Annotated in this window: 42 protein-coding genes and 1 riboswitch (1 of these 43 only partly in view); of the genes, 4 read left to right on the top strand and 38 right to left on the bottom strand. The window is 56.1% G+C overall.

Annotation, left to right across the window (positions count from 1 at the left end; translation table 11 throughout):
* Positions 1-668: 668 nt before the first annotated feature.
* The 15 genes from glnA to ACE6ED_RS21560 form a co-directional block, all read right to left on the bottom strand.
* Positions 669-2093, bottom strand: coding sequence for a type I glutamate--ammonia ligase (glnA, locus tag ACE6ED_RS21630; RefSeq protein WP_410829495.1), 1425 nt, complete (start codon positions 2091-2093; stop codon positions 669-671).
* A gap of 279 nt (positions 2094-2372) precedes the next feature.
* The gene (aroF, locus tag ACE6ED_RS21625) at positions 2373-3416 is read right to left on the bottom strand and encodes a 3-deoxy-7-phosphoheptulonate synthase (protein WP_410829494.1); all 1044 of its coding nucleotides are present in this window, start codon (positions 3414-3416) and stop codon (positions 2373-2375) included.
* Between the two features lie 269 nt (positions 3417-3685).
* Positions 3686-4642, bottom strand: a complete 957-nt coding sequence (locus tag ACE6ED_RS21620; protein ID WP_410829493.1) for a 4-hydroxy-3-methylbut-2-enyl diphosphate reductase — start codon at positions 4640-4642, stop codon at positions 3686-3688.
* 59 nt (positions 4643-4701) lie between these two features.
* Positions 4702-6156 carry a sensor histidine kinase gene (locus ACE6ED_RS21615; protein ID WP_410829492.1) on the bottom strand — a complete coding sequence of 485 codons (1455 nt, stop codon included), beginning with the start codon at positions 6154-6156 and terminating at the stop codon, positions 4702-4704.
* 1 nt (position 6157) lies between these two features.
* Entirely contained in the window at positions 6158-6847 is a 690-nt protein-coding gene (locus ACE6ED_RS21610) for a response regulator transcription factor (RefSeq protein ID WP_410829491.1), read from the bottom strand.
* 124 nt (positions 6848-6971) lie between these two features.
* On the bottom strand, positions 6972-8585 hold the full coding sequence (locus ACE6ED_RS21605) for a S1C family serine protease (protein ID WP_410829490.1): 1614 nt from the start codon (positions 8583-8585) through the stop codon (positions 6972-6974).
* A 426-nt stretch (positions 8586-9011) separates the two neighbouring features.
* Positions 9012-9632, bottom strand: coding sequence for a LuxR C-terminal-related transcriptional regulator (locus tag ACE6ED_RS21600; RefSeq protein ID WP_410829497.1), 621 nt, complete (start codon positions 9630-9632; stop codon positions 9012-9014).
* Positions 9633-9673: 41 nt separating this feature from the next.
* Positions 9674-10744 (bottom strand): sensor histidine kinase, encoded by a 1071-nt coding sequence (locus ACE6ED_RS21595; protein WP_410829489.1) that lies wholly within the window; start codon positions 10742-10744, stop codon positions 9674-9676.
* 5 nt (positions 10745-10749) lie between these two features.
* Positions 10750-11856 carry a cell wall-active antibiotics response protein LiaF gene (gene liaF, locus ACE6ED_RS21590; protein WP_410829488.1) on the bottom strand — a complete coding sequence of 369 codons (1107 nt, stop codon included), beginning with the start codon at positions 11854-11856 and terminating at the stop codon, positions 10750-10752.
* 220 nt (positions 11857-12076) lie between these two features.
* Entirely contained in the window at positions 12077-12226 is a 150-nt protein-coding gene (locus ACE6ED_RS21585; protein WP_410829487.1) for a hypothetical protein, read from the bottom strand.
* Between the two features lie 118 nt (positions 12227-12344).
* Entirely contained in the window at positions 12345-13148 is an 804-nt protein-coding gene (locus tag ACE6ED_RS21580) for a 3D domain-containing protein (protein WP_410829486.1), read from the bottom strand.
* 95 nt (positions 13149-13243) lie between these two features.
* Positions 13244-13717 (bottom strand): Cys-tRNA(Pro) deacylase, encoded by a 474-nt coding sequence (ybaK, locus tag ACE6ED_RS21575; RefSeq protein WP_410829485.1) that lies wholly within the window; start codon positions 13715-13717, stop codon positions 13244-13246.
* 165 nt (positions 13718-13882) lie between these two features.
* The gene (thrS, locus tag ACE6ED_RS21570; protein ID WP_410829484.1) at positions 13883-15823 is read right to left on the bottom strand and encodes a threonine--tRNA ligase; all 1941 of its coding nucleotides are present in this window, start codon (positions 15821-15823) and stop codon (positions 13883-13885) included.
* A 441-nt stretch (positions 15824-16264) separates the two neighbouring features.
* Positions 16265-16441 carry a type II toxin-antitoxin system antitoxin gene (locus ACE6ED_RS21565; protein WP_410829483.1) on the bottom strand — a complete coding sequence of 59 codons (177 nt, stop codon included), beginning with the start codon at positions 16439-16441 and terminating at the stop codon, positions 16265-16267.
* A 19-nt stretch (positions 16442-16460) separates the two neighbouring features.
* Positions 16461-17306: an SPFH domain-containing protein gene (locus ACE6ED_RS21560; RefSeq protein WP_410829482.1), complete on the bottom strand. Its 846-nt coding sequence runs from the start codon at positions 17304-17306 to the stop codon at positions 16461-16463.
* A 189-nt stretch (positions 17307-17495) separates the two neighbouring features.
* Between ACE6ED_RS21560 and ACE6ED_RS21555 the strand changes: the two genes are divergently transcribed.
* Together ACE6ED_RS21555 and ACE6ED_RS21550 are read left to right on the top strand one after the other, a co-directional pair.
* On the top strand, positions 17496-17828 hold the full coding sequence (locus ACE6ED_RS21555) for a PadR family transcriptional regulator (RefSeq protein WP_410829481.1): 333 nt from the start codon (positions 17496-17498) through the stop codon (positions 17826-17828).
* A 1-nt stretch (position 17829) separates the two neighbouring features.
* Positions 17830-18465, top strand: a complete 636-nt coding sequence (locus tag ACE6ED_RS21550) for a DUF2812 domain-containing protein (RefSeq protein ID WP_410829480.1) — start codon at positions 17830-17832, stop codon at positions 18463-18465.
* 115 nt (positions 18466-18580) lie between these two features.
* On the opposite strand, the gene mqnC is transcribed toward ACE6ED_RS21550, so the two are convergent.
* From mqnC to metA, 3 genes are all read right to left on the bottom strand, one after another.
* Positions 18581-19717 carry a cyclic dehypoxanthinyl futalosine synthase gene (gene mqnC, locus ACE6ED_RS21545; RefSeq protein ID WP_410829479.1) on the bottom strand — a complete coding sequence of 379 codons (1137 nt, stop codon included), beginning with the start codon at positions 19715-19717 and terminating at the stop codon, positions 18581-18583.
* 407 nt (positions 19718-20124) lie between these two features.
* Positions 20125-21303, bottom strand: coding sequence for a PLP-dependent transferase (locus ACE6ED_RS21540; RefSeq protein ID WP_410829478.1), 1179 nt, complete (start codon positions 21301-21303; stop codon positions 20125-20127).
* A gap of 29 nt (positions 21304-21332) precedes the next feature.
* Positions 21333-22250, bottom strand: a complete 918-nt coding sequence (gene metA / locus ACE6ED_RS21535) for a homoserine O-acetyltransferase MetA (protein WP_410829477.1) — start codon at positions 22248-22250, stop codon at positions 21333-21335.
* Positions 22251-22350: 100 nt separating this feature from the next.
* A riboswitch (SAM riboswitch) is annotated at positions 22351-22477 on the bottom strand.
* A gap of 389 nt (positions 22478-22866) precedes the next feature.
* Between metA and corA the strand changes: the two genes are divergently transcribed.
* Positions 22867-23802, top strand: a complete 936-nt coding sequence (gene corA, locus ACE6ED_RS21530; protein WP_410829476.1) for a magnesium/cobalt transporter CorA — start codon at positions 22867-22869, stop codon at positions 23800-23802.
* A 446-nt stretch (positions 23803-24248) separates the two neighbouring features.
* Here corA and ACE6ED_RS21525 read toward each other — a convergent pair whose 3' ends face one another.
* From ACE6ED_RS21525 to ACE6ED_RS21440, 18 genes are all read right to left on the bottom strand, one after another.
* Complete coding sequence (locus ACE6ED_RS21525) at positions 24249-25241, bottom strand: GNAT family N-acetyltransferase (protein WP_410829475.1); 993 nt, start codon at positions 25239-25241, stop codon at positions 24249-24251.
* A 217-nt stretch (positions 25242-25458) separates the two neighbouring features.
* Positions 25459-26472, bottom strand: a complete 1014-nt coding sequence (locus tag ACE6ED_RS21520; protein ID WP_410829474.1) for an HRDC domain-containing protein — start codon at positions 26470-26472, stop codon at positions 25459-25461.
* A 225-nt stretch (positions 26473-26697) separates the two neighbouring features.
* Positions 26698-27582: an ROK family protein gene (locus ACE6ED_RS21515; protein ID WP_410829473.1), complete on the bottom strand. Its 885-nt coding sequence runs from the start codon at positions 27580-27582 to the stop codon at positions 26698-26700.
* Positions 27583-27684: 102 nt separating this feature from the next.
* Positions 27685-28671 (bottom strand): substrate-binding domain-containing protein, encoded by a 987-nt coding sequence (locus ACE6ED_RS21510; RefSeq protein ID WP_410829472.1) that lies wholly within the window; start codon positions 28669-28671, stop codon positions 27685-27687.
* Complete coding sequence (locus ACE6ED_RS21505; RefSeq protein WP_410829471.1) at positions 28664-30472, bottom strand: cache domain-containing sensor histidine kinase; 1809 nt, start codon at positions 30470-30472, stop codon at positions 28664-28666. The genes ACE6ED_RS21510 and ACE6ED_RS21505 overlap by 8 nt, the downstream gene beginning before the upstream one ends.
* A gap of 2 nt (positions 30473-30474) precedes the next feature.
* A complete protein-coding gene (locus tag ACE6ED_RS21500) occupies positions 30475-32079 on the bottom strand; it encodes a response regulator (protein ID WP_410829470.1) in 1605 nt (534 codons plus the stop codon).
* Between the two features lie 149 nt (positions 32080-32228).
* Positions 32229-33221: a substrate-binding domain-containing protein gene (locus ACE6ED_RS21495; protein ID WP_458782637.1), complete on the bottom strand. Its 993-nt coding sequence runs from the start codon at positions 33219-33221 to the stop codon at positions 32229-32231.
* A gap of 102 nt (positions 33222-33323) precedes the next feature.
* The gene (locus ACE6ED_RS21490) at positions 33324-34295 is read right to left on the bottom strand and encodes an ABC transporter permease (RefSeq protein ID WP_410829496.1); all 972 of its coding nucleotides are present in this window, start codon (positions 34293-34295) and stop codon (positions 33324-33326) included.
* 113 nt (positions 34296-34408) lie between these two features.
* On the bottom strand, positions 34409-35911 hold the full coding sequence (locus tag ACE6ED_RS21485) for a sugar ABC transporter ATP-binding protein (RefSeq protein WP_410829468.1): 1503 nt from the start codon (positions 35909-35911) through the stop codon (positions 34409-34411).
* Positions 35912-36215: 304 nt separating this feature from the next.
* Complete coding sequence (locus tag ACE6ED_RS21480; protein ID WP_410829467.1) at positions 36216-37199, bottom strand: 5'-3' exonuclease; 984 nt, start codon at positions 37197-37199, stop codon at positions 36216-36218.
* Between the two features lie 146 nt (positions 37200-37345).
* Complete coding sequence (locus ACE6ED_RS21475; RefSeq protein WP_410829466.1) at positions 37346-37714, bottom strand: arsenate reductase family protein; 369 nt, start codon at positions 37712-37714, stop codon at positions 37346-37348.
* Between the two features lie 80 nt (positions 37715-37794).
* Complete coding sequence (locus tag ACE6ED_RS21470) at positions 37795-38823, bottom strand: RluA family pseudouridine synthase (RefSeq protein ID WP_410829465.1); 1029 nt, start codon at positions 38821-38823, stop codon at positions 37795-37797.
* 56 nt (positions 38824-38879) lie between these two features.
* Positions 38880-39443: a cob(I)yrinic acid a,c-diamide adenosyltransferase gene (locus ACE6ED_RS21465; RefSeq protein WP_410829464.1), complete on the bottom strand. Its 564-nt coding sequence runs from the start codon at positions 39441-39443 to the stop codon at positions 38880-38882.
* A 203-nt stretch (positions 39444-39646) separates the two neighbouring features.
* Positions 39647-39901 carry an aspartyl-phosphate phosphatase Spo0E family protein gene (locus tag ACE6ED_RS21460; protein WP_410829463.1) on the bottom strand — a complete coding sequence of 85 codons (255 nt, stop codon included), beginning with the start codon at positions 39899-39901 and terminating at the stop codon, positions 39647-39649.
* 114 nt (positions 39902-40015) lie between these two features.
* The gene (locus tag ACE6ED_RS21455; RefSeq protein ID WP_410829462.1) at positions 40016-41236 is read right to left on the bottom strand and encodes an aminotransferase class I/II-fold pyridoxal phosphate-dependent enzyme; all 1221 of its coding nucleotides are present in this window, start codon (positions 41234-41236) and stop codon (positions 40016-40018) included.
* Positions 41237-41250: 14 nt separating this feature from the next.
* Complete coding sequence (locus ACE6ED_RS21450) at positions 41251-41751, bottom strand: Lrp/AsnC family transcriptional regulator (RefSeq protein ID WP_410829461.1); 501 nt, start codon at positions 41749-41751, stop codon at positions 41251-41253.
* Positions 41752-42116: 365 nt separating this feature from the next.
* Positions 42117-42497, bottom strand: a complete 381-nt coding sequence (locus ACE6ED_RS21445; RefSeq protein ID WP_410829460.1) for a spore coat protein — start codon at positions 42495-42497, stop codon at positions 42117-42119.
* A 96-nt stretch (positions 42498-42593) separates the two neighbouring features.
* Positions 42594-42845 carry a hypothetical protein gene (locus ACE6ED_RS21440; protein WP_410829459.1) on the bottom strand — a complete coding sequence of 84 codons (252 nt, stop codon included), beginning with the start codon at positions 42843-42845 and terminating at the stop codon, positions 42594-42596.
* A 242-nt stretch (positions 42846-43087) separates the two neighbouring features.
* Between ACE6ED_RS21440 and ACE6ED_RS21435 the strand changes: the two genes are divergently transcribed.
* On the top strand, positions 43088-44326 hold the full coding sequence (locus ACE6ED_RS21435; protein WP_410829458.1) for an NAD(P)/FAD-dependent oxidoreductase: 1239 nt from the start codon (positions 43088-43090) through the stop codon (positions 44324-44326).
* 59 nt (positions 44327-44385) lie between these two features.
* Here the strand turns inward: ACE6ED_RS21435 and ACE6ED_RS21430 are convergent, their stop codons facing one another.
* Positions 44386-45108, bottom strand: a complete 723-nt coding sequence (locus tag ACE6ED_RS21430; RefSeq protein WP_410829457.1) for a response regulator — start codon at positions 45106-45108, stop codon at positions 44386-44388.
* A protein-coding gene (gene dcuS, locus ACE6ED_RS21425) for a DcuS/MalK family sensor histidine kinase (protein ID WP_410829456.1) crosses the window boundary here: on the bottom strand, positions 45105-46469 show its 3' portion. It continues 246 nt past the right edge of the window; 1365 of the gene's 1611 nt are visible here — the last part of the coding sequence; its start codon lies beyond the right edge, outside the window — the gene reads right to left on this strand; it ends in the stop codon at positions 45105-45107. Before dcuS ends, ACE6ED_RS21430 begins: the two co-directional genes overlap by 4 nt.

Genomic DNA, 46469 nt, shown 5'->3' with positions numbered 1-46469 from the left:
TGAATTTTCCTCGTAAATAAGGGAATCTGAGTCCGTCTCTTTGCCAAAACACGGAAAAATCAGCAGATAAGGTCCTCTGAGTCCGGCAGGAAAGTCACAGGGGAGGTCAATGTTGAGCTGCCTCAAAAGGCCCCTAAAGTTTGGAAAATCGAGACTGTGTTCAGATAGGGAATGTTGTTATAACGTAGAGTTACGCACCTTTCTTGTTGGCATGGTTGGTCGCACTACCATGCTACCACACAAGCAAGATGTTTTTTGTCAATACGAGTAAAGTTACTGAATTCTCCTTACGCGCTCAAGGGTTTAAGCCATTTTTCTAGCTGCGAAAGTTGAGTTATAACATAAAAATTCCCGTTCTATTTCCCAGTGTATGTTAGTCCATAACAAAACTAATATGATACACAACAAAACCTCATTCAGACAAGATGAAAAACAAATATATACTGATCTATCAAAAATGATCAGTTATTCTAAAAACAGCTTGGATATGATGCTATTAAGGAGGTCACAATAATATCCAGCTCTCGTAAAACAATGACCTGCTTCTATTCTTGTTTTCCCTTATCGCAAATAGACCTGATCGCCAATGCTAAGGCATAACCGCGCTTGGCTGTGAACACAGCAAAAACCGGCCAAGGATCTCCTTGGCCGGTTGCCGAAACGTAAGCTTATACGCTGAAGTACAGCGAGTATTCATGCGGATGAACGCGGATGGCTACATCCTTGGCTTCCGCACGCTTCAAAGCGATGAAGTTCTCAATGAAGTCTTTGGTGAACACGCCGCCTTCTGTCAGGAACTCATGGTTCGCTTCCAAGGCATCCAGCGCTTCGTCCAGGCTTCCCGGAACGCTGCGGATTTTGCTCTTGTCGTCATCGGACAGCTCGTAGATGTTTTTGTCGAGCGGGCCGTAGCCGAGTTCGATCGGGTTGATCTTCTTCTTGATGCCGTCCAGACCGGCCATCAGCATCGCGGAGAAGGCCAGGTACGGGTTAGCGGTGGAGTCCGGCGTACGGAACTCGATCCGGCAGCCTTTTGGCGTTACAGCTGCCACTGGAATCCGGATAGCCGCGGAACGGTTGCCTTTGGAGAAGACCAGGTTAACCGGTGCTTCATAGCCCGGTACCAGGCGTTTGAACGAGTTGGTGCTTGGGTTCGTCAACGCGATCAGCGCCGGAGCGTGGTACAGAATGCCGCCGATGTAATGCAGCGCCATTTCGCTCAGGTTGGCGTATGCGCCTTTTTCATAGAACAGCGGGGTATCGCCGTTAAAAATTGATTGGTGAACGTGCATGCCGCTTCCGTTATCGCCGAACAGCGGTTTTGGCATGAAGGTTGCCACTTTGCCGTATTGGCGTGCAGTGTTGTGCACGATGTATTTGTAAGTCAGCAGGTTGTCGGCCGTTTTCTTCAGCGTGTCGAACCGGAAGTTGATTTCCGCTTGACCGGCTGTCGCCACTTCGTGGTGATGACGTTCCACGCTCAGTCCGGCTTCCTCAAGGAGACGGCACATTTCGCTGCGGATGTCCTGCTGCGTATCAACCGGAGCAACTGGCACATAACCGCCCTTAATACCTACTTTGAAGCCCAGGTTGCCGCCTTCTTCCTTGCGGTTGGTATTCCAAGCCGCTTCTTCGGAATCAACGGTGAACGAAGAGGTGTTCATTCCACTCTCATAACGGACATCGTCAAAAATGAAAAATTCGGATTCCGGTGCAAAAAATGCAGCTGTACCTACACCACATTGCTGCAGATACTCTTCCGCTTTTACAGCGATGCCGCGAGGGTCGCGCTCATAACGTTCGCCATCCGGAGTAAAAATGTCGCACATCACATTAAGCGTCGGATGCGCCGTAAACGGATCAATGTATGTTGCGTTTGGATCCGGCATCATAACCATGTCGGATTCTTCGATACCGCGGAAACCGGGAATGGAAGAACCGTCAAAAGCTACGCCGTTCACAAACGTTTCTTCTTCTACCGCGCTTGCTGGAAGCGAGATGTGGTGGGCACGTCCCGCCAAATCCACAAACCGGAAATCTACCCACTCGATATTGTTATCCTTAATCGCCTGCAACACTTTTTCAACCGACATGAATCGTTCCTCCCCAAATTCCGAACATTAAGCCGTTCCCCGCCTGCAAATGTTCTCGTAATTTTTTTTCTGTCGTCATTATAAATCTCATACCTGACATCGTCAATGCTTATGTCAGGTATTTTTTATGGCAATGTTAGATATTCTGACGCTTTAATGAATTTCGTTATTTTTTCGTTCATCTAACACTTTCCGTGCGCAGAAATACCAAGAAGCCGCACCCTATCCCTCATAAAAGCGGAAGTTTGCGGCTGAAAAGGCAAGGCAATCATGTCAGTCTTAAAGCGCAATCGCCTCAAGCGGAGCCGACAGCTTGCGTCCGACCAGCGGAGCGATCTGCTCCAGATCTTTTACCAGCTTGTCGAATTGTTCGGGGAACAGCGATTGCACGCCGTCGCCCGTCATGGAATTGTCCGGGTCTGTATGCATTTCGATAATCAGTCCGTTGGCGCCGGCTGCCACCGAGGCTTTGGCCATCGGCTCTACCAGCTCGCGGCGGCCCGTTCCATGGCTCGGGTCGGAGATGACCGGCAGATGGCTGAGCTGCTGCAGCACCGGGATGGCTGCAAGATCGAGCGTGTTGCGGGTGTACGTCTCGAACGTACGGATGCCGCGTTCGCAGAGCATGACGTCACGGTTGCCGCCGGCCAGGATGTATTCGGCGGCGTTAAGCAGCTCGTCGTAGGTAGCGCTGAAGCCGCGCTTCAGCAGTACGGGACGGCCGCAGGTACCCAGCTTGCGCAGCAGGTCAAAATTCTGCATGTTGCGTGTGCCCACCTGCAGAATATCCGCGTGCTCGGCGCAAATATCCACGTACTCCGGCGTCATAACCTCCGTAATGGTCAGCAGGCCGTGGCGTTTGCCCGCTTCCGCCATCATCGTCAGTCCTTCCACACCGATACCCTGGAAGCTGTAAGGACCTGTACGAGGCTTAAACGCCCCTCCGCGCAGCACCTGCGCTCCGGAAGCTTTCACCAGACGTGCGATCTCGTCGATCTGCTCTGGCGACTCTACGGCACAAGGTCCGCCCATAATGACCAGATTTTCTCCGCCAATCTTCACGCCGCGGATATCGATCACCGTATCTTCCGGATGGAAATCCCGGCTGGCAAGCTTGTAGGATTTGGAGATTTTCACAACGTTCTCTACACCTTTCATCTGCCGCAAATGTTCGGCCAGCTTCGGGTTGACACTGCCCACCAGTCCGATGACGGTGCGGTCAGAGCCGCGGGACAGATGAACCTGCAGTCCCTCTTTTTCAATTACTTTAATAATATCCTGCACCTGCTCTTCAGGGGTCAGGTTGGATGTAATAACGATCATGTCCGTTCTTCCTCTCTATGCTTAATCATGCACGGCAGCGGTTTTCGCTTTCGCGCTTTTATGCTTTTGGGCTTTTATGCTTTTATTCGTTAAAGTAATTCTAGCTGATTTCCCCTGCTTCGTCAACCTTTTTCTTTTTCATGGAAAAAAGCAGCTGCTAAGCCGCCCACCGAGCCCCGGTCCAACCTTGTCCATGCACAAAAAAGCCGCCTGCAATTCGGTTCTAACCGAAACGGACGGCTTCTGATCTTTTATGTTCAAATAGTAGTTCAGGAAGGGCTTGCGGTCTTGCTCTTAACGGGCGGCAGCAGTTTAGCCATGTTGACGGTCCGTTTAATCTCCCACGTCTCGGGATTGGATGCATCGTATTGCTCAAGGTAGGTGATGACTTCTTTGGTAATCGGCGTTGGTGTTGAAGCACCGGAAGTTACGGCCACCTTCGTGATGCCCTGCAGCCATTCCGTCTTCAGCTCCGTAATGTCGGCAATCCGGTGGGCGGGTACGCCCGCAATTTCTTCCGACACCTGCGCCAGCCGGTTCGAGTTGTTGCTTCTCGGATCGCCTACAACGATCACAAGTTCGGCCTGGCCCGCCTGTTCCGCAACGGCTTCCTGCCGGACCTGCGTAGCCATGCAGATTTCATTATGAACTTCAGCGCCAGGGTAACGCTCAAGCAGCTTCTTCATAATATGCTTGATGTCCCACTGGCTCATGGTTGTCTGGTTCGTAATAACAATCCGGGAAGACTGAACCGACAGGGAGTCGATTTCCTCTTCCCGTTCAATCAGATGCACATGCTCCGGCGCGATGCCTACGGCGCCTTCGGGTTCGGGATGTCCCTTCTTCCCGATATAAATAACTTCGTAGCCGTCCGCCACCTTCTCCTTGATCAGAACATGCGTCTTTGTGACATCGGGACAAGTTGCGTCAACAGTGGTCAGCCCTTTATCCCGGGCCAGCTTGCGCACCTCCGGCGAAACGCCGTGGGCCGTAAAAATCACGGTCCCCTTGTCCACCTTCTCCAGAATCTCCATGCGGTTTGGACCGTCCAGCGTAATGATGCCGTCTTCGCTGAAGGAATTGGTTACATGACTGTTGTGCACAATCATGCCAAGTATATAAATCGGCCGGGGAAGATCGAGATTGGCTGCGGCCTGACGCGCCATTACCATGGCGTCAACCACGCCGTAACAATATCCCCGGGGTGAAATTTTAATCACTTCCATGCGCTTGCACCTGCTTTCAGAGGTCTCGGTTAAACGAGTGAAGACCCGTCTATTATACCCTATTCCAAAGGCGGAGCAAAGAGGATGGGCAGCCAGATCACAAACGTGGTGCCTTCTCCCTGCCGGGTAATAACCTCTACCGAACCTCCATGCTCATCGATGATCCACTTCGCAATCGACAGGCCCAGCCCGATCCCTTCGGTAACGCCGCGCGATTTGTCGGCCCGGTAGAACCGGTCGAAGATATAAGGGACCTCCTCCTTGCTCATGCCAATCCCGGTATCTGAGATGCGGATGCCCACCTGGTCGCGGTACAGCACCGTATCCAGATGTACCTCTCCTTCCGGGGTGTATTTGAAGGCATTATCGATGAAAATAAACAGCATCTGCTGCAAATAATCTTTGTTGCCAACAACATATTTCCCGTTCAGGCGCGACGTGTCGCCGACAATCCATTCGGCGGTGTGCGGCAGGAACGCCGCACGGCGGGCCACCTCATTGACAAGCGGCTCCAGTCCGACCGGTTCCTTCTCGAACGTCCGGCCGGTATCGGCCCGGGCCAGCGCCAGCATGTCGGCCACAAGCCGGCTCATCCGTTTGGCTTCATCCGAAATATCCTTCACCGACTCCAGCGACATCTGGCGGATCTCCTCTTCGGGTATGGCCCCCGCTCCCGCCTCCGCCTGTCCATACTTCTCCCATACCTTCTCCAGCAGGTCGATGTTGCCCCGAATCGTCGTCAGCGGCGTTCGCAGCTCATGCGACGCGTCGGAGACGAACCGGCGCTGGGCGGCGTAAGCGTCCTCAAGCTCTTTATAAAAACCTTCCATCCGGCCAAGCATGCTGTTAACCGTCTCGATCAGCTGCCCGATCTCATCCTGCGGACCGTCGTATTCGATCCGTACGCTGAGATCGTTCCCCGTCTGGATGCCGTTGGCCGCCTGAATCACGTTGCCGATTGGACTCATCGCCTTTCGGGCAAGGAACAGGCCGATGGTAAAGGCGGCGAACAACGTCATCATCGAACCAAGCGTCAAAATCGTTCTCAGCCGGCCCAGCAGCGCCTCTTGATCGCCCGTATAAGCCGCGATTTGCAGCACGGCGACCCCATATTCAGGATTGGTAAACGTCACTGCTTTTTGATAAATCAAAAACGGATTGCCCCGGTAAGTGGCCCAGACGAATCCCTGCTTTTTGGGCAGGCTTTCCTTGGCGGGAACCTCGAATTCCAGCTGGTTGTATTTCATGTTGTTGTTCAGCACCATATGATCCAAATCATAAATATACAGCTGCGCAAACAGATTCTGTGTGCGGACACCAAGCTGCATATCCAATGTGCCGTCCAGATTAAGCGAAGGCGTCACTTCAATTTCATTGGACTGCTCCCGGAGCCGGTCCTTCAGATCCCCATACGTGTTGTAGTAATAAAAACCGTAAATTGCGGCTGACAAGGCCAGCAGCATGACGGCCAAAATCCCAGAATACCAAGCGGTCAGCCGCAATTTGATCGACATGTCAATTGTCACCTCTTAAAATGTAACCGGCGCCCCGGATCGTCTGTATGATGCGTTTGCCTCCATGTTCCTCCGTCTTCTGGCGCAGCATGGCGATGTACACTTCAAGCACATTGGATTCGCCGCTGTAGTCATATCCCCAAATTTTGTCCATAATCAAATCCCGGGACAACACCCGCTTCGGATTCTGCATGAACAGATGTAAGAGTTCAAACTCTTTGGCGGTAAGCTCCAGCCGCTTGCCGCCCCGGGTCACTTCGCGGGAGTCCACGTCGAGCACGATATCCTCGAACGTCACCGCCTGCTCTCCCGATCCGCTTTGCTCGCTTTTGCGCCGGAGCAGCGCCCGCACGCGGGCAAGCAGCTCCTCCAGCGCAAACGGCTTGACGAGGTAGTCGTCCGCGCCGATGTCGAGTCCCTTGACCCGGTGCTCCACTTCGTCTTTTGCGGTCAGCATCAGCACCGGAACCTGGCTGCCCCCTTCTCTCAGCCGGCGGCATACTTCAAACCCGTCAACCTGGGGCATCATCACATCCAGGATCACCAAATCCGGATCTCCGCTTATAACGGCGCGCAGGCCGTCGGCGCCATTAGACGCCGTCTTGACATCATAGCCTTCAAACGCGAGACCCCGGCGCAGCATCGAAATAATTTTTTCATCGTCGTCCACAATCAATATGTTCGGTCTCATGCGGCTTCCCCTTATCGTTTCTTTTTCTTATATTGTATCAGCCGGGCCGGTCTACTGCACGTATCGCCATGGCAGCAAAAACGGAAGGGGAATTCCCCTTCCGCCGTCTGCTGGTTTCAACCGGTTATTGCTGCTGCGTTTCTCCTGTATCGAACTTGTTCCGGTCCCCGATCGTAACCGGCAGGTCCAGCTTTTTACCGTCACGCACAACATTAAGCGTAACTTTGTCGCCGACTTTCAGCGTCTGGATATATTCGATCAGCTCGGTATTCGTCGCATATTTCTTGCCGTTCACTCCCGTGATGATATCATAAGGGCGCAGATCCGCCACATAAGCCGGCGATTTAAATACGACCTCCGCAACAACGGAACCTTCCTTGATATCCGTACCCATCTGCTGGGCGACTTCATCGGTAATCGTCATCAGCTTTGCGCCGATGTACGGTACCGGATCTTTTGGAATTTCCTGATTCGCTTCCAGCTTGTCGACAACTTCCTTAATCTTATTCACCGGGATCGCAAAGCCGATGCCCTGCGACTGCGTGCTCACCGCTACGTTCATCCCGATGACCTGGCCATTCATGTTCAGAAGCGGGCCGCCCGAGTTGCCGGGGTTAATCGAAGCGTCGGTCTGAAGAAGATTTTTATACTCGCGCGTTCCGCTGCCGTCTTCTTCGGCAATATCAATGCTGCGGTCTTTCGCGCTCAGTACACCGGCCGTTACGGTATGGTCAAAGCCCTGCGGGTTGCCGATTGCTACAACTTCGGAACCCACCTTGATCGAATCGGAATCACCGAGCGGCACGGTCGGGAGATCCCCGCCTTCAATCTTCAGCACCGCAAGGTCAAGATCCTTGCTGCTGCCGAGCAGCTTGGCTTCAAACGTCTTGCTGTTTCCGTCAACCGTCACTTGAATAACGTCGGCCCCTTCCACCACATGTTCGTTGGTCAAAATATAGCCTGCCGCGTCATAAATGAACCCGGTTCCGATGCCGTAAGGCACCAGCTGCGGCTTTGAGTTGGAGTTGGAATCGTTCTGCGAACCGGAAGAACCGCGTCCGCCAAACGAATCCCCGAAGAAGTACTGATAAAACGGGTCGTTTGAATACGGGCTGGACTGGCTGCCGCGCGAACTGGAATTGACCAGCGTTTCGATCTTCACAACCGCGGGTCCCGCTTGATCCACTACGGAGGAGACATCGTTTGTGCCGGAGAACAAAGCGGCCGGCGCCGCATTCGGCGTGCTGCCATTCTCCTTCGGAGCCGTTCCCGACGCCGAAGTGCTGGCCGTCATCGGCTGCGCATCCGGCGTAAACCAGTTGCCCCGGTCCGCCGCAAACATCGATCCCGATAGCACGATCATTCCTGCGAGAAAGGAGAGCAGCACCGATTTTACCGAGCTCTTGGGCTTACGGCTGTACTGCCAGTTGTTCGACCCGTCCGGCCCGCCGGCGTTCCGTCCGTTTCCGCCTTCTCCCGTTGTCCGGACTCCCGTGCTGTAAGGCAGCGGCTTCACCGGCTGGGGCGGGGTCACTTCTACCCGTTCCGGCTCCATCCGGCTGTAGTGTTCCACTGAGCCGTTGTTTGCGTCTTTGTCCAGCGATTTAAAGGGTCCGTACGAATAATAATATGAAGATCCAGATTCCGGTGCCTGTGTCTCGCGCGTTTCCTGATCCGGCGTTGTTTCCCGTTCACGGTCGAATCCGTTGCCGAATCCGTTTCTGTTGTTGTTCTCCATCTTGCCTTACCTCCTGTATCCTGTCCCGCCGAGCGACTAGGATATTTAATTGATGTTTGATTTCTTGTCTTTATTTTGTACTTTAAACCTTAAGTACACCTTAAAAACAATTTAAACCGAGATAAAACCTTGCGGCTCCGGCAACAATTTGCTTTTTTCAGTTTTCTGGAGACAGCCTGCCGTCAGCCGCTTGCAGTCGTCACCCCCATCGCTCCCCGTATACACAAAAAAAGAACGCCCGGCAGCAAAGCCAGCGTTCTCCCGTTATGTAACTCTGAGATTGGACAAGGGGCGGCAGGCCCCCCATCTTTCGACTTGCTCAGGGGCTGGCTCGTCAGGAATCCCCCCCCTCCGGGTCCCAGCACACAGCCGCAGGCAAAACGCAGCCGTGCCCGCGCAGACTGCAGCTCCTTCTGGCAAGACAGACTACTGCGCCTGCGCAGCCCAGCCTTTGCGGTGAGCGTAGATCGCCAGCTGCGTACGGTCGTCCAGCTCGCATTTCATCAGTAGATTACTGACATGCGTCTTGACCGTCTTGATGCTGATATGGAGTTCTTCTCCAATTTCCTTGTTTGTCTTGCCTTCGGCGATGAGCAGCAGCACTTCTTTTTCCCGCTCGGTCAGCCCCGACGAATCGCCCTGAACCGTCCGCTGGCGGATGCCGCGCGTCAGCGCCTGGGAGACGTCGCCGGTCATCACCGGCATGCCGCGGTAAGCTCCCTGCAGCGCATAAATCAGTTCTTCGGCCGACACGGTCTTCAGCACGTAACTCACCGCTCCGGCTTCTATGGCGTCAACCACAAGATCATCCTCCAGGAAGCTCGTCAGAATGACGATCTTTAGCCCCGGGAACTCGGACAGCACGGCGCGCGTCGTTTCGGCTCCGTTCATCACCGGCATCATCAAATCCATCAGGACCAGATCGGGCAGCCCGTCCGTGCCCCAGCTTCTAAGCTGCTCCAGGGCATCCTTCCCGTTGGCCGCCTCGCCGATCACTTCAAAGCTTGGCTCCAGCATCAAGTAAGTTTTGAGCCCCATCCGCACCATGTCATGATCGTCTACCAGCAGTATTTTAATCCGATTCACTGTTATGCCTCCTCCGCCTTGTCATGCTCAGGATCACCGCTTGTATCCTGCGGAATCTCCTGAATAAATTTAGGAATATGTACGCGGATTGTCGTGCCCGCACCTTTGCGGCTGATGATTTCGACCTGGCCGCCCAGCTTCTCGGCCCGTTCACGCATGGTTGTCAGTCCGTAGGAGCCCTGCTTGCGCTGAAGCAGTTCAAACCCCTGCCCGTCATCGCTGATGCTCAATGCCACCTGTCTTGGCGTCTCGCGGAGCGACAAGCTGACCAGACAAGCGCCCGCATGCTTGACGATATTCGCCATCGCCTCCTGAATAATCAAAAAAAGCTGATGCTCGATCGCCTGCGACAGCTCTCCCTGCAGCTCCAGTTCCTTCATTCCCTTCAGCCCGTTTTGGCGGCAGTAATCCGGGAACCACTTTTCGAGGGCTTCAGACAAACTCCGGCCTTCCAGCTCCACCGGACGAAGCTGGGCAATCAGCGCGCGCATCTGTTTCTGGGCCATCTGGGACATGCTGATCAGCTGGTCCATCACCACTTTGCCCTGCTCTGGATTTACCTCCAGCACTTTCGGCAGGGATGACGCCGACATGTGAATGGCGAACAGCTGCTGGCTGACAGTATCATGCAGATCCCGCGCCATACGCCGCCGTTCTTCAAGCACCGCACTTTCGGCCGCTTTTTCTTTCTCCACGACTTCCTGCTCGCCCAGCCGTTGCAGCAGCTTATGCTTGTTCTCTACGGCATCCATCATTGTATTGAACTCGTAGTAGACCCGGGCAAACATCTGATCTTCGCATTCCGGCATCCGCACGGAAAGATTGCCTTTGGCTACCTTCAGCATGTTCAAATCCAGCAGGTCGATCGGCCGCTGGATCCGTTGTCCGGCCATGTAGCCGACGATAATGGTAAACAGGACGAGAACAAGGCATAAATACAGCCACATGTTACCGTCCACCACATCGATATAGCCCAAGGAGCTGCCGGCATACATCAGCCCGGCAGCTACCCCGCCGCTGAGCAAAAAGTAGAACAGCAGCACCCATTTCGTATTTTTCATTACACTTTTCATAATCCTTAGCCTACCGTCTTCACTTTGATGTCCCCGATAAAGGAGCTGACATTGATTCTAATCCGCTTATTGGCTTCCTTATAATAAGGGGTTCTCATCTTCACATTGCTCATGAACCCGCTGCGGCTTTCGTTCAGCACGGCCATGTCGCCGATAAAGGAGCTGCCGTTTACGGAAATCCCCAGGTCCATATCATCCGGCACATAAACCTTGATATCCCCGATAAAAGCCGACAAGTTGATTTTGGTCTCACCATAAGGGATTTGCGCGTTGGTTAAGTCCAGCACGGTGTCGCCAATGAATTGGGATACGTTTGTATGCTTAAGCTGAAAATATTCCTGTCCCATGTGGATATCGCCGATAAACGCGGATTTGTTGGTCGAATCCTTTGTGTTGCAGCCGCCATGATGCGCATCGTCGTACTCGTGTTCCCAGTTCTCCCATCCCCGGCGGGCTCTGCGTTCGGCCCGGTGGCGGCGTTTGTGTTCGTGACGCCCGTCGCGGCCGTATTCCGCTTCTCTGCCGAAGCTGTCCCCAGGCTCGTCTTTGTGCAGATAACGCTCCCAGTCGGTCCGTCCGCCGTGCTGCGGCCGTTCTTCCTCAAACGAAGCCTGTCCGCCAGCGGCTTTGCCGAACTTGCGCTCGAACTGTTCGTCCAGCGATGATTCAAGCGGCTTCGGCGGTTCCGCATCCAGCGGTCTGCCTGTCCCGTAGTACTCGGGCGGCGCAGGCGGGGCCGGAGGAGTAAGCGGACGGGGCGGTTCAGGCCGGCGCGGACGGAAAATGACGTACAACCCGCCTAGTATCAGCATCCCCGGCACAAACAGCTTAATAAATCCGGCGGCCGAGATGTCGATCACATCGAAGTTCCGTCCAAGGAAAAACAATCCGAGTCCTAAGAAAATAGTGCCGCCAATGAAAGACGGGCTCTCTTTGGGATGATCCGGGATAAACTGCCGGATGCCGATCAGGATAAGTATCATTGGCCACAGCGACGAGATGAGCGATCTAATGCTGAAATCGAGGTATCCCAGCTGCCTTAGCAAAAACAGTCCGCCGAGACCGATGAGAATCAGACCGCCGAATATCTGGTTGGTTAATCGTCTGTTCATGTTCATGTCTCCCTTTATCCTTATTGTAACATGGTCTTTCCCGCTTGTGACTTCAGTTTACAAGATTAGGGGAAAGACCGACAGCGGCGGGAGGTGGAAATACGGCTCGGTCCCGAGACCGAGGTATCTGGGTTTTTTATCCATAAAAAAGCGCCCCGCGTTAGAGCGGAGCGCCTTGCCGGGTTCACCCGGTTTGTTTCCTGTGATTGCGTGAATGCAGTTATTGCTGTGTTTTTTGGACCGGTTTTGCAGTGCCGCCTGTTCCCGGTTGGGAAGCTGCGGACGGACCGTTCTCAACAGCGAACTCAGCGTTGTACTTTTCGTTCGGCGTTTGATAGTTCTCTTGAACTTTTTGTTTTTGTTTGCCCATTGAAATTCACCTCCCTGTATTGGCGGGTAAGCATTGCTGCTGTCCCCAGTCCGTATTATGGGATGAGTGGACCTCAATTATGCATGGGCGCAGAGCTGCCAAAAAGCGACAACACAAATCAGATCATTTCTTCCAGCAGCGACTGCGGCACGGATTTATAAGTTTGGATTGCCTGGCCCAGCGTCTTCAGCATATGTTCAGTGCATTTACCTTCTCCGCGTTTGATAATGTGAACATCCACCGTTTTTTTGCCCCATTCCCGGTACACTTGTTTGGTGGTTGCAAAATACAGGTCGATCTTCCGGCCTTTGATCGCCGATCCGGTATCAGCCACAATGCCGTATCCATAACCCGGAATATAAAGGATGCTGCCGAGAGGCAGTACCTTCGGGTCGGCGGCGATTGTCGATACGGCGTTTTTGTCCCGGCGCACCTTTACACCGGAATACGTAATGCCGTATTCGGGATGGCCCGGCGACTTCCCCGTCGATTCAACGCCCGCGGTATATCCGGTGGCCGTCACTTTTAGCGTGCGGATAATTTGCTCCGGCGCCGGCGCGGCGACAGGCAGCGACGTCCCCGGCTTGGCCGGTGTCCGGACGTTCCGGCCGGCTTGGCCGTGGGCCGTGTTGCCGTTTGCGGCTGCATGCCCCGGCGGCTGATTCGCCGTCGTCATTGCCGGCCAGCCGCTTGTGCTCTGCATGGCCAATACGGCGAGGCTGCGGCTGAAATCGGCGGCCGTCAAAGCGGCCACCTGCTGGATCGCAGCGGCGGAAAAACCGGCCGGCTGCCTCCAGCCCTCCAGGCCGAGCTGTCGGTATCCGGCTTGACCGGCCTCCGCACTAGGCGCGGCAGCTGTAAGCATAAAAACAATCGTAATGATCATGCATCCTAATTTTTGCCAAGTTCCCATTTTATTCATTGGATAAACCTCCCCCTTACTAGCGAAGGTTCTCCCGATTATTTATGTTTTATACATGGGACTAGGCAAATTTCAGGCACTACCGCCGCATTAGGTCAGTGAATCAGCGGCTCAAACCGTGCGCCCAGCAGCTCCGCCAGCGCCGCCGGATCAAGCTCCATCTGCATGCCGATTTTGCCCGCGCTAACCAGAAACCGCTCCTGAGACCGGGCGCTTTCTTCCAAAAAAGTGGGGTACAGCTTTTTCATGCCGACCGGCGAGCAGCCTCCGCGAATGTACCCGGTATGCCGCTGCAGCTCCTTGACGGGCAGCATTTCCAGCTTCTTTTCCCCGGCGGCTTTGGCCGCTTTTTTCAAATCAAGCTCTTCCGCTACCGGAATCACAAACACATACAATTGGGGCCCGCTGTGGCAAACCAGCGTCTTGTAGACCGTTTCCGGGGGGCGTCCGATTTTCTCCGCTACGGCGGTGCCGTGTATCTGCCCGTCCTCATTGTCATAGGTGTGAACCGTGTACTCGATATGAGCCGCATCCAATATCCGCAGCGCGTTAGTTTTATTACCCGCCAACTGCAATCCCTCCCGTTTCTGCCCCGGGCCGCCTCTAGGCCGAATTTCGCTCTAGCTATTTCCTACCCGGGTGGAATAAAAAACACCGGCCGCATGAGGCTTTACGCCCCCGCTGCCGGTGCCCTGCCTATCGGCAGCTGTGTGATCTATACGCTATTAGGCTTTTTAAAAAATCGTCTTGGCGGAAGCTTCCTGCGTCAAGCCGGCTACCGCTTCATCCAGGGCGCGGGCGCCGATGTCGCCCTCACCGCGTTTGCGGATCGACACGGTCCGGTCGTTCCGTTCATTTTCGCCGACGATAAACATGTACGGCAGCTTCTCCAGCTGGGCTTCGCGGATTTTGTAGCCCATTTTCTCATTGCGCAGGTCTGCTTCTGCACGCAGGCCCGCCAGGCGGAGCTGGTCGGTGACCTCGTTTGCGTAGTCGTCGAACGCCGAGGAGACCGGGATGACCTTCACCTGCTGCGGCGACAGCCACAGCGGCAGTGCGCCCGCAAAGTTCTCCAGCAGGAAGGCCACAAACCGCTCCATCGTACCGAGAATGCCGCGGTGCAGCACGACCGGCCGGTGCTTCTGCCCGTCATCGCCTACATACTCCAGCTCGAACCGTTCAGGCAGCAGGAAGTCGATCTGTACGGTGGACAACGTCTCTTCTTTGCCCAGCGCCGTACGGATCTGCACATCCAGCTTCGGTCCGTAGAACGCCGCTTCACCTTCCGCCTCGAAGAACGGCAGGCCCGACTCTTCTACTACCTCGCGCAGCATCCGCTGTGCGGTGTTCCACATATCGTCGTTCTGGTAATATTTCTCGGTGTCAGCCGGATCGCGGTACGACAGCCGGAACCGGTAATCGTGGATGCCGAAGTCGGTATAAACGCGCTTGATCAGCTCCAGCACCCGCTTGAACTCGCTTTTGATCTGATCCAGGCGGCAGAAGATATGCGAGTCGTTCAGCGTCATCGACCGCACCCGGTGAAGGCCGGTCAGCGCGCCCGACATTTCGTACCGGTGCTGGATGCCCAGTTCGGCGATCCGGATCGGCAGGTCACGGTAGCTGTGCATCGTGCTCTTGTATACCATCATGTGGTGCGGGCAGTTCATCGGCCGCAGCACAAACTCTTCCGTATCGATCGTCATTTTCGGGAACATATCTTCCTGGTAGTGCTCCCAGTGGCCCGAGGTCTTGTACAAATCTACGTTGCCGAGTACCGGCGTATAAACATGCTGGTATCCGAGGCTCGCTTCCAGGTCAACGATGTACCGTTCCAGGATGCTGCGCAGCTTGGCGCCTTTCGGCAGCCAGATTGGCAGACCTTGGCCGACCAGCTGGTTAAAGGTGAAAATCTCCAGTTCTTTGCCCAGCTTCCGGTGGTCGCGTTTTTTTGCTTCTTCCAGCAGGCGAAGATATTCATCCAGCTGCGCTTTTTTGTTCCAGGCGGTGCCGTAGATGCGCTGCAGCATCTTGTTTTTGCTGTCCCCGCGCCAGTATGCGCCGGCAACGTTCATCAGCTTGAATACCTTGATTTTGCCGGTCGACGGCACGTGCGGCCCCCGGCACAGGTCAAAAAATTCGCCCTGCTCGTAAATCGTAATCGCTTCGCCTTCCGGCAGCGCCTCGATCAGCTCCAGCTTGTAAGGATCGCCCAGTTCCCCAAAAATCGCCAGCGCTTCTTCCCGGCTGACTTCCTTGCGCACGATCGGCAGGTTTTCCGACACGATACGCTCCATTTCCTTTTCGATCCGCTGCAGATCTTCCGGGTTCAGCGGATGTTCCAAGTCCATGTCGTAATAAAATCCATCCTCAATCACCGGACCGACGCCCAGCTTCACTTCCTTGGCGCCAAACAAGCGTTTAACGGCCTGAGCCATGAGGTGGGCGGTGCTGTGGCGCATTACGCCGAGCCCTTCTTCGGAATCCAACGTGACAATTTCGATCTGCGCCCCGTCTTCGAGCGGAGTGGCAAGATCCACCAAAATGCCGTTCAGTTTGCCGGCGGCGGCGTTTTTGCGCAGCCCGCTGCTGATGGAAGCGGCAACGTCGTCGATGCTGCTGCCTTCCGCGTATTCCCGGACCGAGCCGTCCGGAAGCTTGATGCTGATGCTCATAGTTAATGTCATCCTCCCTGAAAATAACGGTAAATGAAACAAAAAAACACCCGTCCGCAAAGGGACGAGTGTTAAACCCGTGATTCCACCCAGATTCAATTCCGCCCCGCCATAAACCGGCGCAAGAAACGAAATCCTCTTGAAGCATGGATAACGGCCATGGGCCGGCGGTTATTACAGTTCCGTATAAGCCTGGCTTAATCAGGCTTGCCGGAAGTTCACAACCGCAGCTACAAAGGGGTGAACCAAACGCGGTGCCGGAGGAACTTGCAGCCTAAAGATTCCTCTCTCTGATCGGTCCGTTTCCGTCGGTTCCTGTCTTTGTCATTGCTGTTCATTGATGAATGCTGTCAGTAATTATAATGGTCTCCGCTGCGTCCGTCAAGCCGGAGGAAGGCGGAAGATACACATGAAGTGGGAGATGACCCGGCGGGGCCTGTCTTAAGGCCTCTCCTCTCCGCGCCTTGGATCCGGCAGCCGGCCCGCACGGATAAGACTCTCGCGCAGCAAATACTCGATATGGCCGTTGACGCTCCGGAACTCATCGCCCGCCCACCGTTCCAGTGCCTCATAGATTTGCGGATCGATCCGAAGCGGAAAGCTTTTTTTAGCCGCCATGGTTCACCATCCTTACGCTCTAGTAGAGCGAGCCGGCGTTGATCACAGGGTTGGCCCCGCGTTCTGATACGATCGCCACCATCAGATTGTTGATCATCGCTGCCTTGCGCTCTTCATCCAACTCCACTACACCATTTTCCTTCAATTGTTTGATCGCCATGTCCACCATGCCGACCGCTCCTTCAACGATAATCTGCCGTGCGGACAAAATCGCCGTAGCCTGCTGACGCTGCAGCATCGTGCTGGCAATCTCGGTGGAATAAGCCAGGTGCGTCAGCCGCGTCTCCAACACTTCGACGCCCGCAAGCGCCAGACGTTCCTGCAGCTCCACCGCCAGCTCCTTGGCGATTTCGTCGGAGTTGCCGCGCAGCGACATGCCCGACTCGGTGAAATTATCATACGGATACCGGCTGGCCACATGCCGCAGCGCCGTCTCGCTCTGAATTTCTACAAATGCGGTATATTTGTCGACATCAAACAGCGCTTTGGCAGAATCCACCACCTTGAACACGACCACCGCCGCAATTTCAATCGGATTGCCTTCCACATCGTTGACCTTCAGCTTCACGCTGTTAAAATTGCGTACCCGCAGCGATACCGCTTTTCTCACGCTGAACGGAATAACCGCCTGCAGCCCGCTCCGGTCGATCGTGCCAACATAGCTGCCGAAGAAGGTAACCACTACCGCCTTGTTCGGCTGAACAATCGTAATGCATGTCATCAGAACGCCGGCAGCCAGCAGAAGCAGGACGGGAACCACTTCGGACACCTCTTTGGCGATACCGTAAATCGCTCCCCCCACACAAACCGCTATCATCGCAATGACCCAAAATCCGCTGACAGGCTGAAGTTTTTTCTCTTTCAAAGCCAGCACCTCCACAAAAGATATGTATTTGATATTTTTATGATATCACTTTTGTTTATTTATGTAAATTACTATTTATTTTTTGTAGCTGCAGGATTTAGTAATCGATATCATTGACAGCATTTTCCTTGCTCGTTCATAGTGATATTACAGTAAACGATATAACGATTAGTGTAATAAGCGGAGCTGATGAGCTTGAGAGACACGGTGACGGGAGGCGCCTTAACGGAGGCGACTTTAATCATTTTGCTGGCGTTGTATCGGCCGAATCACGGATACGGTATCATGCAGTTTGCGGAACGGGAAACAGACGGTCGGCTGCTGCTTGGGCCCGGTACGCTGTATGGCGCATTAAACACGCTGCAGCAGAAGGGCTGGATTGAACCCGCAGCAGACGTTTCGGCGGTTGGCCGCAAGAAAAAATACGTCATTACCGCGCTTGGCAAGGAAATCGTCGGGGCCGAAATCGGACGGCTGGCGCAGGTGCTGCAGTGTGCCAAAACCATTACTGGAGGAGATTAACGTGGGAAAAGCGTTCAAAGTCTTTTTCGGCGATCCGGAGTCCCAGGAACATTGGCTGAACGGCAAGTCGGACGCGGGGCAACGTTTAAAGTCGACCTCAAAGCTGTTTTATGAATTTGAACCCTGCAAACCGGGCGAATACCGGTACAGGGTCGAATGGGTGATCGACAAATCGAAACGGGAGCTGCTCGCATACCGGGAGTTTTTGGAGGAGATGGGCCTTCGGACGGTTTCCAAAAATTTCGGCTTTGGTTCCTATTCCTACGGCAAGGTTAGGCTGGGATTCGCCGGCGGCAAGCCGGTCGTTCGGACCGCCTCGGGGACAATCAATTCGGAGCTGCTGATCGTGGAGAAAAAAAACGACGGCAAGCCGTTTGACCTGTTCACCGCCAGAAGCGATAAGCTCAGTTATTACCGCAAAATCCGCGATTCTTTCCTGTACGGCGCGGCGGGTCTTACGGCGCTTATTGTGCTGGGGAACCTGGAGGAGTTCGGCCTTACAGGCACTGCGCCGCATATGCCAGTCTGGAAAATCGTGTTGACCGCCGCTGCTGCTGCCATAATGGTGCCTCTGTTGGCAACGGGGATCCGGGCGGCGATGAAGATCAGACAGCTGAAGCGGGAAACTTCCGAATAACTTGTCTATAACAAAGCGCCCCCGTCTCCATCCCTAAAACGGGAATTGGAGCCGGAAGGCGCCGGGCGCTGCAGCTTTTGTGTTACGCCCCCGGTAGACGGGGGGAAAGTTCATTCTAGTTCTGCATCACAAAATCATTGTCAACTTTTGCATTCTCGTCGTCGAATACGCGAAGAATGTCATAACGGGTATTGCGCTGGGCAGGGATTTTGCCCGCCTCGCGGATGATCTTCAGAATGGATTCGATGTTGACCTTGTAGGTCGCGCCGGCCGAAGACACCACGTTTTCTTCGATCATGGTGCTGCCGAAGTCGTTGCAGCCATACTGCAGCGACAGCTTGCCGATCTCCGGTCCCATCGTTACCCAGGAAGACTGGAAGTTCTTGATGTTGTCCAGCGCCAGGCGGCTGATCGCAACGGTCTTCAGGTATTCCTCAGGCGTCTGCCGGTCCAGCTTAAGGTTGGTGTTATCCGGCTGGAATGTCCAGGAGATAAACGCCAGGAAGCCTTCCGAGTCGTAGCCGTTGCGCAGACATTCATCTTGGGCGTCACGCACCCGCATCAAATGCAGCGCACGTTCTTCCATACTCTCGCCGAGGCCGATAACCATTGTGGCCGTTGTGTTCATTCCGATCCGGTGGGCCGTCTGCATGACATCCATCCAGTCGCGCCAAGACCCCTTAAGCCGGCTGATCTTGGACCGGGTGCGGTCATCAAGAATTTCCGCCCCCCCGCCAGGCAGCGAATCGAGGCCGGCTTCATGAATCTGCCGCACCGTTTCTTCCAGCGTCAGGCCGGATACTTCCTTCATTTTCATGATCTCGGCTGGAGAGAAGGAATGCATCGTGATCTCCGGGAACCGGCTTTTGATTCCCCGCAGCAGATCGGTGTAATAACTGAACGGCAGGTTCGGGTTGGTTCCGCCCTGCATCAGAATCTCCGTGCCGCCGACCGAAATCGTCTCCGCGATCTTTTCATAAATCGTTTCGTCCGGCAGAACGTAACCTTCCCCGGACTTCGGACTGCGGTAAAACGCGCAAAACCGGCAGTATACGTCGCAAATATTCGTATAGTTAATGTTCCGGCCAATGACAAAGGTCGTCACCGGATCGGGATGCCAGCGTTCCATAATTACGTTCGCGGCCGCCCCCATCTTCTCAATCTCGTTGCTCTCGAACAAGGCGATGGTGTCTTCCAGGTTCAAGCGCTCGCCGCCGAGCGCCTTGTCCAGAATGCGATCTATCCCGCTCATTCTTCACAGCCTCCCTCTCATCGCATAAACATTCAGCGGATGCCGCTGATATTTTAAATTTAGATAACATAGGATCAGGTCCGTTCTACTATCGTACCATATTCCGGACAGGTTAAGAAACAACCGGAAAGCCAGTGTGATCAAAAAACGCCCGGCCGTTGTCGTCCGCTCCCCCTTTTTCCTCCGGTATTTACGTCTATACGATTTCACCGCAGGCCTGATTGGATCTGATATCCCCTTTGCCTTTTGCGCTGTATGCTGTATACAGTGATGGAATGAAAAACAGCGGGGTCCCCCGGCCAACCGGGAAACACTCCGCTGTCATTACCGCACAGTGAAATCGCTTCGTTATCTATCATTCCAGTTCAGCGTCTAACCTGTCAGCAGCCAGCCGGATTCAGCGCGGATTATTCAGCGCTTCCGTCTATCTCTTTGCGGGCTGCGTCCAGTGCGTTCCCCAGATCTGCAATCAGATCGTCGATATGCTCGATTCCCACGGAGAAACGCAGCAGCCGGTCATCGACACCTACGGCGTCGCGGATTTCGGCCGGAATGTCCGCATGGGTCTGCACGGCGGGATACGTCATCAGCGATTCCACGCCGCCCAGGCTTTCGGCAAAAGCGATCAGCCGCACATGGCGCAAAATCGGCTCCACATACCGCGCATCCTTCACTTTAAAGGAAAAAATGCCGGTATTGCCTGACGACTGGCGCTGCTGAATTTCATACCCCGGATGATCCGGCAGGCCGGGATGGAACACCTCGGCAATGGCGGGATGCTCAAGCAGGTAACGGGCCACCGCCAGCGCATTGCTTTCGTGCCGCTCCATCCGCAGCGCCAGCGTCTTCATGCCGCGCATGAGCTGATAGCTGTCGGTTGGGCTAAGCACGGCGCCAATCGAGTTGTGCAGAATCGCCATTTCTTCGGACAGCTCTTTACCGCGGGTGACGATCAGGCCGGCCAGCACATCGTTATGCCCCCCGAGGTATTTGGTCGCGCTGTGGATGATAATATCCGCGCCCAGCTCCAGCGGCCGCTGGAAATACGGGGTGAGCAGCGTGTTGTCCACGATGGACAGCAGACCATGGCTGCCGGCCCACGAACTGACGCGCTCGATATCCGTGATCATCATCAGCGGGTTGGTCGGCGTTTCGATAAACACCGCTTTGGTCTCCGGACGGCGGGCCGACTCCAGCGCATCAAGATCGTTCGTATCCACATAAGAGGCGGTTACGCCGAACTTGGACATGATCCGCTCCAGCAGCCGGTAGGTTCCGCCGTACAGATCAAGGGATACCACCAGGTGGTCGCCTTGTCCAAACAGCGCAAAAATCGTCTGCAGCGCGGCCATGCCCGAACTGCACGCAAACGCGGCGTCTCCGGATTCCAGCTCCGCGGCGGCGCGCTCCAGTACGGAGCGGGTCGGATTTTTCGTGCGGATGTAGTCAAAACCGGTGCTTTGGCCAAGCCGCGGATGACGGAACGCCGTCGATTGGTAAATCGGAAAATTGACCGCTCCCGTAGCGGGGTCCTCCAGCGAACCGATTTGAGCCAGCTTGCTCTCCAGCTTCCATTTGTTCTCCATAAATAACATCCTCCTGCTTCAGTTCGATTTTAGATTTGGGGTCCGATATCGTAAGGCGTCTCTTGGTATACATAGTAGTTCAGCCAGTTAGAGAACAATAAGTTAGCATGGCCGCGCCAGACCGATGGCGGCGTGCGGGTTGGATCGTCGTTCGGAAAATAGTTTTTCGGCAGCGCCATCTCCATTCCTTTGGCGAGATCGCGCTCGTATTCCCACTTGAGCGAACAGGGATCGTATTCCGAATGCCCGGTTACAAAAATTTGCCGCCCGTCCTGTGTCGCCACCAGATATACGCCCGCTTCTTCCGATTCAGCAAGCACCTGAAGTTCGGGACACTTGTCGATGTCCTCCCGGGAGACGTCGGTATGGCGGGAATGCGGCACATGAAACAGCTCGTCGAAGCCGCGCAGCAGCTTCACATGGCTATGATTCAACGTGTGCGGAAAAACCCCAAAACACTTTTCAGGCAGGCTGACCTTACGTACGCCAAAATGATAATACAGCCCGGCTTGAGCCGCCCAACAGATATGCATAGTCGAAGTTACGTTCCGCTTGGACCACTCGAAAATATCCTTGAGCTCCTCCCAATAGTTGACTTCTTCATAGTCCATTTGTTCCACGGGAGCGCCGGTAATAATCATGCCGTCAAAACGGCGGTGGCTGATTTCGTCAAACGTCTTATAAAACGCCTCCAGATGATCGGCGGATGTATTTTTAGAGATGTGGGAACGCGGGTGAAGCAGCACGATGTCCACTTGAAGCGGCGTATTGCCGACCAGCCGGAGCAGCTGCGTCTCCGTTGTCTCCTTGTTGGGCATCAGATTCAGAATGACGATCCGCAAGGGGCGGATGTCCTGGCGGTACGCCTGGCTTTCGTCCATGACGAAGATGTTTTCTCCGGCTAATACTTCTTTGGCGGGCAGGCTGTCGGGAATCTTGATCGGCATATTGCTTTCTCTCCTTTGTCGTCATGGATTTAATGGGAAACAAATAAAAACCTTTCTCCGCAAAAGAGAAAGGTTCATATCGTCTGAATCATATGCGCCTCTCTCATCTGTCAGAGTATCCTGTCCGGCATTCTACCGTCCAGGCTCTGCAAGAATTAGCACCGTGCGTTCTCACGCCGGTTGCCGGGTTTCATCGGGCTAGTCCCTCCACCTGCTCTTGATAAGATTTCGCGTTATTCGGTTAAAATTTCATTGACCTAACTTTAAAGCATGAACCTTTATTTCGTCAAGACCATACCCTGAAGAAAGGTCTCCAAAATGACAACTTTTTTTGTTGAAAGCCGCATAACCCGGCGTTATACTAGACAAGTGTTTCACAGACTGAAATGTAACGGGGTGAGAAGGAAATGGAAGGCGACCCGAGGCCGCAGTACAGCATTCGGACAGCACAACCGAACAGGACGATATTCAGCTTGCCGGCTTGGGGAGCATATTTCCCTATGCCTTCCCGCCCCGTTTACCTATAAAGGGACCGGAGGATCCGGCCAGACTGATTTATCGCCCTGTGCTTTGACAAGCGCATATTCCCGGAAGGGGACAGAAGGGGTGGAGAACCATGAAGATCAGACTGGTTAATGCCGGTGTGTTTACACCGGTCGACGATATCCGGGAGACACTGGAGGCGCCTGAAGAGGGCTTCTACTGGATCGACGCGGATGTTGAGGATCTGGAGCTGCTGCAGCCGCTGTTTAATCTGCACGACCTGGCGGTGGAAGACTGCCTGAGTGAAGAAGATCAGCGTCCCAAGATCGAAATATACGAAAGCCATTATTTTATTGTAGTGAACAGCATCCGTTTTGACGATGAAGAGATTTTTTTGCGGGCACTGAACGTCTTCCTCGGCAGACATTACATCATTACCGTTACGAAGCAGAAGATTCACGAGCTGCGCGTATTGAAGCCGATTCTGTGGGAACAGGAAGTCAGCGAACCCGACCGGTTCCTGTATTTGCTGATCGACCTTGTGGTTGACAACTACTTTACCGTCGGCGACCGGATCGAGGTCCGGATCGAGAAGCTGGAAGAAGACATTCTGATGCACACGAAGAAGTCGCACCTCAGCGAGATTATCGGTCTGCGAAGCGAAATTTTGTGGCTGAAGAAGATGCTTGGCCCGCAGAAGGAAGTTATCAATACCCTGAACAAAAAAGACCTCCGGCTGATCAACGACCAGCTGCAGAAATATTTCAGCGACATTTACGAGAATGCGGTCAAGATCTCCGAGACGTTTGAGACGTACCGGGATCTGATGGGCAACTTGCGCGAAGCGTACCAGTCCAGTATCGCCAACCGGGCGAACGAAATCATGCGCGTGTTCACCGCCATTACCACGATATTCATGCCGCTGACCGTCATCACGGGCATCTACGGAATGAACTTCAAGCATATGCCCGAGTTGGAATCGCCTTACGGCTATTACGGCGTGTTGGCCGTCATGGTCTCGCTGGGCTGCGGCATGCTGTATGTCTTCCGCAAAAAAGATTGGCTGTGAGCCGTTCACCGGCGCCGCGGCACATTATGACAGGCCCGGACCGCCGCCCGCGGTCCGGCGCGGATACGCCTCTTTGCCTATCCGGCCATTAAAACTAAAACGGTATAAAATTTAGAGCAGTTTTCTTTGCATTTTTTCGCAAAGGAAACTGCTCTTGTACGTTTTCCGGGTTTACCTTGGTCTGGCGGTTCTGGAAGTAAGGCGACCCTATACGGGGATTGGTCGTTTCCGGGCCCAGTGGGCTGGGAATTCCATGGGGCAGGACATTCTCCCTGAACTCAGTCGACTCCCAGGTTTCCGGGGTTCCGGGGTTCCGGGGTTCCGGGGTTCCGGGGTTCCGGGGTTCCGGGGTTCCGGGGTTCCGGAGTTCCGGAGTTCCGGGGTTCCGGGGTTTCTGAGCTTCCGGGTGTCTCGGCCGGAGACACGGCATGCGCCCCCGCGGATTTTCAGCGCGGAAGCGCAGCCGCCATCCGGTACGTACCTCTTTGGGGCACATAACCCAGCTTACGGTTGATCGAAAGAATTGGCGCATTCGTCGAGTCGTTGTCCGTCCGGATATAAGAAGCTTTCCGCGCCTTCGCCATCTTGATGGCCTGGACCTTCAGGGCAAGGCCGACACCCCGGCCGCGAAAATCCCGGCTCACGCCCGTATACTCGTGGTACATTCCGTTTGTCTCGCCGGCGTACACGACGTTGGAGACTCCGACATACCGCTCCCCGGCCGCGGCGATGATGACTTGTTCCGGCGCATAGCCGCTAACCATCAGGTGCCATTTGCGCCACTCGCTAAGCTCGGGAACTCCCCCGGTGTGCCCGGGAATATCAGGCAGCGTCTCCTTGTACAATTCGTACAGCCTTGCTTCACCGGCTTCGACTCCCTCATCGGCTAGCGTGGTAAAACGGATGCCTTCTCCTTCCAGCCGGCCGGGAACCTCGGCGCCGAACAGCGGATCATCAGCGCTGTTATCCAGCGTCAGAACGGACTGATACAAATGCCGTTCCAGTGTGTACCCTAAATTGTTCGCAAAGCGCAGCGACGATTCGTCGTGATCCCATACCTCCGTCTTGAGCAGGTCCGCTCCAAGCTGACGGGCCCATCCGGTAGCTTCGGCATACAGCGCTTTCCCGATACCGCTGCCGCGGCGGCCCGGTTCTACAACCAGCGTATGGTTCAGCGTCCCCGCTTCCGTCCAAGGCGCTCTCCAGATCCATAAATACCCCGCAAGGCTCCCGTCCTCCTGCTCAGCAACGAGTCTTAACCGGTCATATCCGGCAAGCTGCCCGTTCTCGTCCTTATAGGTATGTCCGGTAACAAACATCTTGGTATCGTCCTCTTCCAGCCTGGCGGCATCCACCGGTTCGGACCAATACGTATTCAGCAGACCCGCAATCGCTTCATAATCACCGGGCAGCTGAAGCTGTCTAATCTTAAACTCCAATCCGTTTCCTCCTCATGCAATGTGTGTGCTTGTTCCAGCATGACACAAATCCACAAATTGGAACAGGGAAAAAACATTTATAATAGACTGAACTAATACCACACAGGTGAGCGGCTCCTTTAGAAGCGCACTTTTGCAGCGCTCTTTTGCAGCATTCTTCAAAGCTCCTCAGCGCTCTTCAAAGCACTTAGCACTCCCCCCGGCTTTCGCCACCCTTTCAGCCCGCTTCCTCGGCCTGCGACTCCGATCCCGCCAAATCCCGGCGGAAACGGATGCGGATCAGCCGGAGCTTCTCATAATACGGGTCCAGGCCGCCCGCCGCCGTGAACTCCGGCCCGTATACCTTATGCAGCACCGGCTTCAGGAACAGGTCGCCGAGCTCACCAAAAGCAAGCCGGACCGATTCCCGCTCTTCCTCGGGCATTACGCTAAGCTCCTTGTCAATAAGCGGGTCGACGGAATAACCGTCCCGCTCCAGCTCTTCAACGGCCTCGATCAGCTCCCGGCGGTTGACTCCGCTCTTCTCCCGGAGTTCTTCCAGCCCGAGACCTGCTTCAATGCCCTGGACCAGCAGCCGCCGCAGGCGCAGGCGTTCAAGCTGGCGCTTGTACTTCTGCTCCTTCTGCTTATACAGCCAGGAGGCGAATGCTTCTTCATCGGTTGCTTCCCGTACCCAATCCAGCGGGAAGTCAAATCCGCGCTCCGCTTTGGACGTAATCTCCAGCCACTGGTCACCGAACTCCGCCGCCTTCCCTTCCCCGATTCCCGGAATCTGCAGCAGCTCTTCCACCGTCCGGGGAAGGAAGGCGCTCAGCAGCCGCAGCAGCCGGTTGCTTGCAAGCAGATACGGCGCCTTGCGGGCAGCCGATGCCCGGATGCGCCGCCAGGAGCACAGTTCTTCATAAATCTGCTCATTGGCGGACTGCTCGCTGTAAAATTGCAGTCTGAGCGGCTCCAGCCCTTTGGCGGGCAGCTGTTCCTCTTCCAAAGCCCCATCGATCAGAGGACGGTAGCCCTCTCCCATCCGGATCGCCAGCTCGTGCCGGTAGACGCACAGCATTTCACTCCAGGAGCCGCCTTCATACCAGATCACATCTTCCGGCGCTTCCGGCCCTTCAAATTCCCGCCAGCCCAGCCGCCAGATTCCTTCCTCTTCCCCAATCCACAGCTGCGCGAACCGTTCCTCCGCGCCTCCGGCTTTCGACATCCGGTTCATAAATACGATTTGCATCAATTGAAACCTCCTTCATCTGGTTACAATATTCCGGCGCCAGCCGGCCATGCGCACCCGCTTCCCCTATCGGCCCGGTCCGGACCGCAGCAAACGGATGCAACGCAAAAAAGCACCCTTCCCGCAAAATCTGCAAGAAGGGTGCTTCCCCATAACGCCGTTATACTGTTACTACTACAATAACACAGTTTACGCTGCAGTCAATCCCAAATTTGGAAAAAGGCGTTAGTTCCGTTCCAGCGCCAGCTTGGCAAGACCGATTGCCCCGGTAAGTCCGGCGTTGTCGCCGAGGCCTGGCGGAACGATGTAGCTGTCGATTCCGGCGTTCAGCGACGGATGCTGCACATACCCGTTCAGCAGCTCCTGCACCTTGGCGCGAATCAGCGGGAACAGGTGGCTTTGCTTCATGACGCCGCCGCCCATCACGATTTTTTGCGGAGACAGGGTCAAAACGAAGCCCATCAAAGCATGCGCCAGATAATGCGCCTCCATCTCCCAGGCCGGATGATCCTGCGGCAGCTCTACCGCCGGTTTGCCCCAGCGGCGCTGAATCGCCGGACCCGCAGCAAGCCCTTCCAGGCAGTCGCCGTGATAAGGGCAAAAGCCTTCAAACTTGTCGTCCGGGTGGCGGCGGACATAAAGATGCCCCATCTCGGGGTGGGACAAGCCGTGAATCAGCTTTCCGCCAACAACCGCTCCTGCACCGATCCCCGTACCTACGGTAATGTACAGGCAGCTGTCCAGCCCTTTCGCTGCTCCCCATGTATATTCGCCAAGCGCCGCTCCGTTTACGTCCGTGTCGAATGCAATCGGAACGCCCATCGCGTCCTGCACCGCTCCCACCAGATTAAACTGGCCCCAGTGGGGTTTCGGCGTCGTCGTTATATAGCCGTATGTAGGGCTGCCCAGCACCGGATCGATGGGTCCAAATGAACCGATACCGACCGATTCCACTTTTTTGTCCGCAAAATAACGCAAAACAAGCTCCATCGTCTCGTCCGGCGTCGTCGTCGGGTAACTGACCCGGTCCAAGATCGTTCCGTCCTCTTGTCCGATGCCGCATACAAATTTTGTTCCGCCCGCTTCAATGGCTCCTAGTAATTTTGTCACGCTATTCCCTCCCGAATGTTGAACCCTGCCGGTTAGTATTGCCGCCTGACGACAATCATTCCTTAGGATATCATTTTTTGAAGGACGCGCCTATGCACAAATTTAATAATCTTCTGTAAATGGGAACAGCAGCTTTAAGTTTTTGCTGTCAAACATGTTGTCCCGGGTAATGACGACCGAACCGGTATCGATTTCTGGCGGAACCTTCTCCTCCTCCAGAGCCGTTATCGCCGTCCGGACACCCAGATAACCCATATTAAACGGCTTCTGCGTGATGGTCGCCTCGAGCACGCCTTCCTCCAAAAATGCGATCTCCCGCAGGGAGTTATCGAAGCCGACCAGCTTCGCGCGGCTGCCCAAATCACGGATCGCCCGGGCGGCGCCGATGGTAGTTGGCTCATTCAGGGCGGCGATCCCTTTCAGGCCGGGCTGGCGGGACAGCAGCGTCTTGGTGATATCATAAGCTTTTTCTTCGGACGCTCCGCTGTAATAGGTGCGCTCCATCCGGATTTTTGGATGATCGGCCAAAGACTCCCGGATGCCCTGCTCACGCTCCATCGCCGTGGCGGACCCCTGGACCACGCTCAAAATTACGGCTTCCCCTTCGCCCTCCATTGCCGCGGCCAGCCGGCTGCCCGCCTGCCGGCCTGCTTCAACATTGTCGGTCGCAACGAAGCTTATCCCGACGCGCTCGCTCAGCCCCGAATCTACCGTAACAAGGCGGATGCCTGCTTCCGCTGCTTCCTTCGCCGCAGGCACGACCCGGTGATAATCCGTCGCCGCCAGCACAATCGCATCAGGCCGGCGGGCCGCCGCCTCTTTCAGCAGCCTTATCTGCCCATCCACATCACTTTCCTCCCGGGTGCCGAGAACGGTAACATTAGCTCCGAATTCCTCGGCGGCGGCGGCAACGCCCTGATTCATGGCCGCCCAAAACTCAATCTCAAAATCGGTTGATTTCGGGATAAAAATGATCTCCCGCACCGCGGGCCGGCTCCAGCGCTCTTTTAGCCCGCCCCCGGCGGCCAGCAGCAGGATGAAGACCGCCGCAATCCCCACTACCGTCAGCACTGCTGCTTGTTTACGCAAGAGGACTACCTCCTTCGACCCAGGCTTGATAAGGGATCCGGATACCGGCCACCGTGCCTTCATCCAGTTCGCTTTCAAAGGTAAGTCCGCCGCTTTCGCCATAGTTCAGCTTAAGCCGTTCGTACACATTGGCCAGTCCGACACCGCCGGGGCCGCTCTGTTCAAACCGCCCGCTGCGGAGCCGGGCCAACGTCTCCTCCTTCATTCCGATGCCGTCGTCGGCAACGAACAGCAGAATGAACCGGCCATCGCGTATGCCGCTGATCCGGATGTGGCCGCCTTCGGGTTTGTTTTTGATGCCATGATAAAGCGCATTTTCAAGGAGCGGCTGCAAAATGATTTTTAACGTTGGATGCTCCTGTAGGCCGGCCTCCACCTCAATGGAGTACGTCAGTTTCCCGCGGTACCGGATGCTCTGGATCGTCAGGTAGTTCTCCGCATGAGCCAGCTCTTCCCGCAGCGCCACCCGTTCTTCCCCCGTACCGATGCTGTAGCGGAGCAGCCTGGCCAGCGCGGACGTCATCTGCACCACCTCAGCCTGCTTTTCCATCTCCGCCATCCAGATGATTGAGTCCAGCGTATTGTACAAAAAATGCGGCCGGATCTGCGCCTGCAGCGCCTTCAGCTCGCTGGCCCGCTTCTCCTCCTGCTCGGCCACCACCTGGCCGACCAGCTCCTTAATCCGGCCGGTCATCAGATTAAACGTTTTGGCCAGCTTGCCGATTTCATTAATCGCTTCGACATCCGCCCGGGCGTCGAAATCGCCGCGTTCCACTTTTTTCATCTGCGTCTCCAGCTTCTTCACGGGCCGGGTGATTGCGGCCGACAGCAGCAGTGACAGCGCAAGCGATATTCCCAGCGCCACACCTCCCCACAAAAGAGCTGAAAGCTGGATCGCCCGTTTGTTGCTCACCAGCGCTTCGGGATAGTTGACCCCGACGATTTTCCAGCCAAAGCCGGTGCTGCGGACCGTATAAATTTTGGCCCGGCCGTCGCTCACTGTCTCAAATGTGCCGTCGCCAGCCTGCATGATTTCACCAACCGCTTCCGACTTCAGATCGGAGTAAATCAGCTGCTGCCGGGGGTGGAAGACCAGATTACCGGCCGTGTCGACAACAAAAACATACCCTTTACCGGCCATCTCGATCTGCTGCCCCAGGTTGTTGATCACATTGTAATTCAGGTCAACGAGCAGCACGCCTCCGGCTGTCGTCCCCTCCCCCGGAAGCTGTCTGCTGATCGAGACAACCCAGCGGTATTCGCCGTAATACAGATGCTGTACACGCGAAGAAGAGATCGTCTGACCCCCTCCCGCTTCCGCGGCGGCAACGTACCAATCCTGTGAAATCAGATTGGCGTAAGGCTTCAGCCGGGAACCGTCCCGGTCCGAAACCAACGCGCCGTTGGCGCCAACAAACAGGATTGAGACGATATCGTCCCTGGAATCCGCAATGGACCGCAGGCTGCGCTGCGTCTCTTCGGCAAGCCGTCTGCCTTCCGCGCCCCTCGGGTCCCGTAGCCGCATCAGCGCCTGCAGGCTGCCGTTTGCAGCGGCGAAATCGGAGATGCTGGTCATATTGCCGATGTAATTTTGAATATTTGCGCTGACTTGAACCATCAGCTGGGAGGTATAATCAATTGAATTTTTGCGCACAGCGTCCGAGGAGAGCAGGTACGTGTTCAGACTTAGCACCATGGCCGTAAACAGGATGAGTCCAAAAAAAGAAACAGCGATTGTCGTGCGGATGCTCTTGAAACCAAGCCGGGACCGGAGCCGCCTGAACCTTGCCGGAGCGGCCATCGTCAGCCGGTCTCCTTAAGGGAGGCGCGGTATTCCTTCGGCGTCATTCCCGTCGCTTTTTTGAAGATCACACTGAAATATTGGGGATCGGCATAACCGACCCTGCCGGCGATATCATAGGCTTTAAGCGGCGTCAGCTTAAGCAGCTCCTTCGCTTTGTCCACCCGCAGACGGGTCAAATATTCCACAAAGGTGCAGCCTGCATGCTGTTTGAACAAGGTGCCGAAGTAGTTCATGCTCAGGAACACATGGCCGGCCGCCTGGCCGACCGACAGCCCGGGATCGGCATAATTCGCCTGAATATAGGCTTCCGCCTGCAGCATCTGCATCCGGTTGACGCCGCCGCGCTTCTCCGCCAAAAACGCCACAGCCTGGAGGCACGCCTCGTACAGCCAGCACTTCAGTTCTTCAAGCGTGGGAAGCGCCGGAAGCCGCCGGTCGGGATCATCGCCAAACAGCTCTTCTCCCCGGAACCCGGTTTCCGAAATGACGCCAAGCACCGCATCCAGCAGCCGCCCCGCCGAGTCATAACATTCGCGCAGGGCTGCTCCCGCCGCCTTCATGTCCTCCTGCCAGTCGGACAACGCGGCTTCGATCCGCTCCGGGTCACCGGCCCGCAGCACGGCAGCCATACGCCGCTCGTAAGCGCCGTAATCGGTCCGGTTAACCGTCCGGCCGAACTCCATATCCTGCAGGACCAGCACCTGATTTCCGCCGTGGAGGAACCGGTAGTCCAGCGCGGATAGCGCTTCCTGGAAGGAGCGGGGCAGCAGTTCACGCGCAGCGCAAACACGGCCGATGCCAACCGAAACGGTGCGCTTGAGGTAGCGTTCGGCGGCCTGCCTCCCCAGCTCGGCGGCAAGCTGTGCCGCCGTTTCCAGCTCCCCCGGCCGGCCCGGCAGCAGGATGCCCACCTTCTCGTCCCGCAGCCGGAAGACGAGGCCCTCCCGTTCGCGCCCGCAGATTTCCTCAAAGATGTTATACACCGCATAGGCGTGCAGCTCGTCGTCCGCGTCTGTTTGCCCGCGCTCCCCGGCCGGGTCCAGCTCCGCAACCAGCGCAAGCCCGCCTGATTCAGGCAGCCTGAGGCCGAGCTCCCCCAGCTTCGCAGCCGTTTCCTCAGCCGTGAGCCGGCCGGCGGTGAAGCGTTCAAGCAGCCGGTCGCGTAGCAGCGGCAGGCTTTCGTTCAGCCGCTGCCGCAGCGAAGTCCAGTTGCGCATCCGGGCATGTTCTGCATCCAGCTCCGTACGCAGGGTCCGCAAAAAACGGGTGAATTCCTCCAGATTCACCGGTTTCAGCAGATAGTCGTCCACCTTCAGCCGGATCGCCTGCTTGGCATAATCGAAGCTTTCATATCCCGTGACAATGACCACCCGGATCCCCCGGAAGCGGGTATAAATCTGCCCGGCCAACTCCAGGCCGTCCATGTAGGGCATGCAAATATCGGTGATCACCACATCGGGACGCAGCTGCTCGACCGCATCCAAGGCTTCCCGCCCGTTGCTGTAATCGCCGGCCAGCTCAAACCCGCAGCCGTTCCAGTCCGTTTTCCGCCGCATGCCTTCCCGCACTTCATCTTCATCGTCGACGATAATCAGTCTGTACATCGGATGCAACCCTCCCCGGAAGCTGTGTGTAAGCCTGTTGTTTGTGGTTTATGCACCAGTGCGCCCGGCGTATCGCTCATTCCCTCGGAACGGACAAAGACGCGGCGCCCGCGCCGCATCCTGTATCCGCTTCCAATTCTAAGCCGGTTCTATTCGTATAATAACGGTTTAATCTCTTCGGAATCCATATTGGTCTTATCATACCAATGGAAACCCGTATCGATCAACTTCTCAACCTTCTCGCCTTTGACCGCCTGAACGGCGGCTTTGACGGTCTGGTAACCAATGCCGATCGGGTCCTGGGTAATCGATCCGGCGACCGTTCCGCTGCGGACGGCATCGAGCTGGAGCTTGCCGGAATCAAAGCCGACGATGGTCACTTTGCCGATTTTGTTCATTTCGGTCACCGCATTAATAACACCGACTACCGAACCCTCATTTGCCCCAAAAATGCCCTTCAAATCGGGATGGGCCTGCATAATCGCTTTGGCCAAATCGGTCGATTTTAGCTGGTCGCCGCCCCCGTATTGGATGTCGACGATTTTGATATCCGGGTATTTGGACTCGATCTGTTCTTTGAAGCCGTCGCGGCGGTTCACGCCGGTAACGCTCGTCTGGTCGTGGACGATCAGGGCGATTTCGCCTTTGCCGCCGATCAGCTCGCTCATTTTGTCCGCGGCGAGCGCTGCCGCCGCCTTGTTGTCCGTCGCCGCCGTGGCCACCGGAATATCGCTGTCCACGCCGGAGTCGAAGCCGATGACGGGGATGCCCGCTGCTTTGGCCTTTTCAAGCAGCGGAACGGAAGCCTGGCTGTCCAGCGCGGCCAGAGCAATAGCGCTCGGCTTTTTGTCCAGCGCCGCCTGCAGCATCTCAATCTGCTTGTCGACTTGAGATTCGGTCTCCGGACCTTCAAAGGTGATTTCCACGCCGTATTCCGCTGCAGCCTTTTCGGCTCCCTGTTTTACCGCCTGCCAGAACTGATGCTGGAACCCTTTGGAGATGATCGGAATATACAGCTTATCGCTGCCCCCTGCCGCGGGAGCCGCGTCCGTCTTGGCATCCGCCGTCCCGCCGCCACTGCCGGAATTGCCGGAATTGCCGTCCGCCGCGCAGCCTCCAAGTAAAGCCGCAGCCAGCAGCATCCCCGATAGCAGCAGTTTGCCTCTTCCTTTTCCTTTTACCATATCCGTATCTCCCCTTTTATGAGTGTGGTATTCGTATGATTCGGCAGTCCGGACAAGCTGTTATTTGTTTCGGCGCCGCAAAATATCAGCATATACGGCAAGAATCACGACCCCGCCGACAATAACCGTCTGCCATTCCTGCGGCACGGATAAAATCCGCAGCCCGTTGGTGAGTACGCTCATGATTAGCGCGCCGATCACCGTTCCAAGAATCGAGCCTTGCCCGCCGCTTAGCGAGGTACCGCCGATGACGACCGCCGCGATGGCCTCCAGCTCGTAGCCCGCTCCTAGGGACGGCTGAGCAGAGTTCAGCCGGGACGCCATCATGATGCCCGCGATTCCGCTGAACACGCCGGTAATGACGTAGATGATCACCTTCCATTTTTTCACGTTGACGCCGGACAGGCGCGTCGCTTCTTCATTGCTGCCGAGCGCAAAATTATAGCGGCCGACAATGGTCTTCATCAGCACGATGCTGGCGAGCACCGCAAGCGCAAAAAAGATAAACACAGCATAAGGAATTCCCAGCAGCGTCCCCATCGAAATTTTGGCGAACGCCGGCGTATCATTGAAGTAAATCGGTTTCGTGCCCGATACAACCAGCGACAGTCCTTTCGTTACCATCATCATGCCAAGGGTGGCGATAAACGGCGGAATGTTCATCCTGGCGACCAGCAGACCGCTGACCAGCCCGCAAAGCGCGCCCGCGATAATCCCTCCGGCTATGCCAAACGGGATTGGTAAATCCCAAAACGAAATCACTACACCGGTCATGACCGCCGAAAACGTCATCACCGTTCCCACCGACAGGTCGATTCCCCCCGTAATAATGACGAAGGTGGACCCGAGCGCCAGAACGCCGATCACCGCGGTGGACAGCATAATGCCAATGATGTTGTCGAAGCGGAAAAAGTTTTCGGACGATAAGGAAAAAACGAGGATCAGCAAAATGAGGCTGGCGAACGCAAGTATTTTTTGGGTGGCTCCGCCTTTCTTTAAGGAAGCCGGTTTTACGGGCGCATTCATTTCCATGGCTTTCATCTTTGTTCCCTCCTGTAAAAAAATGTGCGGTACGGGCCAGACGGCTGCTGTTCAGAAACCGCCTGGGCCAGGAACCCGGCTCCTCCGCGGACGGTTTGGCATGCCTACCCCGCCCGCATCGTCGCCAGCCGCATAATCGATTCCTGCGACGCTTCCTTGCTGCTCAGCTCGCCGGTGATCCGGCCTTCGCACATCACGATTACCCGGTGGCTCAGGCGCAGAATTTCCGGCAGCTCCGAAGAGATCATAATGATCGATTTGCCCTGCCGGGCCAGCTCCTCCAGCAGATTGTAAATTTCGGTTTTGGCCCCGACGTCGATGCCGCGTGTCGGTTCGTCCACGATCAGAATGTCGCAGTCCCGGGTGAGCCATTTGCCGATAACCACTTTTTGCTGATTGCCGCCGGACAAATTTTTGACGAGCTGGTTCACTCCCGGCGTCTTAATCTTCAGCGAAGCGGTATACTGCTCTGCGTTCCGCCGCATTTCGTCTTCGGTCATCCAGCCCGGTCCTTTCCAAAACTTGCGGAGCGCCGCCAGCGACAGATTCGTTTTGACGTCCATATCCACCAGCAGGCCGTACCGCTTGCGGTCTTCCGACAGGTAACCGATGCCCCGTTTCACCGCGTCTTCCGGCTCCCGGATGCGGGCCCTGCGGCCTGCAATATAAATTTCGCCCGAGTCAATCCGGTCCGCGCCAAACACCGCCCGGGCGACCTCCGTTCTTCCTGCACCCATCAATCCCGCAAAACCCAGGATTTCTCCCTGTTTCAGTTCAAAGCTGATGTCTTTCAGCACGTTTCCGCGGTTCAGCCCTTTGACTTCCAGCACTTTGGCCGCTCCGCTGGCAACCGTCCCCGGCTTTGCCTCCAGGTCGATTTTGCGGCCGACCATCATTGAAATGATGTCGTCCACCGCCGTCTCCCGGGTTGGCACGGTCGAGATATAGCAGCCGTCACGCATCACAGTGATCCGGTCGGTAATCCGCTTCAGCTCCTCCATCCGGTGCGAAATGTAGACGATTCCTGCGCCGGATGCCCGCAGCTGCTCAATAATCCGGAACAGCTCGTCGATCTCCGCATTCGTCAGCGCAGCCGTTGGTTCATCCATGATCAGCACCTCCGACTCAAAGGAAAGCGCTTTCGAAATTTCAACCATTTGCTGCATCGCCACGGTTAAATCCGCCACTTTGGTGCGCGGGTCCAGTTTGACGTTTAGCTTGCGGAACAGCTCAGCCGCCTGTTCATTCAACTTCCGGTCATCCAGCAGCAGTCCGCCGAGCTTCCGGGGCTCACGCCCGATGAAGATGTTTTGGGCCACCGTCAGGTCTGGCATCAGGTTCAGTTCCTGGTGGATGATGCTGATGCCGAGGTTCTGCGCTTCTTTTGTACTGGAGAACTCCACGTGTTGCCCTTTGTACTGAATGGTTCCGCCGTCCTTGCGGTAAACGCCCGTCAAAATCTTCATCATGGTCGATTTGCCGGCCCCGTTTTCGCCGACCAGTGCGTGAACCTCGCCTGCCCGCAGCTCGAACCGGCAGCGGTCCAGCGCCTGCACGCCGGGGAATTTTTTGTTGATATCCGTCATCGTCAGGAGCACTTCGCCCATTGTTCTCACCTCGATCAGCGTTGATGTTTACAGGGCTATTGTATAATCGGCACGCTGCTAAAAAAATGGAAAAATCAACGGCAAAACATTGAATATTCCCCGGTCAAGGCAGCAAAAACGGATTCACGCAGAAAACGGCTCCATACAGAAATCGAACTCACGCAAAAACGGATCCGCGCAAAAAACACGCAAAAAAACCGGAGCGCAGCAGCTCTGCACATCCGGTTACTTTTGGTTGTTCCGTCAACGGTTTGGTTCCAATCCTATGCTAAACATCACTGAACATCCCCGCCCGGCCGCCTGCTCAGGCGAACGGGTCGGAAATATCGGTAATTCCCGGCAGCGCGCTGCCGCTTTCGCGCCCGGCCGCAGTCTCCTCCGCCGCTTCCACGAGAACCGGCTCCTCGGCGGCGACTGCGATCAAATGCAGCAGGCTGCCGAATTCCAGCTCCCGGAACTTGCGGGCGGCGTTCTCCCGCTGCAGCTCCCACAGGCATTCGGCCAACGTGCAGACGACCGGCACATCCCGCCGGATTTCGGCCAGCTCCCTCGACAGATGCAGCATATCGAGATCCGCTTCGATTTTGGCGCGGACGCCCTTCGGCAGCTTCTCCAGGTTCTCGATCACGCCCTCCACTGTCTGGTATTCAGCCAGCAGCTTCAGTGCGGTCTTCTCGCCGATTCCCCGCACTCCGGGGTAGTTGTCGCTTGTATCGCCCATGAAGCCTTTGAGGTCGACCACCTGCGCAGGGGTCAGGCCTTTCTCTTCCCACAGCGCCGCCGGGTCATACACCTTGTAATTGCCGCGGCCTTTTTTCATGATCACCACTTTGATCCGGTCCGTCACCAGCTGAAGCATGTCGTGATCGCCGGTCAAAATATAGACCTCCGACTCCTCGCCGTAACATGACGCAAGCGTGCCGATACAATCGTCGGCTTCGTACCCGGCCAGTCCGATATTCGGAACGCCAAGCTCGGCCACCACTTCTTTGGCAAGATCAAACTGGGGAATCATCTCCAGCGGCGGCTCATCGCGGTTGGACTTATAACCGTCATATTTCTCGGTACGGAACGTGCCTTTGCCCATATCCCAGCAGCAGACGATATGAGACGGCTCAAACGTCGACACCGCATCAAAAAAATACTGCAAAAATCCGTACACCGCATTGGTCGGCAGACCGGAGCGGGTCTTGCGTATATAACCTCCATACGAGGTTGCGTAAAAGGCCCGGAACAGCAGCGCCATTCCGTCCACAATCAGTACCCGGCCTTTGGTTTCCATCGTCATACGGTTCACCTTCTTTCCGCTTAAGTCTACCTGTTTGCGGCACGAGATTCAATATAAAGGATATGGCAGAACCTGCGCACGGCAAAAAGCAGCGAAGCGCGGAAAAGGCGGAGAACCTCGTCCGGCTTCCCGTCCGGCGCCTGAAATTAAACCTCGCGGCCCCACACGGTTTGATACTCCTCTTCCTTGAAACCGGCGGTTGCCCTGCCCTCGCCAATCACAACCGGCCGCTTGATCAGCATGCCGTTCGACGACAGCAGCTCGAGCTGCTCCTGTTCGCTCATGGAGGCCAGCTTGTCCTTCAGGCCAAGCTGTTTGTATACTTCTCCGCTTGTGTTAAAAAACTTCTTCAGCGGCAAACCGCTGGCCTGAACGGCCGCCCGCAGTTCCTCCACGCCCGGAGGCTCTTCCTTGATCGGGTGCAGCTCCAGTTCGTGGCCGCGGGCTTCCAGCCACTTTACCGCCTTGCGGCAGGTACCGCACTGCGCATAATGATAAACTTTCAATTGGCTCATTCCTTGTAAACTCCGTTTCTTCAGTGAAGTAGGCTGCCGGCTGCGTGTCCGGTCTGTTTAGTCTATTCAGTCTATTCGGTCTATTCGGTCTGACCCATCTGTCCGGTCTGTCCGGTCTGTCCTGCTTGTCCCGCAAGCAGCGCCTCCAGCTTCCGCATATCTTCAGGCAGCGGCGCCTCAAAGCAGACTTCCACGCGGCTGACTGGATGAGTGAACGCAAGCCGCGATGCATGCAGCGCCTGCCGGGGCATCGCGTTGTCGAGCGCTTGAATGGAGGCTAGCGCCTCAGCAAATCCGGCCGATTGAACGGTTTTGGGCTCCGGCTCCATCTCCGTCACCATCCCCGTTCCTACGCCCGTTTCCCCCGGCCCGGCCGCCTGCAGCCTCCGATATAACCCGTGGCGGTACATCCGGTCGCCAATCAGCGGGCAGCCGATTGACGTCATATGCACCCGGATCTGGTGCGTGCGTCCGCTCTCCAGCTTCAGTTCCACCCGTGAGCCCTGGCTGTAGGCCCGCTTCACCTCGTACAGGGTCAGCGACGGGTAGCCTGAGGGCGTCACGATTCGCCGGTGCGGCTCGGCCGGATCGCGGTCGATCGGGCCGTCGATCCGGCCGTGTTCCAGCGGCGGCTGTCCGTGGACAAGCGCCGTGTACCGTTTTTCCACCGTCCCGGCGATCATCTGGGCGGAGATATGCTGATGCGCGTATGGGTTTTTGGCCACCGCCAGCACGCCCGACGTCTCCTGGTCCAGGCGGTGCACCGGCCGGAACCGGTAGCTCTCGCCTTTTGACTCCCAATAATGCACAACTCCGTTGGCCAGTGTATCGACATAATGGCCATGCGTTGGATGGACAATCAGGCCGGCGGGTTTGTTAACCACCAGCAGGTGCTCATCCTCATAAAGAATCTCGAACGGGATCGGCTGGGGCAAAATATCCTCCGACACCTCGGTCTCCATCCGGATTTCCACCATGTCGCCCGCCTTGACCGGAACGCTGATGTAGACACGTTCACCATTCAGCATAATGCCCTGCTCCGTCAGCTTCAGCCTGGACAGCAGTTTGCGGGAGACGTCCATCCGTTTCTGCAAAATGGACTTCAGCATCCAGCCGTCTTCCGCCGGCGGAACAATATAAGTAATAGGGGGATAATACGCCGTCTTCAGCTGCGGAACACCTTCTTGCCCCGGACATATTCGACATCTTCAATCCCTGCCCGGGCATTTGCGGCCCGCGCAAATGCAAAAAAATAATCCGACAGCCGGTTCAGGTAGGTAAGAACATGCGGATTTACCGCGGCTGTCCCTGCCAAAGTGACTGTGCGCCGCTCCGCCCGCCGGCATACCGTCCGGCAGACATGCGCGGCGGAAGCCAGACGGCTGCCCCCGGGCAGGATGAATTTCTCCAGCGGCGGACTGGCCGCTTCCAATTCGTCGATCCACCGCTCCAGCCGCTCCGGCATATCCGCCGTCACCTTGAAGACAGCCTCTCCTTCTTTCACAAAAGCGAGATCCGACCCGCAGTCAAACAGCTCATGCTGAATCTCGAGCAGCTGCTCACGCAGGTCCGTGTATCCTTCGCCGTCAGCAAAAACACGCGTTTCCCCGACAAAACAGTTCAGTTCATCAATCGTGCCATATGCCTCTACACGGACGTCATCTTTGCCCACGCGTCCGCCAACCACGGACGTCTGGCCCGCATCCCCTGTGCGCGTATAAATTTTCATCCGGCCGTTCCTCCTGTCTGCTGCGCTTCCGGGCCGAATGTACGGGTGATCCCCGCAGGCCCGGTCCGTTCTCTATTATATCCCAAATGTCCTCCCGGGCGCTTCCCAGACGTTATCATAGCCCGGTTGGCATGGAGTTCATCACGATCTGATCAAACGAAAAAGACCCCAGCCGGGGCCCTAAGTAGCGTTCCCGCAAACCTCTAGCGGATGCGGGGACGGGATTTCATATATTCGTTAATCTTGAGATCCAGCAAACTGCTGATCTCGATGACCGGCTGCGACGTGAAAGACTGTTCCTGCAAAAACAGCTGTTCCATCCTGCTGCGAAGAAGCTGAATCTCATCTTCCAAGGAGAGGGTGCGAGAAGATGCTTCATCCCCGGAGGTAGGTTTCCCGCTCCCCGGGAAGCACTCTCCGCAATAGGAAGGCAAATAAAAGTCGGCAAACAGCACCATGATCCCTCCTTATAGGTTATCCTTACTTTCAAAGTAAAATTATACCATAAGTCAGTTTCATATGCTACTGGACCCGCCATTATGCAGGAACATTTTTTGACAAAAGATAATGAATTATTCCGTTTTTTCCCTTTTTAACTGTTCCATAAAAGCGCCCATACGCTCCAGCGCTTCGTTTAATTGAGCGACGGAAGTGGCATAAGAGCAGCGCAGGAACCCTTCGCCCCCGAGGCCAAACACATTGCCCGGAACGGCGGCGACCCGGTACTCGCGCAGCAGGCGCTGGGCAAATTCATCCGATGTCAGCCCCGTGGAGCGGATGCTTGGAAACGCGTAAAAAGCGCCCTGCGGCTCGTGGCATTCCAGCCCGATCTCGCGTAGCCCTTTTACAATCAGGCGGCGGCGCTGGTTATACGACTCCACCATCCGGTCTTTCTCTTCCAAGCCGTTCGTCAGTGCTTCAAGCGCCGCAACCTGGCCCATTGAAGGAGCGCACATCACCGTGTACTGATGAATTTTAAGCATCGCGGAGATCAGCTCGTGATGGCCGCAGGCATAGCCCATCCGCCAGCCAGTCATAGCAAACGCTTTGGAGAAGCCGCTGACCAGAATTGTCCGGTCCTTCATGCCCGGCAGACTCGCGAAGCTGACCGGCTGTGCGCCGTACGTAAGCTCAGCATAAATCTCGTCCGAAATCACAATCAAGTCGTGTTTCTCGACCATCCGGGCGATCGGCAGCCAATCCTCCCGGCTCATAATAGCGCCGGTTGGGTTGCTGGGATAACACAAGATCAGCACCTTGGACTTCGGTGTGATCTTGGCTTCCAGCGCTTCGGCCGTCAGCTTGAAGCCGTTATCGGCAAAGGTTTCGATGCCGACCGGAATACCGCCGCCAATGGCGGTGATCGGCGAATAAGAAATGTAGCAGGGCTCCGGAATCAGGATTTCATCGCCGGGGGACACCAAAGCCCGCAGCGCCAGATCGATCGCTTCGCTGCCGCCGACGGTCGCCATGATCTCATGGGCCGGATCGTAGTCAACCTGAAATTTGTTGTGGAGATACTGTGCGATGCCCTCTCTCAGCTCAGGCATGCCCGCGTTGGAGGTATAACCCGTAAAGCCTCTTTCCAGAGAGTACACGCAGGCTTCACGCACATGCCAGGGTGTCTTGAAATCCGGCTCGCCGACGCCCAAAGAAATAATATCCTTGCTTCCGGCCGCCAAATCAAAAAATTTGCGAATGCCCGAAGGCTGGATTTCCCGCACCTTCGGTGTCAGATAAGAACTCATCGGCTTGCCGCCGGTTCCCGCTTGCTGTGTGTTGTTCACGACCATGGCAGTATCTTCCTTTACGGGGATATAATCAGACGGTTATCCTCTTCATGCTCTTCGAAAATAATGCCGTCCTGCTTGTATTTCTTAAGAGTAAAGTTGGTTTTGGTAGAAAGCACGGAATCAATCGGCGACAGCTTCTCGGAGACAAAATTCGCAACCTCGCGCAAATTGCGTCCTTCCACCTCCACCAGGAGATCGTATGCGCCAGACATCAGATACACGGATTTCACTTGAGGATACAGGTAAATCCGCTCCGCAATGCCTTCGAACCCGCGTCCGCGCTCCGGTGTGATCTGCACTTCGATCAGTGCCGTCACCCGTTCGTCGTCCAGTTTGTCCCAGTTGACGACCGTGGAATATTTGACGATAACATGCTCATTCTCCATCTCTTCGATAGCGGTGCGCACTTCGCCGATATCCGCCCCCAGCAGCGTGGAAAGCAGTTCCGGAGACCTTCTCGCGTCCTCTTTCAGCAGTTCCAGCACTTTCCTCTTCAGTTCGTTCATTTCTTCCATGACTTCCCTCCGGATTTCATACGCCGGGTCCCGCACGCTGCTTTAACGCGCCGCCCGCGAAAAGAGTTTATTAATAATATGACACGAAACCGTCAACTCTGCAAACAAAAACACATGGCAGGCACAGGAAAGCCGGCAAATTCCCGGCTGGCCTGATCACACAAAAACCGCCCGCAGACCGGGATCATCCGGCGTTGCGGGCGGTTTTGGAGGACTTGGACAGGCGGAAAAGATCCTCATGGGGGACATTCTCTCCGCTCTGTTCCGAGTACCCTGTTGAAGAAGCAGAATCAGGCAGCAACCCACGGGACGGCCACGAAAACCGGCACCCTCCCGCTGCCCGCTTCATTTTCGGCTGCAGCGGGTTACATATAGTAACTGTCCACGTTGGGCTGATGCGGCGCGACGTTCGGGGACTGGGCGTAGACTACGCCGCCGCCCGTTTTTTGCTGGATAAACTGGCGCAGCTTCGACTGCGCCTGCTGTGTGCTGCTGATCTGTTTGTCCAGTTCGGGGCGTAAAGCTTTTGCCGGTGCGCTGTACATATTCATCTCCTGCATCCGGTTGTATAAATCCCCCTGCAGACGCAGCGTGTCCATCGTTAGATCATTAAACATCCGGCGTACCGTTGGGCAAGACGATTCCGTCGCCGCGGTGGTATATTCGCGCACCGTACGCTTTAAGTCTGCCAGGATAATGTTCAGCAGGTCCTTGTCCTGCATGAAACCAGCTTGGTTTTCGTACATGGCTGCTTGTCTCCTTTTCAAGTGGAATTGCAGGCGAAGCGGCGTGCGGACGGCGGTCCGATCCGCCTTTCGCCCCCGTCCATAACACGATGCCTATTACTGCTGCGGCTGCATCGGCGCGAACTGCTGATGCATTTGAAGCGTGTGGGCCAGCACATCCATGTGATGCGAATGGCTTTGCAGATGCTGCAGGCAAATTTGCCGGACGGCCTGATCCTGGGCGGATCCGGCGGTTGCTGCGCACAGCTTGGCCAGCATTTCCTCGTTGGACAGCGAATCAGAGATATAGTCCAGCTCTTTGTGGGTCAACGGCTGCATTTGGGTAGACTGCATTTGAGCAGACTGCATTGTTTCTTCCTCCTTTTCACGTGTAGACACCTGAATAGGTGTAAACCTGAATGTTCCATACACGGATTAGGATGCCGCCGAAACGTGAATTTATGCACACCATCCTTGTTCAGGCATGGAATACCCGGACCCGGTTATACTAGAACACACTCCTGAAATCTGTTAGGCCGGCCGCATCTGCAGCGCAATAAACGGCCGGTAAGAAAATTACTGCTAAAGGCATGAAGGGAGCGAGCAGCGGGATGAAACTTGTAAGCGGCACCCCGCCGTGGGAGCGTACGCTCCCAAATCCGCAGGCTTATCCAAAGCTTGATGAAGATATAACCTGCGACTGTCTGATTGTGGGAGGGGGAATGGGGGGAGCTCTGCTCGCCCACCGTCTGTCGTCAACCGGCGCACGGACAGTGCTGATCGACAAACGCCGGATCGGCGGGGGCAGCACGCAGGCAAATACCGGCCTGCTTCAGACCTTTAACGATAAATCGCTGACTTCCTGCATCCACAGCTTCGGAGAGGATCAGGCCGTGCAGTTTTACCGGATGTGCCGGGAGGCTGTACACGCGATCATCCGGCTGGGCAAGGAAATGGAAGCGGATCTGGAAGTACTGCCAAGGCACTCCTTATATTACGCCGGGACCGAACAGGAAGCCGGGCTGCTGCGCGAGGAATACGCCAATCTGCGGAAACACGGATTTGAGGTCGAGTGGTGGGAACCTGAACGAATTTCGGAGGCGTTTCCGTTTTCGAAGCCAGGAGCGCTGTACTCCCCGGGTGACGCCGAGATCAACCCTTACCGGGCGGTGCATGCCTTGGTTGCCGAAGCGGCCGCGAGAGGCGTGCGGGTGTTCGAGCATACCAAAGCGGTCCGTTACGAACATACCCCGCATGAGGTCGTCTGTCACACACCGGGCGGACGGATTACGGCGAAGCAAGTTGTTTTTGCCATGGGTTATGAAACACAGGAGCTGAAAAAAGACCGGGGCGCCGTGCTTGTCAACACGTACGCCGTGATGACCCGCCCGCTGGTCCGCCTGCCAGAGTGGCCCGACCGCTGTTTGATCTGGGAAACGGCCCGTCCCTATTCCTATTTCCGGACGACGCCGGATCGCCGGATTATTGCGGGCGGCCGGGATGAAGCGCTGACGGACAGCGGACGGCGGGAGACGCGGGTCTTGTCGCAGGGGCGCAGCCTCCTGGAAGACATCCGCCGCCTGTTCCCCGGGACGGAAGAGCTTGAGCTCGAATATGCCTGGGGCGGCGTCTTTGGCACGACGCATGACGGGCTTCCTTTTATCGGACCGCATCCCGATTACCCCCGCTGCTATTTCATCGAAGGTTATGGCGGCAATGGCACCGTCTACAGTATGATCGCAGCGGAGCTGCTTGCGGATGCGGTGCAGGGCATAGAACGGCCGGAGCTGTCCCTGTTCTCGCTCACCCGCTCCCCCAAAACACCGCCTGCCTCCGGTTCTTCCGGCTGAAGCTCCGGCGCAGAACAAGCCGAAAAGGCCCGGACCGCTTTTGGGCGTCCGGACCTTGTTCACTCTATGTATCCCTTCACAAGCTGGGCTCCATCAGGAGCCTGTTTGTATTTATACACCGGCCTGCCGGGCCCCCCGTACTCCAGCTCCATCTGAAGCGCGCCAATCTCCGTCAAAAAAGCGAGATACTTGCGGGCGGAAATCCGTGAGATTGAACCCCGGGCGGCTACTTCCTCAGTCGAAACCAGGTCCCCGTCCTCCGGGACCGCCAACCAGACCAGGCGCAGCGTCGCCTCTGTCAGCCCTTTCGGAAGACGGGAAGAAGCCGGTTCAGGCCCGGGTTTTGCGCCTCTGTAGCGGACCAGCTGATCCAGCTCGTCCTGGCTGAGCCGCTCCGTTCGGGCCATCATCAGGATATCGTGCCTGTAGTCGGTCAGCGCCGCACGAAAACGCTCGAACTCAAACGGCTTGATCAAATAATCGACGGCGCCCAGCTGCAGCGCCTTGCGGATGCTCGTATGGTCGCTTGCCGCCGAAATAATGATGGCGTCGACCGAACTTCCGCTTTTGCGCAGGGAGGACAGCAGGTCAAGGCCGCCGGACTGCTGCATGTAGAGATCCAATAGCAGGAGATCCGGATCCTCACGCTCCGCCAATTCACGCGCTTCCTCCGCCGAGGCGGCCCAGCCGACGCATTCGAACCCTTCCAGCTGCTCCAGATAATGACGGTTAAATTTGGCGACCATCGGATCGTCTTCGACAATGAGCACCTTGATAATCATGCTTCATCCCCTTCCTTGGCCGCATAAGGCAGTTCAACGGTAAAAACGGTCCCGCCGCTCTTCCGGCTGTCCAGCGCAATCCGCCCGCCAAGCCGCTCGACACTCCGCCGGACGAGGAACAACCCGATTCCGCGGTTTTCGCCTTTGGTGGAAAAACCCTGCCTGAAGACAACCTCACGGATGTCCTCCGGGATACCCGGGCCGTTATCGGCTACGGTGCAGGCAAGCCGCCCCCCGCCATACCGGAACGCCAGCCGGATCTTTCCGTCGGTCCCGCTCCGCTGCAGGGCTTCGATCGCATTGTCCAGCAGGTTGCCCGCTATCGTGATCAGCTCATGGATCACTTCGGGATCGCGTGAAGGCGGGAGGTAACTATCCTCGTCAAGCTGCAGCATGATGCCTGCTTCCCGGCCCCGGCTCAGCTTGCCCAGCACAAAACCGGCCATCACCGGATCCTTAATACTGCGGGTAATTGCCCCGATTTCGTTTTGGTGGCTGTCGACCGTTGCGGCAACATACTCCTGCAGTTCGTCGTACATTTTCATATGCGTCATGCCCATAATCACATGCAGCTTGTTCCTGAATTCATGCGCCTGCCCCCGCAGCGCCTCCGCGTAAACCGAGACGCCGGAAAGGCGTTCGGCCAGCTGCACTACCTCGGTCATATCACGGAATGCGGAGACGGCGCCGACGGTATGGCCTCCGACGCGCACCGGGCGGCCGCGCGCAAGCAGCGTCAGCCCGTTAAGCGAGATTTCCTCGTAACCGGTAGCCTGTCCTGTCGTCAGCACCTCCTCCAGCCGGAGGGCCGGCCAGAACTCCACGATATTACGGCCGAGCGGGTTGTCGTAGGCCTGAGCTGCACGCAGCAGCCGTTCGGCTTCCAGATTCACGAGGGTGATGTCACCGCGCTCGTTTACGGCGATAATGCCTTCCGTGGCCGACTGCAAAATCGCGCTGCGCTCCTCCAGCATATTGGAGATGTCCGACGGCTCCAGCCAATGCATCATTTTTTTGACCCGGCCTGCCAGCGCCACCGCGCCAAGACCGCCAAGCAGCGCGCCGGACAGCAGCGCCAGGATCACCACCCATTGGGTGTGCCGGATATCACCGCTGACCCGCTCGCGCGACAGCCCGACCACCACTACCCCCAGCTGTTTCCCTTTGCCGGAGTAGACCGGCACAAAGGCGCGGATGGAGTCTCCCAGCGTCCCTCTTCCCTCGGAGACGCTTTCTCCGCCATGCAGCGCTTCCTCCAGCCCGCCGCCCTGAAACCGCCTGCCAATCGCCTCCGGATTCGGATGCGAATAACGAATGCCATTCATATCCGTGACGACCACAAACAAAATGTGATTCCGCCG

Origin of the sequence: Paenibacillus nanchangensis (genome assembly GCF_046543445.1) — a bacterium.
GTDB lineage: Bacteria > Bacillota > Bacilli > Paenibacillales > Paenibacillaceae > Paenibacillus_AQ > Paenibacillus_AQ nanchangensis.
The sequence above is the reverse complement of the archived record's forward strand: the minus strand, read 5'-3'. Positions and strand labels throughout refer to the sequence as shown.

Excerpts from the sequence above, each read along its gene's own strand:
- ACE6ED_RS21445 (WP_410829460.1), bottom strand. The coding sequence starts at position 42,497 with ATGTACGAAAACCAAGCTGGTTTCATGCAGGACAAGGACCTGCTGAAC.
- ACE6ED_RS21490 (WP_410829496.1), bottom strand. The coding sequence starts at position 34,295 with ATGGAAATGAATGCGCCCGTAAAACCGGCTTCCTTAAAGAAAGGCGGA.
- ACE6ED_RS21430 (WP_410829457.1), bottom strand. The coding sequence starts at position 45,108 with ATGATTATCAAGGTGCTCATTGTCGAAGACGATCCGATGGTCGCCAAA.
- corA (WP_410829476.1), top strand. The coding sequence starts at position 22,867 with ATGAAGATCAGACTGGTTAATGCCGGTGTGTTTACACCGGTCGACGAT.
- ACE6ED_RS21500 (WP_410829470.1), bottom strand. The coding sequence starts at position 32,079 with ATGTACAGACTGATTATCGTCGACGATGAAGATGAAGTGCGGGAAGGC.
- thrS (WP_410829484.1), bottom strand. The coding sequence starts at position 15,823 with ATGAGCATCAGCATCAAGCTTCCGGACGGCTCGGTCCGGGAATACGCG.
- ACE6ED_RS21470 (WP_410829465.1), bottom strand. The coding sequence starts at position 38,823 with ATGCTGAAGTCCATTTTGCAGAAACGGATGGACGTCTCCCGCAAACTG.
- ACE6ED_RS21495 (WP_458782637.1), bottom strand. The coding sequence starts at position 33,221 with ATGCTGCTGGCTGCGGCTTTACTTGGAGGCTGCGCGGCGGACGGCAAT.
- ACE6ED_RS21615 (WP_410829492.1), bottom strand. The coding sequence starts at position 6,156 with ATGTCGATCAAATTGCGGCTGACCGCTTGGTATTCTGGGATTTTGGCC.
- ACE6ED_RS21555 (WP_410829481.1), top strand. The coding sequence starts at position 17,496 with ATGAGCTTGAGAGACACGGTGACGGGAGGCGCCTTAACGGAGGCGACT.
- aroF (WP_410829494.1), bottom strand. The coding sequence starts at position 3,416 with ATGATCGTTATTACATCCAACCTGACCCCTGAAGAGCAGGTGCAGGAT.
- ACE6ED_RS21485 (WP_410829468.1), bottom strand. The coding sequence starts at position 35,911 with ATGGGCGAAGTGCTCCTGACGATGACGGATATCAACAAAAAATTCCCC.
- metA (WP_410829477.1), bottom strand. The coding sequence starts at position 22,250 with ATGCCGATCAAGATTCCCGACAGCCTGCCCGCCAAAGAAGTATTAGCC.
- mqnC (WP_410829479.1), bottom strand. The coding sequence starts at position 19,717 with ATGAGCGGGATAGATCGCATTCTGGACAAGGCGCTCGGCGGCGAGCGC.
- ACE6ED_RS21540 (WP_410829478.1), bottom strand. The coding sequence starts at position 21,303 with ATGGAGAACAAATGGAAGCTGGAGAGCAAGCTGGCTCAAATCGGTTCG.
- ACE6ED_RS21455 (WP_410829462.1), bottom strand. The coding sequence starts at position 41,236 with ATGGTCGTGAACAACACACAGCAAGCGGGAACCGGCGGCAAGCCGATG.
- ACE6ED_RS21600 (WP_410829497.1), bottom strand. The coding sequence starts at position 9,632 with ATGGTGCGGATGGGGCTCAAAACTTACTTGATGCTGGAGCCAAGCTTT.
- liaF (WP_410829488.1), bottom strand. The coding sequence starts at position 11,856 with ATGAACAGACGATTAACCAACCAGATATTCGGCGGTCTGATTCTCATC.
- ACE6ED_RS21435 (WP_410829458.1), top strand. The coding sequence starts at position 43,088 with ATGAAACTTGTAAGCGGCACCCCGCCGTGGGAGCGTACGCTCCCAAAT.
- ACE6ED_RS21520 (WP_410829474.1), bottom strand. The coding sequence starts at position 26,472 with ATGCAAATCGTATTTATGAACCGGATGTCGAAAGCCGGAGGCGCGGAG.
- ACE6ED_RS21480 (WP_410829467.1), bottom strand. The coding sequence starts at position 37,199 with ATGACGATGGAAACCAAAGGCCGGGTACTGATTGTGGACGGAATGGCG.
- ACE6ED_RS21465 (WP_410829464.1), bottom strand. The coding sequence starts at position 39,443 with ATGAAAATTTATACGCGCACAGGGGATGCGGGCCAGACGTCCGTGGTT.
- ACE6ED_RS21505 (WP_410829471.1), bottom strand. The coding sequence starts at position 30,472 with ATGGCCGCTCCGGCAAGGTTCAGGCGGCTCCGGTCCCGGCTTGGTTTC.
- ACE6ED_RS21620 (WP_410829493.1), bottom strand. The coding sequence starts at position 4,642 with ATGGAAGTGATTAAAATTTCACCCCGGGGATATTGTTACGGCGTGGTT.
- ACE6ED_RS21565 (WP_410829483.1), bottom strand. The coding sequence starts at position 16,441 with ATGGCGGCTAAAAAAAGCTTTCCGCTTCGGATCGATCCGCAAATCTAT.
- ACE6ED_RS21605 (WP_410829490.1), bottom strand. The coding sequence starts at position 8,585 with ATGGAGAACAACAACAGAAACGGATTCGGCAACGGATTCGACCGTGAA.
- ACE6ED_RS21460 (WP_410829463.1), bottom strand. The coding sequence starts at position 39,901 with ATGGTGCTGTTTGCCGACTTTTATTTGCCTTCCTATTGCGGAGAGTGC.
- ACE6ED_RS21440 (WP_410829459.1), bottom strand. The coding sequence starts at position 42,845 with ATGCAGTCTGCTCAAATGCAGTCTACCCAAATGCAGCCGTTGACCCAC.
- ACE6ED_RS21610 (WP_410829491.1), bottom strand. The coding sequence starts at position 6,847 with ATGAGACCGAACATATTGATTGTGGACGACGATGAAAAAATTATTTCG.
- ACE6ED_RS21585 (WP_410829487.1), bottom strand. The coding sequence starts at position 12,226 with ATGGGCAAACAAAAACAAAAAGTTCAAGAGAACTATCAAACGCCGAAC.
- glnA (WP_410829495.1), bottom strand. The coding sequence starts at position 2,093 with ATGTCGGTTGAAAAAGTGTTGCAGGCGATTAAGGATAACAATATCGAG.
- ACE6ED_RS21475 (WP_410829466.1), bottom strand. The coding sequence starts at position 37,714 with ATGAGCCAATTGAAAGTTTATCATTATGCGCAGTGCGGTACCTGCCGC.
- ACE6ED_RS21595 (WP_410829489.1), bottom strand. The coding sequence starts at position 10,744 with ATGAAAAGTGTAATGAAAAATACGAAATGGGTGCTGCTGTTCTACTTT.
- ACE6ED_RS21450 (WP_410829461.1), bottom strand. The coding sequence starts at position 41,751 with ATGGAAGAAATGAACGAACTGAAGAGGAAAGTGCTGGAACTGCTGAAA.
- ACE6ED_RS21580 (WP_410829486.1), bottom strand. The coding sequence starts at position 13,148 with ATGAATAAAATGGGAACTTGGCAAAAATTAGGATGCATGATCATTACG.